Genomic DNA, 57671 nt, shown 5'->3' with positions numbered 1-57671 from the left:
TTAGCTATGGCGACACCAAACTTGGACAAGGTAGAGATGCTGTCAAATCCTTGATTAAAGACAATCCTGAATTAGCGGAAGAATTAGAACTTAAAATCAAAACGCTGATTAAAGAAAATAACGCTTAATTAAAAAAACCCGAAAATTTTCGGGTTTTTTTATATCCTAACGCAACCTTTATCAAATAGGTACATCTAAACAATAAAGCATAAACAGAATACAAAAAATGAAAAAGTTAATTTCGATTTTATTTTTAGCAGTTATTACCATCACCACATTTAGCTCTTGCGAGCTAAACGACGATAATACTGTTAGTTACCATTTTGAACTGATCCCTACTGAAAGTGCCGTGTTTCCCGAAAGTTTTGTGTTAGGAAGAACTTATACCATAAAAGTATATTATAAAAGACCTACTAGCTGTCATTTCTTTGAGGGATTTTATTATGAAAAAAATTTAAATGTCAGAACAATAGCAGTACAGACTGGCGTTATCAATGCCAATAATTGTACCCCTTTAAATGAAGAGCCCGTAGAAGCTACATTTGATTTTATGGCCACAGGAGAAAGCTCCTTTGTCTTTAAGTTTTATAAAGGAAAAGACGAGTATGGACAAAATACTTTCCTAGAATATGAAGTACCGGTAGTTCGACAATAATTTTTAATTTATAAAGAAAAACTTTGAGTTTAGAACAACTCATATACGGTTGCAGAGATCATGATACCAAAGCTCAAGAACAATTATATAAGCTATTATCACCTAAATTGTTCAGTGTTTGCTTGAAGTATTCGCGGAATTATGCCGAAGCCGAAGATAATCTTCAGGACGGATTTCTTATTATTTTTAATAAGATAGGTCAGTTCAATTTCAAAGGATCATTTGAAGGCTGGGCAAAAAGGATAATGGTAAATAATGTCCTGCAGAAGTATAGAGGAAATTCTGTTTTTGAAATCGTCAACGATACTATTCCTGACGAAGCAGAAGTCGAGATTGACGATGAGAATGTGACGCTCGAGTTTTTAATGAAAATTATACAGGAACTGCCCGACAGATACCGGTTGGTTTTTAACCTATATGTAATGGACGGCTATTCGCATAAAGAAATTGCCGAAATGCTAGATATCACAACCGGAACCACAAAATCTAATCTTGCACGCGCAAAAATGATTTTAAAAGAAAAAATAGAAGCCCAGGCTGGAAACGGAAATTATACAGCAGCAAAATGAGTGAGAAAAAGAATATAGAAAGGCTTTTCCAAGAAAAGTTCAAAGACTTTGAAGCGACACCTTCGCCCGAAGTTTGGGACAATATCGAGGCTAAGCTCAAAGAAAAGAAAAAAAGAAGGGTTATACCGTTATGGCTTCGACTCTCTGGTGTTGCTGCCATATTGCTCATCGGATTTATGATAGGCGACGGAATCTTAAATAATCCAATAAAAACTGATACTGATAACGGAGTCGTTAACCAAAATAATACGGACACCGAACGTTCAAAAGATTTGGCACCAATGCAAAGCCCAATCAAAAGCAATGAAGTTGTTACCGAAACTGAAAATGTCGTTACCAAAACTGAAAATACCGATTTAGAAAAAAACAATTCAATACCACAACATAAAAATTCTGAAAATCCAGAGCAGGATCAACTGAACAAGTCAATTATTTCAGGAAAGAATAAGGCTAAAAACACGGCTATCGCCCGTCAGGATAATACTGACCAAGAACGCCTAAAAAATACAGCCGATAAACATCTTCCTGTTATAAAAAATCAAAAAACGAAAACAGAATCAGAATCCGGACTTGCCAGCCAAGATCCTGCTCAACAACATAAAGGCCAGGGAACTGCCAAACAGAATAAGCTTAACAAGACAAGCCAAGAACATTTCTTGAACGAAAATGCTGTAGCAGATTCTAACAAGAAAGGAAAAAATCAGGAAAAATCAATTGTAAATCAGGATTCAAATAAAAATTTAATTCCTGAAAATCGAAAAGAAAACGAAAAGCAGCTTGCTGTTTCTGAGAAAAAACAAAACGACCTTTTGCAGAAAAACGACAAGCTCAACGACAAAATTTCAGATCGCAACAGGCAATCTGATAACGATAAGAATAAAAATTCCCGAATTGCTTTTGATACCAAAGGATTCGAGAAGCAAAAGAAAGATTCGGCAGCTGTTGCTACTGTCGAACCTAATCCGCTGGAAGAATTGCTAAAAGAAAAAGAAAAAAAACAACAAGCGGATCCAGAACCTAAAGTAAATAGGTGGCAAATTACGTCAACCGTAGCCCCTATTTATTTTAGCTCTGCTTCCAAAGGTTCTCCAATCGACCAGCAATTTGCAGATAACGGTAAAAGCTATGAGAAAAACCTGAGCTATGGACTTGGTGTTAATTATGCGATTAATAAAAAATGGTCTATTCGCGGAGGAGTTAATAAACTGACTCTGGGCTATAATACCAATAATATTGTCTACTATGCCGGATTATCAACTTTAAGCACAAGTGGAGAAGCACTTTCGCCAAGTACTATAAGGGAGAACAAAAATGCAATCGTAATTATTGAGGACAATACAGCTGCCAATACCGTATCGTTTGATGATGTTCCTGGCAAAAAAGCAGGACAGTTAAATCAGACCATGGGTTATGTAGAAGTTCCTGTTGAACTTTCCTATAAAATATTGGACGACAAATTTGGGATATCATTAATTGGCGGTATGAGTACACTTTTCTTAAATGAAAACAGCCTTTCCGTAGTATCCCCAGGAATGTCAACCTCTATTGGAAAAGCATCGAATTTAAATGACGTTTCTTTTACTTCCAATATCGGAATTGGATTCAAATATAAATTTTGGAAATCATTCGAAGCGAATGTGGAGCCAAAATTAAAATACCAAATTAATACGTTTAGTGAAAATGCTGGTGGATTTAAGCCCTATTTTATAGGCTTGTATTCCGGGATCAGCTTTAACTTTTAGATAGTTGGTTTTATAGTTTAGTTAGGTTCGTCATTAAATACGTTAATGACAGAAAAAAGCGTCTTGGTTAGGCGCTTTTTTTGTTGCTGAATTTCAAGAGCTGTTTGTAGATAATATCTCTTACCTGTTCTCTCAGTTCTTTAATTTCCTTTTTGTCAGCGTTGTGGTCTTTCGTTTCCACAAAATGATGGATTTTGGCTCGCATAATGCCCGGACTTCCACTTAAAAAAGTATATGAAAATCGCTTTTTATTATCTGGAAAAGTCATAGGAACTATCGGAATCTGATGTTCCAATGCCAAACGAAAGGCTCCGTCTTTAAATTCGTCCAAAAGAACAGACTCGTCATCCGGAACACCACCTTCCGGGAAAATACAAATACTAAGACCTTGTGCCAATCGTTTTTGGGCTCTGTTGAAAACCTCCATCCTACTTTTAGAACTGCTTCTGTCAACCAAAATGCAGGTTCTCTTATAAAAGAATCCAAACAAAGGAATCTTAACCAATTCTTTCTTTCCTACAAAAACAAATGGATTGCGTACCAAAGCAAGCATCAACATAATATCAGTCATTGAAGTATGGTTCGACACCAACATATAGCTTTTTCCTGCTTCCAATTCCTGCTCACGCTCTACTTTATAATGGAAGCCCATACCGAAAAGAATTATTTTCGCCCAGATTCTGGCCATAACAAAAAAATAGGGATACCATTTCTCTTTTAAGATGGAAATGAATAGGAACGGAAACATAATGATAATAGGAAGTGCCATCAGAAAATAGAACCAAATCCTCCAAAGAATCCAAAAAATTACTTTAAAAATACGCATGCAGGTGTGTATCAAAATTATTCGTGAAGACAAAACCTGATTTTCAAATTTTGTCTCCCAAATGTAAGAATTCAAACCTTACAATTCTGCCAAAACATTTACCTTTGCAAAAATTAAGTTATTATGTCAAAAATACTCACAGGAATTCAAAGTACTGGAACGCCGCATTTAGGAAATTTGCTAGGGGCGCTTCTTCCGGCCATTGAATTATCAAACAAGCCGGAAAACGAAACTTTTCTTTTCATTGCCGATCTGCATTCCATAACGCAGATTAAAAATGGAGAAACATTACGTCATAACACGTACAGTACTGCTGCAACGTGGCTTGCCTGTGGAGTTGATGTAAATAGAGTTACTTTTTATCGCCAGTCTGATGTTCCTCAAACAACAGAACTTTCCTGGTATTTGAGCTGTTTTTTCCCATACCAACGACTAACGTTAGCCCATTCTTTTAAAGATAAGGCAGATAGACTGGATGATGTCAATGCCGGGTTATTCACTTATCCGATGCTTATGGCTGCTGATATTCTTTTATACGATGCGGAATTCGTTCCGGTAGGAAAAGACCAGTTACAGCATATTGAGATTACCCGTGATGTTGCTTCCCGTTTTAACCATCAGATGGGAGAAACTTTTGTGATTCCGGATTCCTATCTTCAGGAAGAAACAAAATACGTTCCAGGAACCAATGGCGGAAAAATGAGCAAATCGGCAAACAATATCATCAACATTTTTTTAGATGATAAGTCGTTGCGCAAACAAGTCATGTCTATTGAAACTGACAGTACGCCTTTAGAAGACCCGAAGGATACGGAAAGTTGTAAAATTTTCGCTATTTATAAATTGATAGCCAATGAAGAGCAGCTGGCTGTCATGATCGAAAAATATAAAAACGTCAATCGTGATTTTGGTTGGGGGCATGCCAAGCAGGCCCTATTCGAACTTATTATAGAAAGGTTTAAAGTAGAAAGAGAAAAATACAACTACTATATGAACAATCTGGAAGAAGTTGACAAAGCCTTGCTACAAGGTGCTGAAAAGGCAAAAATTGTTGCCAACGGCGTCCTGAAAAGAGTGAGAGAAAAATTAGGATACTAGTATTTAAGCCCCGCATAAACGGGGCTTTATTTTTAAATAATTTCAAACAATTTGCCAGGCAACGGACGGACAACTCCTTTGAGTTCCATATTCAACAACAGTGAAGATATTTTGTGAATGGGAAAATTGCACTCCAAAGCAATAACATCCATCAATTCCTTTTCTTTTGCCTGTAGATAATTATAAACTGTTTGTTCTTCCGAATCCAATTCTACAAACAATCGTTTCTGTACGCTTGCTTTTGGCGTTTCCAAATCCCAATTGAGCATATAAACCAAATCGGCAGCCGAGGTTAACAGTTGTGCCTTTTGCCATTTGATCAGGTTATTGCATCCCTGACTGTATTTGTCGGTTGCTCTTCCAGGAAAAGCAAAAACATCCCGATTATAATCATTGGCCATGTTAGCAGTAATTAGGGAACCTCCTTTTTCTGCCGATTCAATAACGATAGTCGCTTCGGAAATTCCGGCAACAATGCGATTCCTGCGAATAAAGTTCTCCCGGTCAGGATTGGAAGAACTCCAAAAGTCTGTCATAAAACCACCATTTTCCTGCATACTGGAGACATACTTTTTATGAGCTTTTGGATAAATCTGGTTGAGTCCATGGGCTACGACTCCAATGGTCTGCAAGTTGTGTTCCATTGCTGCCTGATGTGCAATAATATCAACTCCATAAGCAAAGCCGCTCACTATTATCGGATTTAGCGGTGTCAAGTCAGAAATCAGCTTTCTGCAAGATTCTGCTCCATATGGAGTAGCTTGCCTGGTTCCGACAATGCTTATAATTTTTCGGTTTTTGAAATTGAAGTTTCCTGAAGCAAATAATACGACAGGAGCATCAATACAATGCTTGAGTCTTTCGGGATACTTTTCATCTTGGTAAAAAAGCACCTCTATAGCATTTGACTGAATGAAGTCAAGTTCTTTTTCAGCTTTTTTAAAAATGGATTGGTCTTTGAGATTCCGAATCAAAATGCTGCCGACTCCTTCGATACTTTCCAGCTTTGAAGGCTTGGATTGAAAGATTTCTTTGGCGCTTCCAAAGTATGCAAGAAGTTTTTTAGCGGTGATGTCACCTACTGATTCTACTTTTTGTAAGGCTAGTAAATAAAATAATTCTTCTGGGTTCATGGCAAATAATTGAATTTCAAATATAAAGACATTTCGTTTAGATTGTTAATAAAATTTGTTGATAAAATTTTGACCTGACCAATGAATAAGTAACTTTGTTTCTATGAAGATTGAATTTTACATATCCCAACTTTTATATAGATACCAGTGCGTTGCAGTTCCTGGCTTTGGCGCATTTCTTACAGAAATTCAGCCGGCTAGGCTTAATGAAAGTACTATGGTATTTTATCCACCAAGAAAAGTGGTTTCTTTTAATTTTCATTTAAAGAATAATGACGGATTGTTGGCAAACCATATTTCACAGGCTGAAAAAATATCCTATGAAGATACGGTGACCCATATTGAAACAGTTGTTTCAGAATGGAAATTGGCATTGCAACAGCAAAAGTCGCTTGTGTTGAAAAACATTGGCCAGCTTTCTTTAAACTCAGAAAACAATATTGTTTTTGAGCCTTCTGACAGTTTAAATTATCTTACAAGTTCTTTTGGATTGAGTACTTATGTTGCTCCAAAAATCCAAAGAGAAGTATATAAAGAAGAAGTTGAAGCTCTTGAAGAAAAAGCGCCTATACTCTTTACTCCTGAAAGAAGAAACAACAGACCTTATCTTAAATATGCGGCCATTTTTGTTCTTGGTCTTGGAGCAGCTGGTTTCTTTGGAAACACCTATTACCAAAAACAGGTTGATTCTGAAAATCTGATCGTACAACAAACCGTTCAGAAAAAAGTAGAGGACAAAATACAGGAAGCTACTTTCTTTATTGAAAGTCCACTTCCAGCCGTGAAGCTGAATATTAAAGAAGAAAAGTTAGCCTATCATATTGTTGCCGGTGCTTTTAGAAATGAAGAAAATGCACAAAAAATATTCGAGAAGCTAAGTGCTAAAGGGTATAAGGCAAGAAAGATAGCAAAAAACAAACATGGTCTTCACCCGGTGCTTTATGGAAGTTTTTCAAACTATGCCGAAGCCCAAAAAGCGATGTCAAAAATTCAAAAAACAGAAAATCCGGAAGCCTGGCTTCTGATTCAAGAATTATAAAACCAATCCCGATTCGTTCGGGATTTTTTGTTTTTGTTCGAAAAAATTATTTACTGCCTGACTATCGGATTTAATTGCTATCTGTTACCTTTGCAAAAAAAAACAATGCAAGCGAAAACTCCTTCTGAATCTGTAGCAATCCTAACTGATTTGGTTTTGCCAGGCGAAACTAACCCTTTAAATAATCTTTTTGGTGGCGAATTGCTAGCACGCATGGACAGAGCGGCAAGTATTGCAGCAAGAAGACATTCCAGACGAATTACCGTTACGGCTTCCGTAAATCACGTGGCATTTAACCGTGCTATTCCTCTGGGCAGCGTTGTAACTATTGAAGCTAAAGTTTCAAGGACTTTTAAAACCTCAATGGAAATTTATATTGATGTGTGGATTGAAGACCGTGAATCAGGAATAAAAAACAAAGCAAACGAAGCTATTTATACTTTTGTTGCTGTTGATGAAACGGGTCGTCCGATAGAAGTTCCAGCGATACTTCCGGAAACTGAACTGGAAAAACAGCGCTATGATGCAGCCTTAAGAAGAAAACAGCTTAGTCTTGTTTTAGCCGGAAAAATGAAACCAAATGAAGCTACAGAACTGAAAGCGTTATTTACAGAATAAAAAAAAGGAACCTAATTGGTTCCTTTTTTTATTTTACATATTGGTCAGCCAGGATTGCGGATTCAATGTCGTTGCGTTTTGCATGATTACAAATTTCAACGCTGTCTTTCCTGCTGCATTGGTTGTTACTTTTCCGATGTTTTGCAAAGCCGTTACCTTATTTCCTTTGGAAACGCTTACGGAACTTAGGTTTTGGTATACAGTATAGAAATCTCCATGTTGGACAAATACTACCATATTATTTGGAGAAATCAACTGTACTCTTGTTACTTCGCCCGCAAAAACTGATCTTACGGAAGCACCTGAATCAGTCGTGATTTCTACACCGCTACTGTGAACAATAAGCGATTTCTGTAGTGGGTGTGGTTGGTCACCATATCTCAGCGACACAAAACCTTTTGCAACCGGCCATGATAGTTTTCCTTTGTTGGCCTTGAAATTATCCGAAATGATTTTTCCTTCCGGTGTCAGGATAATTTTTGAGGAATTCTCGATAGCCTTTGTTTCTGCAACTGTTGCTTTTGGATTTGCTTTTTTGTTTGCTGCAGCTGTTTTTCTGTTGGCTTCAGCAATTGCCTCACGAATTAACTTATCAATCTTACGGTCTATTTCGCGTGTTTCCTGTTGCTTTTTCTTGATTTCGGCAGTATATTTTTTGACGTCTTTTTTAATCGACTTCATTATTTTTTCCTGCTCTTCCTTATCCTTTTCCAGAGTCTGTTTTTCTTTTTCATTTTCGACAATCAGCTTCTGTTTTTCCTTTTTCTGGACACCCAGTTTTTCATTATAGACTGCCAGCTGATCTGATTTTACCTTGATTTCTTCTCCCTGGTTTTTTCTATAATTGGAGTATTGCTTCATGTATTGTGCTCTTTTATAAGCCTGAAGGAAGTTTTTAGAAGAAAGCAGAAACATAGCCCTACTCTGTTCCGAACGGCTCTTATAGGACTTGACAATCATTTTGGCATAATCTTTTTTAAGTTCGTCAAGATCTTTTTTAAGGCCATTGATTTTTATCTGGTTCGTATAAATATCATCACTCAATAGCTTGGCTTGCTTTTCGGTTGTAGCAATAAGCTTTTCCTGCAGCTTAATTTTAACCGTCTGCTGGCTGATTTGTGTTACGACAGATTTTTCTTTTTTCTTTTCTGACTGCAATGCATTTTCTGCTTCTCTAATTTCTTTTTGAAGCTGTGCCTTGCGTTCTTCCAATTTTCTCTGCGCATCATTTTGGCCCAAAACTATTGTTGTGGCCAGCAGCAGAAAAAGAGTGAATATGTTTTTTGACATAATTGGATATGTTTGTGCAAATCTAATCAATATATATTCTTTCGTAACCTTTAGGAACACTGTATGGGAATGTCAGGTCCTCATTGAACGTTATCGAATTATAATCAATGTTGATATTGATCTTTTTACCATTCTGAACGGCATCAATGATAATTTGTGATGGCAGTACGGCTTCCGGATATTCTTTATGGCTTGGGTAGGAAATCTGCAGTCTTCTGTCTTCTTTTGCTTGCGAAACTTCCTGTTTTTTGATTAGGTAATTTGCCGCTTCAAAATAAAACGCTTTTTGCGTGTTTTTATCTGAGACATCTTCCAGCCTATACTGGCTTTCATCAATTGTTGTTGTATATTTTCCTTTAGCCAAGTCGTCCATAGCCTCGCCTATAAGCATATTCTGTACTTTTTGAAAATCCAAATCAGTTCCCAGCCATTTGCTCAGGGTAGAATAATCGCCTTCAAAAAATGTATTTCCCATTTTTTCATAGTATTTTACTTCTTGAGGCGTAATTAATGCTTTGGCCATAGTAATACCTATAACGCGGACACTGACTAAAATCTGCTCATTTTTCTTGATTCTGATTTCAGCAGAAACACCTTGAGACATGCGATCATCTTTATACTTTGCGCTGGACTTGATATAGAGTGTCGAGAAATCTCTCTTGAGCTTGTAATGGTTTTCTATTACTTTTGAAGAGGCAACCACTTCGCTGGCCGTTCCTTCTGCAATCACTGCTTTCTTAGCATTACATGAAAGCAAAAGAGCTCCAAAAGCTATGATAATATATCTTTTCATTATTTTTTCTGTTTTAATAACTGGTCTGCTTTCAGGAAATAATATTCCTTTTTCTTTGCATCTCCCAATCCGTTGAAAGCTTCGCCTAACTGGATATTAAAATTAATTTCCAAATTCCTATTGTCAACGATATAATCCATACCCATTTCTAAAAAGTCTTTGGCTTTTTTATAATTTTTAATCTGATTGTTCGCCAATCCGGAGTAATAATAAAAATCCGGCTGCATTGGAAAGAAATCAATCAGTTCAGAAGCTTTTTTTGCCAATACGTCAAATTGCTTGTTTTCTGTATAGGCTTGTAATAAAAAGATATTTGATTCTACTTCCTGTGGATTATTCTTAGAATAGATTTCCAGATAGTGGATGGCCCGTTCCCAATTTTTCCTTTCATAAAAAATCCTGCCTACATCTTTGGTCAATGTGGCCTGATCTTCATTGCTAAAATAACCCACTGCCTTATCTAAATCGGTATTGAATTGAGGGTTGTTTTTGACAAAAACCAAAAATTCTTTCAAGATTTTGTATTTTACTTCATTGTCAATCTTCTTGCTATCCAACACCTTATTCATCGCTGCCACGGCTTTTTCTCCATCGTTTTTATTGAGATGGAATTTGAATAGTCCTACTTGGGCAAATTCAGAATCAGGGATTTCTTTCTCAAGTTTTTTTGCGATTTCATAAGCCTTTTCTTCCTGATTGCTTTCAGAATACAGGTATATTAACGCAATGTATTTTGATTCGTCTTTTGGATTTTTCTTGATGGCTTCCAAAAGCTGATCTTTTTCTCCAATACGGTATTTCGAATCTTTCAGGATTTGCTGCTTATAGGCATTTCTCTGTGGAGTTTCACCTACCGTGTCGTCCAAATCTTTTATAAGCGCCAAAGCTTTGTCGTATTGGTCTGTATACATATAAAGAGAGGTCAAATCTTCTTTATATTTCATATCCATTCCAACTAATTTATTGACAACAACTATGGCTTGGGCATAATCTTTTGTTTGGTAACAGACATCGTACATTCCGATATAGAACCATTTATTCTTCGGATCTATGAGTGAAGCCTGTGAAAATGATTCATATGCTTTTTTATAATCCTTCTGACTCAGATAATTTTTACCTAATTCATAATAGACTACTGCATTTTGTGGTTGCAACTTGAGGCATTTTTCCAAAGCGACAATAGCTTTGTCATAATTTTCAATGCCTTTCTGTTTGAGCGATTCATAAAAACTATCTTGAAAAGAATCTTCCGCCAAAGCAATATCATCGGGCTCTGCCTGGGCAAAAACTTTAGCCGGAATGCATAAGATTCCGAAGAAGAAAAGCTGTAAAAGATATTTTTTAATTTTCATATTGGTTTTTCATCAAATTTTATTCCAAAACCGAATAGTCGCCTATGCTTATGCTAGTAAAATTCCCGTCAAAACTGGCGTGATTTCCAATCATTGCATTATCTAAATTGGCATTTTTTATATGCGAATGGGTTTGTACCAGACTGTTTTTTATAGTACTGTTGATTACGTGAGTTCCTTTGCCTAAAGACACGTTTGGCCCTACTGTTGCATTGATCAAGATTACATCTTTACCAATATAGCATGGTGGAATAATTGTTGCGTTTTCTGTCTTGACATCATAATCAATCAAATGCTCGCCGTCATTATGCAAGAAGCCTAACATTCTGGAATTTGTTTCTACAGTCACATTTTTGTTTCCACAATCCATCCATTCATCCACTTTTCCTGGAACAAACTTCAACCCTTTCTCTTTCATATTCTCCAAGCCGTCAGTCAGTTGGTATTCTCCTCCTTTTACAACATTATTATCCAATAAATATTGCAATTCATTTCTTAAAGTTTCTCCCGATTTGAAGTAATAGATACCAATAATTGCCAAATCAGAAACAAACTCTTTTGGTTTTTCTACAAAATCAACAATCTGGTTTTGGTCATTGAGCTGCACAACACCAAAAGCACTCGGGTCTTCAACTTGTTTTACCCAGATTACGCTATCTGCTTCCGTATCCAATGTAAAATCAGCACGGAAAAGCGTATCTGCATAAGCTACAACTATAGGTCCGGTCATTGATTCTTTCGCACTCATGATAGCATGGGCTGTTCCTAAAGGCTGTTCCTGATAATAAATAGTGCCTTTGGCGCCAAGCTTTTCTGCTATTTCGATTAAATCAACTTCAACCTGCTTTCCAAAATCTTTATGGATAATAAAAGCTATTTCTTCTATTTCCTGATTGATCACGCCTGCAATATCTTCAACAAGCCTATGTACAATAGGTTTGCCCGCTATCGGAATCAATGGTTTTGGAACTGTTAATGTATGTGGTCTTAAGCGAGAGCCTCGTCCGGCCATTGGAACTATTATCTTCATATAGTTTTCGTGTTTTATTTTGAAGTTGGAAATCCAACCTTATTTGTTTTATTTATTTTACTCCTGTGCTTCCAAATCCGCCTTCTCCTCTTGATGTTTCAGACAGTTCTTCTGTTTCTAACCACACCGCTCTTTCGTGTTTGGCAATAATCAGCTGCGCTATCCTTTCGCCATTTTCGACTACAAAAGCTTCATTTGATAAATTTACTAAAATCACTCCAATCTCACCACGATAATCCGCATCGACTGTTCCCGGAGAATTAAGTACAGTTATTCCTTTTTTTGCAGCCAATCCGCTTCGTGGGCGTACTTGAGCTTCATAACCAATAGGCAATTCTATAAAAAGGCCGGTTTTTACGATGGCTCTTTCAAGCGGAGCTAAAGTAATTGGTTCAGAAAGATTGGCTCTCAGGTCCATTCCGGCAGAGGCTAATGTTTCATAATTCGGTAATGGATGCTGGGATTTGTTTATGATTTTAATTGTCATTGATAATAAGGTAAAAAATTTAATATGCTTAGGCTTTTCTTTTAATAATCTTGAGGATGGTTTCTTTTTCGTTGTAATATATGAAATACATGAATGCAATCAACATTGGGATTCCTATCCAATAATTTTCTCTATATCCATAAAAATAAATGAATGAAAAAAGAATGGAGATCACGAGATAGGCTCCTATCGCTTTTTTATCATAAGGAATCGGATAGTATTTGTTGCCCCAGATATAGGAAATAAACATCATGCTTCCATAGGCCGCTATGGTTGCAATTGCTGAACCATAATAGCTAAACGACGGAATGAGCAGGTAATTCAGCACCAATGTTATGATGGCACCGATAATGGAAATATAAGCTCCGATATGTGTCTGGTTGGTCAGCTTGTACCATACTGAAAGGTTGGTGTAGATTCCAAGGAAAAAATTAGCCAGTATAATTAACGGCACGACTCCCATAGCATCCCAGAATGACGAATCCCGAATCATGACTAATTTTAGGATATCAGCAAAAACAATAACCGCCAATGTCATCAAAGAGCCAAATATTACAAAGTATTTTGTAATTGTTGCATAGGTCTGTTTTGCATTTTCATTAGAAGCATGGCTAAAAAAGAAAGGTTCAATTCCTAAAGTATAGGCTGTACGGAACAGTACCATAAAAAGTCCCAGCTTATAACAAGCCGAATAAATCCCGACTTCTGCTTCGGCAATATCAGGCGGAAGCAAGTATTTCAATAATATCTTATCGAACTGGTCATTAATGGCAAAAGCAATACCGGCTATCATGATTGGAAATCCATATCGTAGCATCTTTTTCCACAGCTTGAAATCAAAATGCCAATGCACGTGCAGGTAATTTGGCAAAAACACCAATAGTGTCAGCAAGCTTGCTACAATATTGGAAACAAAAATATATCCGACCTGGAAATCCTCAAAATACAACGAGCTTATAAAACTGTCCGGATTCTGTTGGGCTATTTTAGGAAGGTAAATCAGGAAGAAGAGATTCAGTCCTAAGTTTACGGCTACGTTTCCAATCTTTACTGCTGCATAAAACATTGGCCTTTGTCGAGCCCGTAGTTTTGAGAAAGGAATAATTACTAAGGCATCAAGTACCAATATCCAGATTACATAGGTTACATATTGTACGTCAACATCAATAAACCCTGAGATTGAAGTCCTGAAAAGGAGTGCAAGTACTAAGAAAAGAATACTTGTCCAAAAAATAGAAACGGTTGATGTTTCCACAACTGTTTTTTTATCATCTTCCGTATTATAGAATCTGAAAAAAGAAGTTTCCATTCCATATGCTAGGATGACGTTAAAGAAAATCAGGTAGGCAAAAATAATATTGACTTGCCCATATTCTGCTTTAGGCAGCAGTTCCGTATAAAGCGGTACCAAAAAAAAGCTAAACATTCTTGGCACAACTGTAGCAAGTCCGTAAATAGCTGTCTGCTTGAAAAGGTTTTTATATAAGCTCAAAATAGGTTTCGTCAATTTTATTTAACAAAAATAGCTAATTCTTTGATTTCAGAGTCATTTTAAAATCCTTATAAGCATATTTTATTTGAATTTTCTTTAAATAAAAAAGCCAACATGAGGTTAGATTCAAAAAAATATATCTTTGTCAAAATTATCAGACTTTTCACGTGAAAAAACATCTCCTCCTTTACACTTTACTGCTGTCAGTTCAATTATTTGCTCAGAATTATCCAGAGGCTAAAAAAGTTCCAGTCCTTTTTTCAAAACATCATTTTTCGTTTCAGGATGATTATTCCTGGATGGAAAAAACGGACTCTAAAGAAACTAAAGCCTGGGTAAATTCAGAAAATGAACTTACTAATTCACACTTGGAAGGAATTAAGAAAAACTATTCGAGTCTTTCTAAAATAAAAGAATATGATTTCCTGTCGACATATGCGATTCCAGTCAAAAAAGGAAAGTACTTTTTTGCAAGCTATAGAATTGATAAAGACAAACCTGCTTATCTTTTTTACAAAAAGAACCTGAACGATGATCCTGTTGAGCTTATAAATCCGTCAAAGATTTTTAATAACAATAATGTTAGCATTAATGGCTATTACCCTTCCAAAAGTTCCAAATTACTTGCCTTTTCTGTTAGTAATGATGGAAGCGACATGCGTGAAATCCGATTTGTTAATTTGGATAACCGAAAAAATCTGGATGACAAGCTAACGAATGTCAGATATTCTAACCTTGCCTGGAATAAAGATGAGGGTGTTTTTTACAAGAGAAACCGAAATACAGACCGTTTTGCAGTTGACACAACCTATCAGCTGTATTATCATAAAATTGGAGCTATACAAGACAATGATAAACTGGTTTATGATACAAGTGATACAAAAAGTTATTTTACTTTTTTTACGGCCGAAGATAAACTTTTTGTTATTGAACAAAATGAAGATGAAACGCAGGTAAAATATTTTTATGCCACTTTGAGTGACGAGTCCTTAACGTTTACAAGAATTTTTGAGAATATCGACGACAGCTTTGATTTTTTAAACTATGTCAATGGACGTGTTTATTTTTCAACTTCAAAATTTGGTTGGGGAGAAGTTCGTTCCTTTGATTTAAATGGCAATGATGAAAAAGTTATTGTCCCTCAAATCTATGCCAATCTTTTAGTCGGCACTTTTTTCTATAAGGATTATATCATTGCAAAATACAAAACGGTTGGATCAAACTATATGTCGATTTATGATTATGAAGGAAAGTTTATCCGCAAATTTGAGGCCCCAATGGGAATGAATTTCAGAATCAATTATTTAGAAGCTGAGACCAAAAACCTGTATGTTACTTTCTTTTCTTACACCATTTCAAATCATAATTACAAGCTAAATATTGAAACCGGCAAACACAATCCTTACTTTAATGATTTCAATCAGCCTAAGCCCTCTCTATTCCCTTTTGATTATTTTGAAACTAAAGCAATTACCTATAAAAGCAGAGATAATAAGGATGTTCCTATTACAATAATCTATAAAAAAGGAACTAAGCTAGATGGAAATAATCCAACCTTATTGGAAGCTTATGGCGGTTTTGGAGCTGTCTCCGGACCTCATTATGATACTGGATTGCTTTATTTTTTAGAAAAGGGAGGCGTTTATGCTTATGCTGAGATACGTGGAGGCGGTGAAAAAGGCATCAAATGGCATACTGAAGGAAAAGGACTAAAGAAAATTAATACGTTCAATGATTTTATTGATGCTGCCGAATATCTGATTAAAGAAAACTATACCAATCCGAGTAAACTAGCAATTACTGGCGGATCTCAGGGAGGTTTGCTAGTAGGTGTTGCCATGACTAAAAGACCGGATTTGTTTAAAGTCGCAATCCCAAAAGTCGGGGTATTTGATATGGCAAAATTTGATTTGTATACGGTTGGAAAAAGACATTTAGACGAATACGGAAATCCTAATATTGAAGCAGAATTTAATTCGCTTCTGAGTTATTCTCCTTATCACAATATAAAAGAGGATGTCAATTATCCAACAACATTGATTATCACTTCAGAAAATGATGATCGGGTTCCACCTTTGCATTCGTATAAGTTTGCTGCCCGATTGCAAAACAGAAGTGCTCAAAAAAATCCAATTTATTTAAAAACATTATCAAATTCGGGACATTCCGGCAAATCTACTTATCAAGGTCAAACCGAAGAAGAAGCTTCTTTCTACAATTTCTTATTGTATCACCTAAACAATTAATCACGAAAATCTATTTATACAAAAAAGGCAGAGAAATTACTTTCTCTGCCTTTTTTGTATTATCAAATTAGTTATTATTCTTTAACCAATTTGAAATTGTGCTGTCCGCCTTCAGCAAATAATTTCACTACATAAGTTCCTGCAGAAAGTTTGCTGATATTCAATTGGAAATCTGACTGTCCTGCCTTTTGCGATAGAACTTCTTGTCCTAAAAGGTTATAAACCTTAACATCTTGTATGTCTGATTTATATTTTACGTTTAATACGTCTTTTGCAGGATTAGGATATACAGCCAAAGAATTCAAATCGAAAGAATTTACGCTTAATGCTCCTACATTTACCGTAAAGTCTAATGCTTGTCCGAATGAATCACTAATTTCTTCAAATTCTACATCTTCAGCAGTAATACCGCATGGTGTAGGATATAATACAAAACCCTCTGTTTCAGCTGTAAAAACTTTGATAACACGGATACGTGTATTTCCAGTAGTTGCTGTCGTAGGAACAAGGATCGATTTTGAAGCAATAGCACCGTCATTTCCATCAGTATCGGTTAGCTTTCCGATATAATAATATTCACCGGCATCATTTAAAACACCATTCTGGTTCCAATCAATATAAGCAATATATTCATTGTCATAATCTCCATATGAATCCCCTTGTACTTGTATCGTATAAGATTGCCCAGGCGTAACGTTTGCAATCGTAGAAATATGATTTAAAAGCACTGTTTCGTCATCACTATTCGTGATAGATGCGCCAGCAAAACTTACTGAAGTTATTTCTTCTACCGCAAAAACATCTATTATGTCACAATATGGGTTAGGAAAAGTTTGAGCATATGCTCCAGCCCCAAAAAGAGCCAATAAAAAAGTAATTTTTTTCATGATATAATTATTTGATTACCACGAATATAAAAAAAGGCCAGCTAATGCTGGCCTTTTCTTTTAAAAAAATGCTTTTTTATGCTTTCAAAGCTTCGGCTCCACCAACAATCTCTAAGATTTCGTTAGTAATAGCAGCCTGACGTGCTTTGTTGTATGTCAACTTCAATTGGTTTCTCAATTCTGTTGCGTTATCAGTTGCTTTGTGCATCGCTGTCATACGAGCTCCGTGCTCTGAAGCGAAAGAGTCTCTGATTGCTTTATACAATTGCGTTTTTAACGAACGTGGAATTAATTCTTCAACGATTTGTTCTTTTGATGGTTCAAAAAGGTAATCTACCTGATTTTTGCTTTCTGCCTTTACCGGAACAATTGGCAAAAATTGTTCAGTAATGATAACCTGAGTTGCAGCATTCTTGAATTGGTTATAAACTAATTCAATCTTGTCATAACTTCCGTCAGCATATAGCTTCATCAATTCTTCTGCAATTTCAGCAACATTATGGAAAGTCAAATCATCAAATACACCATTGTTATTTATAACTACGTTATTTGTCTTTCTGACAATGTCGTTACCTTTTTTACCGATAGTAACAAAATCAACCTTCTTTCCTGCATAGTTTTGTAAAAGGTTTTTAGTTTCTTTTACAACGTTCGAATTGAATGCGCCACACAAACCTCTGTTTGATGTAATTGCAACAATAAGAACTTTATTTACAGGTCTTTGGTCAGAATATTTTCCACCGCTTTCTCCATCAAGCGAAGCGCTTACATTTTGCAGCAATTCGGTTAATTTTTCAGCATAAGGACGCATCGCCGTAATGGCATCTTGCGCTTTCTTAAGCTTTGCAGCAGAAACCATTTTCATCGCTGATGTAATCTGCATCGTTGATGAAACGGAAGTAATTCTATTACGGATTTCCTTTAAGTTTGCCATTTTTTATTAGTCTAAAAGTCCCAAGTCATAAAGACAAAAGTTTAGTGAAATGCCTATTTGGCTTTCGACTTTTGTCTTTAAGACATTTGACTAATTTTAGTTATATTTCGCTGATACTTCTTTAGCTACGTTCTCGATAACATCAGTAATCTTGTCATCAAGTTTTCCAGCTTTCAAAGCATCAAGAGTATCTCTATGTTTGTTGTTCATGAATTCCAAGAAATCTTTCTCGAATTCTTTTACTTTATTAACAGGAACATTTCTCAATAAGTTTTTAGAACCTGCATAGATAATAGCAACCTGATCTTCAACAGTGTAAGGATCGTTCAAACCTTGTTTCAAGATTTCAACGTTTCTTCTACCTTTTTCAATTACGTTTAAAGTAACAGCATCCAAATCAGAACCAAATTTAGCGAACGCTTCCAATTCACGGAATTGTGCCTGATCCAATTTTAATGTACCTGATACTTTTTTCATTGATTTGATCTGTGCATTACCTCCAACACGAGATACAGAGATACCTACGTTAATCGCTGGACGAACCCCAGAGTTGAACAAGTCAGACTCCAAGAAAATTTGTCCATCTGTAATCGAGATTACGTTTGTTGGGATATATGCAGAAACGTCACCCGCTTGTGTTTCAATGATTGGCAAAGCAGTCAATGAACCACCACCTTTTACGATTGGCTTCAATGAATCTGGCAAATCGTTCATGTTTTTAGCGATGTCATCGTTATTGATAACTTTACAAGCTCTTTCTAACAATCTTGAGTGAAGGTAGAAAACGTCTCCAGGGTAAGCCTCACGTCCTGGTGGTCTTCTCAAAAGAAGAGAAACCTCACGGTAAGCTACTGCTTGCTTAGACAAATCATCATAAACAATCAATGCTGGACGACCAGAGTCTCTGAAGTATTCACCGATAGCAGCACCTGCGAAAGGAGCATAAACTTGCATCGGAGCTGGATCAGAAGCATTAGCAGCTACAATGATTGTATAAGCCATTGCGCCTTTTTCTTCTAATGTTTTTGCAATTCCTGCTACAGTCGAAGCTTTTTGTCCGATTGCAACATATATACAGAATACAGGCTGACCTGCATCATAAAATTCTTTTTGGTTCAGGATGGTATCAATACAAACTGTAGATTTACCAGTCTGACGGTCACCAATTACAAGCTCTCTTTGTCCACGTCCAACCGGGATCATCGCATCGATAGCTTTTACACCTGTTTGTAATGGTTCAGTTACTGGCTGACGGAAGATAACTCCAGGAGCTTTTCTTTCCAATGGCATCTCATATAGTGTTCCACCGATAGGTCCTTTACCATCAATTGGCTGACCTAAAGTGTTTACTACACGTCCTACCATTTCTTCACCCACTTTAAGCGAAGCAATACGTTGTGTTCTTTTTGCTGTAGAACCTTCTTTGATTCCTGTTGATGGTCCTAAAAGAACGACACCCACATTATCTTCTTCCAAGTTCAAAACGATACCTTCCATACCGTTGTCAAATTCTACAAGCTCACCGTATTGAACATTTGAAAGCCCGTATACACGAGCAATACCATCTCCAACTTGAAGTACTGTTCCAACTTCTTCCAGCGTAGCACCAGATTCAAAACCTGATAATTGCTTTTTTAATATTGCTGAAATTTCAGCAGGTTTGATTTCCGCCATTTTGTTTTATAATTTATACACTTTTCGTGTGGTAAAACTAATTACTAAACTCTCTTTTTAAAACTTGTAATCTGTTGGCAATTGAAGCATTGTATTGCTTATCGCCTATTCTTAAGATAAATCCTCCAATAATAGATGGATCTACTATATTTTGAATTGTAATTTTCTTATCTGAAAATTCTTTGATTTTTTCTGAAACCTTTGCTTCCAAAGCTGAATCCATTGGAATGGCTGTAGTAACTTTTGCTACTTCAAGTCCATTCATTTCATCAAACTGGATTTTATATTGCGAAGCAATATCTGTAAGGATTTCAAATCTTTTGTTTTCAAACAACAAGTGGAAAAGACCTTTGGTCACTCCATTTACATTTGAGAAAACTTCTGTCAGGGCCGCTTCTTTAACACCAACTCCGATAGTAGGGTTTTGAATAAAAGTATTCAACTCTTCATTATCAGCTACTGTTGATGCAATCGAAGTCATATCATTATAGACATCTTGCGCTGCGCCATTGGTTAACGCCAAATCTAAAATTGCTTTTGCGTATCGGATTGCTGCTCTAGTTCCTGACATATTAGTTTAATTTTACGTCACCTAACATTTTCTCAACCAATTTAGTTTGAGCTTCTTTGTTAGACAATTCCTCTTTCAATAATTTCTCAGCAATGTCAAGAGACAATGATGAAACTTGAGATTTTAATTCAGCCATAGCTGCATTTTTCTCAGCTTCGATAGCAGCTTTTGCCTGCTCGATCATTCTTTCTCCTTGAATTTGTGCTTCGTGTTTAGAATCTGCAATCATTTTATCTTTCATTTCACGAGCTTCTTTCAATAGAACGTCACGTTCCATACGAGCTTCATGCAAGATACGCTCATTGTCTGCAGTAAGATTCTGCATTTCCTTACGCGCTGCTTCAGCAGATGCCAATGCATTGTTGATAGATTCTTCACGTCCTTTTACAGCCCCTAAAATAGGCTTCCAAGCGAATTTTCTTAAAAGAATAAAGAAAATTACGAAGATAATCGTTGTCCAAAAAACTAAACTCTCTGGTGCAGTAGGATTCATAAACTTATATATTTATTTAATTTGTTTGTCGTTTTTAAAAAAGCTCCCTGAAACCAACCGTTGCAGGAAGCTTTATTTACTTTAAATTACTTTGCAATTAATGCAACTACTACTGCGAAAAGAGCAACACCTTCGATAAGTGCAGCTGCGATAATCATAGCAGTTTGAATTTTTGAAGTAGCTTCTGGCTGACGAGCAATAGCATCCATTGCAGATCCACCAATTTTTCCAATACCAATACCTGCACCAATTGCAGCTAATCCAGCACCGATTCCAGCTAATACCATAGTAATAAATTTATATAGTTAATAATTAATAAAACTCAAATTAATGATGATCGTGCTCTTCTACAGCCTGACCAATAAACAATGCTGACAACAATGTGAAAACATAAGCCTGCAATGCAGCAACCAATAATTCCAAAACACTCATGAACAATACGAAAGCACCAGAAACCGGAGACATCGCAGCTGTTTTAAAGATGAATATCAAAGAAACCAAACTCAAGATGATGATGTGACCCGCAGTAATGTTTGCGAATAAACGAATCATCAAGGCGAAAGGTTTTGTAAGCATACCGATGATTTCAATCGGAACCATAATAGGATATAATGCTTTTGGAACCGGTGGAAGCAAAATGTGTTTCCAGTAATATTTGTTTCCGCTTAGCGTAGTTACTATAAAAGTAATCAATGCCATTACGAAAGTAAAGTATATGTTTCCTGTCAAGTTAGAGCTGAATGGGAAGAATGGAATTAAACCGATAAGGTTGTTGATCCAGATAAAGAAGAATATCGTCAAAAGATATGGCATGTATTTCGCATATTTTTTGTGACCGATATTTGGAATTGCAATGTCGTCTCTTACAAAAGTAACCAGCGGCTCCAAGAAACCTGCCAATCCTTTAGGCGCCATCTTGTTTTTCTTGTACGAACGTGCTACAGCAGAGAACAACAAGAAAAGAACGATTGCCGACATTAACATTGAAAAGACATTCTTAGTGATTGAGAAGTCCAAAGGTCTTGCTTCAAAATTGAAAGCTCCTTTATCTTCTTCTGTCAGTTTTTCAAATTTATCTGCGTAAAAAATAACTTCATTGTAACGAACGAATTCTTGTCCGTTTGCAGACACTACATGGTGCCCTGTATTATCGTGGTGGAATTCTTTTGAAGAAAAAATCGTCAGTCCATTGCTAGTCCATAAAATAACAGGAAGGCTGAACGAAATTGGATGGCCATTCCAATCTGCAATATGGAAATCGTGAGAATCTCCAATGTGCGAATTAATCAAATCACTTGCATTAAACTCTTTCTCCTCGTGAGCATTTAATTCTTTGTGGCTTCCGTGTACCGGATTTGCCGCTTCAGTTTTAACATAAATACTATCAACCGTTGTACTACCGAAGCTTGCCAAGGGAATACACGCTAAAAAAGCAGACAGAATGAATTGGAGTGGTTTATTTGAAATTACCATTATTAAATTGTGTATCTAATTTTACGTTTCAAAAATTTTTGCAAAGGTACATATTTAATTCATACTTGAAAATATATCAATATAATTTTTAGTTATTTGGCATTTGAATAATAATTCTTTAATATTCAAAGCAATTACTGTTTGTTTATTAAACGAATTGCAAAAAAAGTTTCAAAAAAAAGGAATAGGAAATACGGGATAAAAAAGGCGGTAACATCGATTATTGGGTCGTTTACGTCAGCTTTTATCAGAGGGATAAGAAAAACTACAGCCGCCATCATCTTAATAACGCTTCCCGCAAGGAAAGCAAAACCGGTCTTATCCGAAAAATTTTTATTTACAAAAAGAAGAAAAAGATAAATCAAAAGCGTCGCTATGATATGAAATGTATAGATACTCCATACCTGGTAGAAGAATGTTGTATCCGGAAATAGCTTTTGAGTGATAAAAAATTGTGCAATAAAAAGGATTGCTGAAAAAGGAATAAAATACTTTAAGAAAGCGAAAAGCCTGTGCATTATTTGTTTAGATTTTTTACCTGCCGGATTACGTTATATAGTGCTATAAATACAGACAAAAGCGACAGAACAATTGTCCAGATTGAAGAATTATTAGAATATTTTTCGTCAAGCCACATTCCCAGATATGTGAAGGCAAAAATGATGACTCCCATCTGAAAGGGAATATTCATTAATGCTGCCCATTTGCTAAGCGATTTTTTCTTCTGGTCGTTGTTTTCCATCTCCTGGATTTAGGTTTTTCACATTGGCTTTCATCGTACAAGAAGCACTAAATTCAGCTCCAGGTTCAACAGACAGCTTTCCAACGATAACTTCTCCATAGATCTTTGCCTTGGCTTTCACATTAAGAATTTCCATGACTTCAATCTTGCCGTCAAATTTTCCTTCAATATCTGCATTTCTGCAAATAATATCGCCAATTACTTTTCCTGCCGGACCGATAACGATTTTTCCTTTTGACTGGAAGTTTCCTATCAGCTCTCCATCAAGCCTGAAATCGGCTTGGGAAATGATGTCACCTTTTATTATGGTTCCTTCAACAATTCTGTTGGTTTTCCCTAAAAGGTCTGTGTAGGATTTGGGATTCTTATCAAACATCTTTACGGCTTTTTGATTGTTAGGTATTCCGGAAGATTTTTCTTGATCTGAACAACCTTATAATTTTCGTTGGATATAATTATAGGAGTATCAGGAATCTTATAGTCTTTATAATCTTTCAGGATTGATGCAATGTCTTTTGCATTTTCTTCTGTTTTGATTCCGTGAATGGTCACAAAACTTTCATTTGCTGTGTAGACATCGAAAGACATCAAAAGTTTATCAACCGTTCTTTCAGAAACAAATTTCTTTATCTTATCCTGAAGTATTTTTGTGTTTTTTTCATCTGGATTTGGCCCTACTTTATATAGTATTTTCCAGCTTATCGGAATTTCTTTATCAAAAGCGATGGCTTCCAGTTGCGGAATATTAGTCGCTAAAAGGCTTTCTGCCTCTTTACCTTCTTTGCTATTCGGATAATTCAAAGCCACATAGTTTAATGCGCCTTTGTATTCTTCCAATCCTTTTAGTTTTCCAGTTGTATTGGCTTTAAGTAATTCTATTTTTGGTATGATATCTTCTCCGGCATACAGTTCGATAAGCGTTTCGCTTTCTTTCATGACAGCCTGATATTGGCCTGCTTCGTAGAGCTTAAACAACTTATTATATGCCGCATCTGGCGTATCATTGGATTTAGCCATATCTGAAGGCGATGTTTCTAAAATAGTAGCATAACGGGAATCCGGATATTGTGAAAGGATTCTCTGTCTCATTGCTTCAGCCTTTTGTTTGTCGGTTACTTCGTAAATTTTGAACAGATTATACATCGAAGGCAAAATCAGTCTTTCTTCCGGATCGTTTTGCAATAATTTTTCCAACCTACCTGTAGCCAGTTCATATCTCTTGAATTTGTCTTTATAAATAAGACCTAATTGATAGTAGGCAAAGTTTCTTTCTTTAGCAAGACTGTCAATTACTTTCTTGTCAGTAGGCAATTGTTTCAGGTAATAATCAACCGTATACCTTACATCGATTTTGTCTTCTTTTTTAGTCTCACCTTCTTCATTTGAGGCTACGCTTTCATCAGTAGCGTCATCGCCAAATCCGATCTTGCTTTTTCCTTGAGACAATCTCCAGTTATCTTTTAATGGTCTATTTCCCCAGTTCTTACGGAATTCATTTTTTCCATAGGCTACTGTAGCTGGATTATAGTAATAAAAATTAGAGGCTCCTATAGGACTTCCTACTCCCGGAGGTGCCATACTATTCATGTCCATTGCGTCAGCCACTGCTGCCTGTTTGCTAGCAAATTTCGCCGATCTCTTTGCCATCTCTTCATCAGTCCCTCCTGATTCTTTCGTTGAAATAGCTGTTCCAGGCTGACTATTATTTACCGCTAAAGCTGCTGCTTTCTTAGCTTTTTCTTCGTCTTCTTTTTTCAAACGTGTTATCACATCTTCAAAAAAGCTTTTTTTGCCATCGTCAGATAAGGAAACAACATGAAGTATACTATCGTTTGTTTTGGCAATGCCTTCATACTTGATAACATCAACCAAATTTTCTCTTTTCTTTTTGATTGCCTTATATTCTCTGGTTCTGTTATCCATACGAACCAACGTACTGTCATAATATTGGCCCGCTACAGAATATTTGGCGTCATTGAAATGGATTTCAGCCAGATTTCTGTAATTCGAAGCAATTTGGTAATTGTCCTGAGAATTGGACTTCAATGATTTATTGTAATATTTTTTGGCAATATTATCTTTTTCAAGATTGTCGTAGAACAATCCCATTTGATGATTAATTACATCCAGATAAGGTCTGTTTTCACGGTCTTCAAGCAAGTCTTTGTATTTTTCTACAAAGGCCAAAGTATCACCTGATTTGAAATCAAAATAGCGTGCTTGCTTGGCATGAGCCTGAATCACATAACGGCGAGGCGCTCTTCTTTTCATATCAATCACAGATTGATAGGCTACCATTGCACTGTCTTTCTTATTCTCGCTATCGTACAGCTGTCCCAGGATAAAATGATATCTTGCTTTTTCTTCGTTTTCTCGGGTATATTCAATAGCCAACTTTAACCTTGATATAGCACTGTCTTTTTCTTCAACATTCAGATAAGCTTGTGCCAGAGTAGCATTAGCATCAGCAAAAATTTGGTCTTTGAATTTTATTTCCTGCAAAAGTTTGCGAAGGTTTTTTACCGCCAATGCGTCATTTTCCATACGCATGTTGGTTTTTTCTCTCCAGATTTTTGCTTCATAAATTTTATCGCTGTTCGGATACTTGTATAAGATATAGTTGAAAGCTTCTAAAGCAGGTACAAATCGTTGGTCGTAATAACGTGCCTTTCCTAACAAAAGGTGTGCTTCATCAATTTGCGGGTTTTTTTCTCCTCCTTCAATATACATTGAGTGTTTCTGGATGGCTTTGTTGGCTTTGGTTTCCGCACGTTCGAAATTTGGATTCTTTTTATCGCCAGGAAGCATTGTTTCCTGAGTTGCTTGCATCCTTTCTACCGGAAGTATTTCCCAGAAATTATCTTTGTATTGCGCTTTCAGTTCGTTTATTCCGGCCTGAAGAGCAATGTTGCCATTATACAAAATGTTGTATTCTGTGCTGAGGGCGTGCATGTTCCTGTTAACAAAATTGTTTTTCTTGGTAGAGCAGGCTACCAAAAATGCAAAAAAGCAAAACAGAATGACGTATTTAAGTATGTTGGTTTTCAATGTAAAAGCGTTTTATTCCTTAACTTTTAAAAATCGATTTTAGTATAATGACTGGTAAAAATACGTTTCTTTTTGATATAGGGAAAAAAATAGGTGATTTTTTGCTAATCCGGACAGATACTATCTATAAAATATCTTGATATAGTGCGAAAAAAAAGGCCTCGATTTTCGAGGCCTCCATATCGTAAATTAGACAGCAAAAAATCGCTCCAATTCTTCTAATGTTTCAGACGATGTCTGTATGTCTTTTACTATTTCTCCTTTTTGCAAAGCAACAATCCTGTTAGATACCTCAACTGTGTGAAGAAGGTCATGGCTTGAAACCAGAACCGTAATTTCTGGGTTGTCTGCCAATTCCTTAATTATCTTTTTAAGCCTGAATTGTGTTGTCGGGTCAAGGTTTGCAAACGGTTCATCCAGGATAATAACTTTTGGATTACCTATTAGAGTAGCGATGATCCCAACTTTTTTCTGGTTTCCTTTTGAGAAATCACGAATGTATTTTTTGCTGTTCAGGATTTCTCCATTAAAAAACTCTTCGTATTTCTGCAATAAGGCATCAACATCGGCTTTGTTTTGTCCACGCAAATCACCAATAAAATAGAAATATTCTTCCGGAGTCAGATAGCCAATCAGGAAACTTTCATCTAAAAACGAAGCCGTATGTGATTTCCAGCTTTCGCTATGGTCAACTCTAAAATCGTTATTGATTATTTCTCCCGTTGAAGGCTGTATCAGATCCAACAATAAACTGAAAAAAGTAGTTTTTCCAGCACCATTATTTCCTACCAATCCAAAGCTTTCTCCTTTTTGGATTTCAAGATTATCTATTTTAAGTACGGTTGTTCCGTTATATGTTTTTGAAAGATTTTTTGCTTGTATCATGTTTCGATTTTTATATCGTTAGACTTTATTTTGATTATCCTTTTTGCTTGTAGGCGTCCAGTGTTTTGTATTTCTCTGCCTTATAGATTTTCTCAATCCACGTAAAAACTTTATTTCTTAGAGCAAAGCCAAGAACTCCTGCTAAAGCAACCAAAGCCAATCCGGTCATCGGGTTGATCAGGTAATAACCTAATCCATAAATAATCACAGGCAATAGCAGTTTTGGCAATGAGATTAGCATTGTTTTTAGGTTAAATGCTTTTTTGTCTCCAAAAGCTCCTTTGGTTGAATTCAAGTCAACCGGAGTTTTTGTGTAAGCACCTCCAAGCAATACCAAGTGGGAGTTTACACCAATATTATAAACCGCACCTACAACAATAATCAGATATATTTCCAATCCGAAATAGAGGTAAAATGAAGCTACAACAGTTGAAATGGCGGTAGCAATAACAATCAACCACCATTTTGAATTGAGATATCCTTTATAAGGAATATTTTGTGTCATCATTAGCGGATAATAAGCACTGTCCCAGCTTGGTACGAATTGTCCAAAAGTGAACAAAAAACCACCTGTCACAAAAATCCCGGCAAACATATGCATCATTGGATTGTCATACGATTCTATTCCGCTTGCAAAGAAAAGCAGTCCATAGAAAAGAAACAGGACACTCATAAAGATTGTAGTCTTTGAACGCTTGTTACGTTTGATCAATCGTATGTCGTTTTTAAGGAACGTACCAACAGTTCCGAATTGGTCAAGCCATGTAAACTGTTCTGTTTTGGCAATACTGTGTTTTGATGAAAGTCCTGTATCTAAGTGCAGGTTCTTCATAAAGTAATTGTAGGTAATCGCATACAAGGCAATCAGTACCACAACCGGCACGAGGAATAGATATTTTGTATCAAATAAACCCTGATAGAAAACGGAAGTGTAGTCCGTCACATCAAACAAGTCATAATACTGCATGGTTCCTAAACCTAGTACAAGCACGATAAAGATGAAAAACAAGTAATCTTTATTGTTCAGCAATATATTAAGGAAGTTATTTACATAGACCAAAGACCACATTCCAATATGCCAAAGGATAACACTTGTAACATCATATCCCTGGATAAGAAGAACTATAGAAAAAGGCACAAAGAAAAAACAATGCACAATATTAAAAAACGACAGCATCGTTTTGCCTAAAGCAAAATTTACAATCGTTGATTTCTTAATTGGTAACGTGAGTAACGGGCGAATATTCATTACAGGAATCTTCTGAAGAAAAAGTCGCATCATCAGATCAAAAAGAAAATAATAAATCATAAACCTATTGACAACAATCAAAGGGTCAAGATCCATTTCTTTTTTGATAAGGAAAAACACACCGATTCCCATAGCAAGGAAAATCACGGTGAAATAAATGGCCACAAAAATCATTAATATTTTTAAGGCAAGATTAGTCCTGAAAGAAGCGGAACGGAAAAAAGCCTTCCATTCCAACATAATAAATTTTTTAAACATAGTTTATGGTTGGGTTTTGAGAATTAGTAGTGCAATCATTACAAACGTTACAGCTTATTTTGATATTTCGTACTCCGGATAGATACTGCCCATTTCTTGCGTGATTTTTGGGTATACGATTTTCCAATGCACATATTGTAGTAATGCAAACAATACCAATAATATAGCACCCAAAATAGCTATTGCTTTGTTCCATCCATCTTCACCAATTGTTATGGATAGATTAAGCAATTGCATGGGCAAAAACGTCATAGGATAAACATTAAAAGCATCAACTGTTTGCTCAAAAAACCATTTTTTCCCTGTTTCTTTTTCTTTCAGTTTTTGAGTCTTATGGATCTTGCGGATTTCGATAGTGAATACAATACCAATAATGGCCAAAATAGTGAGGTACAGGAATTGAGTATCTTGCAATTTTTCTGAAAGAAAATATAAAACATACATTGCGGAAACAGTCAGGATAATTTTAGGCAGCCTGAAAAATTCCTTGTAGTATTTCCAGATTATCCTGCCGTATTTTTTAGATAGAAATCGGCGGCGTTCATCAATTACATCCATAAATCCGAAGATTCCGAATTTCTTAAATTCCAGCTGCAGTGCTTCTTCAAAGGACAACTTAGGATTTTCTTTCCATCTGTCTTCAATTGAATTCGCCAAATGGTCTACCAACTCTGATTGCAGGTCGTACCATTCTACAAAATGCTGGCGTGTGAATTGGTATAATTGGCTTATTTGCTGTTCATTTAATTTCATAGAAAAGGGTTTTTCTGTCTTTACTATTTAGATAACAAATGCTTTATGCTTCTAAAAATCTCATTCTTTTTAACTCATAAAAATGGGCTCTGTAATAAATCAGGTTATAAACAGAAAAGAGAAAGTAGATGCATAAGGTAAAAATTATAAGATAGCTGAAAAGTGATGAAGAATGCTTGCTTTCAAAACCACTGTTCATATAGTAAAGCTGCTGTGAAGCTACTAAGGAACAACCAATAAATTGCTGTTTAAATAAAAAACCATACGATGTTTTTCTTTTCGATAACCGAATCCTGATATATCCTATAGCCGACAATAAGAGGGCCACACTATACAAAATCGTAGCAATGCTAAAAAAACCAGCCAGGTGGTTTCCCAAAAAAGAAGAAAACAGCAAGAATCCAGAAGTTAAAACCATAGCTCCTGTAATTATGAAGAGCAGTTTTTTTCTATACATTTTGATGCATTTATTGAGCAAAATCTCTGGCATTTCCCAGAAATAACCAAACAATGCACTGGATGATTTCTTAAATTTTGGTTGCCATTTTTTTAATACGGCCGGAAAAGCTTCTTCAAAAGTGATGTCATTGAGTATCATTTTTTCTTCTACTTCCGTAGCAATATGGTCAAGGATTTCATACTTGTAATCAATATAAACGACACCCAGTTTTTCTAAAACCGTATCGATTGTATCTATCTGATTTTTATCTAATTTCATTTTAATAACTCAATTTAGGATTGACTATGCTTTGCATGTTTTTTATAAATTCTTCTAGTTCGGCCAGTCGATTTACCGTTTCAGTTTGTCCGTTTTCTGTCAGCTTATAATATTTCCGGAGACGGTTGTCTACTTTCTCAATTTCGACATCCAGCAGGCCTTCTGCTTCCAGTTTATGCAATGCCGGATAAAGTGCACCTTCAGTAATATTCAGCTCGCCTTTAGTTATCTCTTTCACTTTTTGTGTGATTTCATAACCGTACATACGTCCGTTTTCACCTAACAATTTCATTATTATGGTATTAAGACTTCCTTTATACAATTGGGAGTTTTTCATCTTTCAAAATTAGTATCCAAATATACATAAATTTCTTATGCATAATATATTTAGGTATTATTTTTTAAGCTTTTCTTATTTAAAAAAGCTTAGGGAATGCTTATTTTTGCATAAAATATACAGAATGTCTACATTTTATAAACTAACGATAAAAGAAGTCAGAAGAGAAACAAAAGATGCTGTTTCTGTGCTTTTCAACGTTCCTTTAGAACTGAAACCAAATTATAATTTCATAGCAGGCCAATATATAAACCTGAAGCTGACATTAGACGGAAATGAAATCCGACGTGCCTATTCTATCTGTTCATCTCCAGACAGCGGCGAGTTGCGAATTGCAATCAAAGCTGTTTCTAATGGTGCTTTTTCTCAGTTTTCAAACAAACAGTTAAAAGCAGGAGACACGATTGAAGTAGGATCACCGGAAGGAAAATTTATTTTTGAACCGGATGCCAACAGAATTAAAAATTATGCTGCTTTTGTTGCCGGAAGTGGAATAACTCCGGTAATGTCAATCCTAAAAAGCGTTTTAGAAAAAGAACCTCAAAGCACTTTTGTATTGGTTTATGGCAACAAGTCTCCAGAAGAAACAATTTTTCACGAAGAATTGCATAACCTGCAACTTCAATACACAGGACGATTTTTCGTGTATTATGTATTCAGTCAGGCAAAAGCTGAAAATGCATTATTTGGCAGAATTGAAAAATCTTCAGTGAATTTTATCCTGAAAAACAAACACGCTTCTGTTGAGTTTGACAAATTTTATTTGTGTGGTCCGGAAGAGATGATCAATACGGTAAACAATGTCTTGAAAGAAAGCAATATCAAAGAAAAAGACATCAAGTTTGAATTGTTCTCCGCTTCTACTAAAGAAAATAAGATTTCAGAATCATTAGAAGGCCATACTAAAGTTACTGTAATGGTTGATGATGAGGAAACTACTTTTGATATGTCTCAAAAAATGACGCTTCTTGATGCAGCCTTAAAACAAGGAATCGATGCGCCATATTCTTGCCAAGGTGGTATTTGCAGCAGCTGTATTGCACGAATTGTTTCGGGTAGTGCAGAAATGAAAAAGAATTCAATCCTGACCGATAGAGAAATTGCGGAAGGATTGACCTTAACTTGTCAGGCACATCCAACATCTGCTGAAATTTATATTGATTTTGACGATGTTTAATCTACACATATAAAAAACAGAAAGAGGCTTAAAGCCTCTTTTTTTATTTCTTGGATTTCCAGATATAACCATCCAGAATATAATGTGTGAACTGAGGAACCGTCAATAACGGAACCAGAAGTATTTGCCATTTGACAAGGGAGTCTATACCCTCACTGAAACTGAAGTGTTCATTCCAAACTAGAATTTCCCAAAGATATTCTTCTGTAAAAGCAAACAAAAGCAAAATTCCGATGTAAACTAAAATGCCCAGAAAGCTAGAGAGCTTTGGTATCTGAAAAGAGTGATCGTTGTTTTTTTGATTAAAATAAATCAATGCCATGTATGGAATTCCGTGAGAAACGACATTCAGCAATGTAAATATTAAGTCGTTATTGAAATATACGATTCCAAAATACCAGGACAAGAATGTTCCCATGATGATGGCATTTTTAGGCAGGTTAAAATATCTTGTTTTTATGGAAAAGTAAATGGTTCTCAAAACATAAAACGCCAATATCGAATAATAAGTCCATGTGAAAAACTCCAGCAATAATGGATTTTGGTATGAGATAAATTCATCTTCCACAAACCATGTGAATTTTCTGGACGGGTTCATAAACCAAAAAATCATTGGATAGCCCGTTGCTGTATAAATGAATAGATTGTCTAAAAACACGGTCCATTTGGTCTTGATTTCCATGCGGGAATAAAGCCGCATGAATCCGTATTGCTGGCGGATAAAGTGAAATACGGCTACATAGGCCAAAACCGACCAAAAAGTCTTGGCTCCAAACAAGAATAATAGGAAACCTATCAAAAAACAGAACAGCGGAAGTAAAAGCAAGAGTTTTTTCCGTTTTTCAAATTCTTCTTTTACGAAATAGGTTTTAAATAATGTAGAATATACATGGGCTACATCAATAAATACAATCAACAGCAGCCATGTAAAAAACGAGTGGTTTTCTTGTGCTTCTTTTAAAAAGTCTTGGCAAAAAAACACAATGCCCAGTACAAAAAACTGAGGAAAAAGGATAAAGGCAATGTCTGTCTTTGGTTTATTTATCCAAGGCTGTTTCATTGAGCATCTTATTTACTGCATTAATTCCTTGGTGAAAAGCTTCTTCAAAAATTGAGATTCCGGACAAATCGCTATGGGCAAAAAAGACTTTATTGTCAATCGCATGCGACGCTTCAACTCTTGCTTTTCCAAATAAAAAGCCAGGAACAGGGCTAATCATTCCGTGTCCTATTCTTTGGATATCAATTTCTTGTACGACATTTTCAATGTCGGGATGTGCTATTTTTAGATCGTCAATAATCAATTGTTTCCAATAATCTTCCTCCTTTGTCAAGAGTTCTTTTCTTGATTTTTTCAAATCATTTGTTGAAAAGCTGTAATAATAGGTAATTACTTTTTTCTCTTGAATCTGTCCTAAGGATTCATGCTGATTGTAAATATATCCCAATCCTTTAGCACCATAGATGACATTGTCCCAACATAAAGGATAGCTATTATTGTCATCTAAATCTGTAACTGTCAAAGTAGCCAATAGCCACGGAGCATAATGAAATTCTTTGGCAATAGGAGTTCTTTCAGGAAGCAAATAGCCATTGATAAATTGAGGTGTTGCAAGAATTACTTTTTGGGCATTGATGGCGATTGATTCATTTTTTAAATTGTCATAAACATTGACAATTACGCCTTCTCCTTTAATTCCAACTTCATAAACCAAATGGTTTGCTACTATCTTATTTTTTGAGTATTCTTTTAAGTGTTTCGTCAATCTGGAATTTCCTTCCGGCCATGTCAATACATTTTCAGTCTTTTCTTTTGTCGCATTGTGTTTGCGAGCAGCAAAATAGTGAATTCCGGCCCAGGCTGAAATAAAGTCAACACCCAATCCAAAATCATCCCGGCAGCAATAATTCACATATTGATAGAGTTCTTCTGATAGAAATTTGTTTTGCACAAGCCATTCTTTCATGGAAATTTTATCCAAAAAATCGTACTTACCGTCTTTGGATATAGCGGCTAGAGGAATATCAAAAATAAAAATTCCATCTTCTCCTTTTTTATTTCTAAAATCTGACATGATTTCGAAAAACCTGTTGAAATCGGCTTCCGATGTTTTTGAGATGCCAAATTTTGGCACCAGACTTTCCTGCCAGGTATTTTTAATAAACAACCTTTCCTGTGGCATAAAGGTCAGCTGTTCTTCATCAAAAACAGGAAATCCATCCTTATAACCTGTAATAATTTTGGCTTCTTCTAAAAACTGTACTAGTTCTTTATCCTGAATATTGGGTAAGGGCAAATAGTGGGCTCCTAAAGGGTATTTTGAATATTTATTTTCTCTATTTCTTGAATTTCCACCAACCTCAGCTTCTAATTCTAAAATCAGAAAATCTTCAATCCCTTTTTTCATAAGTTGCCTTCCGGCGGAGAGCCCTGAAATTCCACCACCTATGATAAGGTAAGGAATTTCAATTGTTTTAGAGATTTTCGGAAAGTTTTTAGTTCTAAGTCTATGCCCTAAAATATGATTCGTTCCGGAAAGTCGGATTGCAATATTGATTGCTTTTTCTTTGCAGGCAATCAAAAAAGCAGGAACGGATGCAAGAATGATTCCTGCAGAAATCGACTTCAGGAATGTTCTCCTAGATCTTGGACTATAGTTTTCCCCATTCTTCATCAAAATACCTCACTAAAATTTGATTGTCTAACCTATTAATCTCTAAATCTTTTGCCTTCATGTCTTTAGGAAAGAAATTTAATTTCTTGTACTGGTAGTCATAATATTTCAATCCGCCGACTTTCCGATTTACTTTACTAAAGTCTGCCGTATTGTTATTGGAAGCGATGGTATAGCCCCATTCTCCAAAAGACGGCACATAAACATGATAGGCATCTGCATTTGGAAAAACTTCATTGACCGTATTATTAATACACCAAAAAGACTTAGGCGCAAAATATGGTGATGTTGTCTGGATTACGATTGCGGCTTCAGGAGTTACAATTTTCTTTAATGACTTATAAAAATTCAGCGAATACAGCTTTCCTAAACTGTAATTCGACGGGTCTGGAAAGTCAATAATGATTGCATCATATTGGTTGTTTTCTTCTTTTACCCACAGAAACGCATCTCTGTTGATGACCTTGACCTTAGGATTGGTCAGTGAATTGTCATTGAATTTTGTTAAGATGGTATTGGTAGCAAAAAGCGTAGTCATCCCTTCATCTAAATCTACCAGTGTAATCTTTTTGACTTCTTTGTATTTTAAAATCTCCCTGACAGCAAGTCCGTCACCTCCACCTAAAACCAGAATGTTTTCAATCTTTTTTGCATTGGCCATAACAGGATGGACAAGGGCTTCATGATACCGATATTCATCTGCCGAACTGAACTGCAAATTATTATTCAGGTACAATTTATAATCGTTTTTGGTATGTGTCAGGACAATTCTCTGGTATTGTGTCGCTTTCGTAAAAATAATATTTTCTCCATAGAGTTTCTGCTCAGAATAGGACAGAATCTGGTCTGAGAAAAAGAAAGTCAAAAGCAAAAGCACAAAGGCTCCAACAGCTTTCAGCTTCAATAATATTGGCCGTTTTAATTCTTTTGACAATAGGAAACATAGGAGTATGGCTACAGAAACATTTATCATCCCAAAGAAAAGCGAGGTTTTCATGACCCCAAGTTTTGGCACTAATATTAGTGGAAATAAAACAGAAGCCAACAATGCTCCGATATAATCGAATGTAAAAACATTTGAAACAAGGTCACTGAATTTTACCTTTTCTTTGAGAATGTTCATCAAAAGGGGAATTTCCAAACCTACCAGGCATCCTGTTACAAAAACCAGCAGGTAGAGTATAAACTGGAAATAATCGACTTTTTCAAAGAGAATAAACAGAATAACAGAACTCAGTCCTCCAATAACTCCAACCAGAATCTCTATTTCTACGAAGGTATTGAGCTGATTCTTTTTGACAAATTTTGCAAAATAGGAGCCTATTCCCATCGAGAACAGGTAGACTCCAATAATAAATGAGAACTGCTTAACGGAATCGCCAAGAAGATAGCTTGCCAAAGTTCCGGCAACCAATTCATAAATCAATCCGCAAGTAGCAATAATAAAAACTGCAAAAAGTAGCAGGTATTCAAACTTCAAAAAGTTTTTAGCCATGAATTGCAGCGCTAATAATGATTGAGATTCCAATAATGAAAGCTCCAAATACAATGGCCAAAGCTACATTTTTGTTATTGACAATTTCTTTCCATGTATTTTCAGGAGTCATTTTTTCAAGCAGCAGATAGCCAACAATCAAAACAAATATTCCTACTCCTGAGAAAATGAGCGAATTGATAATCCCTTTTACTAATATATGTTCCATAGTTTTTTGTTTTATTTATGGTAAAAACGTGCTACTCCAACACGCCCATTATTATTATTTGAACCGTATTTTTCTGTTGATGCGCAATCACAAATCTTATTTCCTGAAATAGTAAAAAACAAGAAAAGTCCATAAACCAAAATCCCCGCCAGGACTGGCCATTTGTTGTTTGCAATAAAATTTTTTATCGAATAAATATCCATAATTTCTATTCATTAAAAGGTGAAAAATCGCTAGTGCTCCATCGGGTGGTTTCAAAGCTTTTATTTGCAAAAAAGATGATGCCCAAAATAATTCCCATAACCAATATCGAAATAAAGAAATTCCACATTGACGGGCTTTTCCATACTGCTTTGACTGTTATACGATCATTTAAAGTATCGTCAGGTTGCTTTTGAGGTGTGATGACCAGATGGTATTTTCCCTCTCCTACACCACAAATATTAAATTCTTCGCTTCTGTCTCCTTCACTCCAATTTTCGCCATCAGTATTTCCGTGATAATATTCAATATCCTGACTGGCAGATTCTTCCTCATTCGTTTTTTCATTAACCAATGTGACCTGCGCATTGGCCCATGAATTATCTACCTCAGAATGGATAAGGACAGACAGCGGCGCAGAACCTCCTTCTAAAGTAAATGACTCCGAAACAAAGTCCTTATTATTGTATTCTGTAAATGAAAAGGTTTTTGAAAACACTTCGGTTTCGCTCCTACTATTATTCACGAACAGCTGTGTTAGTAAAATAAGAATGGCCGTACAGCAAAAAATGATAGCCACATTATAAAAACTAAAAAGGAATGGCTGCACCGATCCGACACCAAATTTTCCCGGTAACTCCGGATTACCAAATGCCTTTTTTAATTCCCTTCTGCTAATGTGCCTTCCTAGATATGTCTTTTCTTCTTTTCCTAATTTTTCAATCGAAACGATATAAGGAGGCTTTATGTATTCTATGATTTGTATTTCCGACTTAGGTATTTCAGCATCAAAAAAACCATAGGCCGATTCAACCCTGCAATGCGTATTTTCATATAAATCGTAGGTCACATTATTATATGTCAGCCTCTTAAATTTTCTGGAGGCATCGAACTTATCCTGAATTTCTTCAAGCAGAATCCAATGTCCTTCTGATTCTGACAGATATAAATAGTGATCGTCTTTTGATTTTAGTGTATATTCTCTCCAATAATGAATGGCATGAAATTTTTTGATGAACATGCTGATGATTTCATATTCATCTCCTTCAATAATGCCTTTACTTCCTATTTTCAGTATAGGATTCAACGGCTTGGAATCGAATTCTTTAACAAAGGTTAATTCCTCCTTGATTTCAAACAAGCTCCTGCAATTAGGACAGCCAAAGTATTTGACTTCGAAACTGCTTTCGATTGATGTAGTTGTACCGCATTTTTTACAAGCTATATGCATTACCTATCTATTTCAACTTGTTTTAAAATTTTGGCTCCAAAAAAAGCAATGTATTCCTGGGCCAATTGCCTAACCTTTTCCGTATTGTCTTGCGAATAATTACACAGATAAATATCCAGAGCCAAATTCTTGTTTTCTGGCCAGGTATGGATACAGATATGGGACTCCATCAGACAAAAAGATACTGTATAGCTTTTATTATCAAAAACATGCGAAGCAATCCCGACTTTTTCCAGGTTATATTTTTTAAGCAATGTTTCTGTAAAACCTACAAACTCTTCTACTTGAATAAGTTTTTTATGATCTTCTACATGAAGTGTGAGTAATTGATGTAATCCGAGTGGATTTGCCTGAATGGTCATAAAAACAAATAGATTTTTTGCACGAAGCCAAAATAGCAATATTTTTAATGGGAAAGAAAAAAACTAATAATTTTTTCATAAAATACACTCTCACGCTTCATTATCAAGATTCTTTTTTAATTACATTTGATTATCAAATATTTGAAAAATGAAAAAAGTCGTTTATCTTCTTCTAGTATCTGCTTGTTTTTTTTCTTGTAAACAAAACGAAGGGCGTGAAGCCTATTCCGAAGATGCCGCAGCAGAAACTGCTGTTTCAAATGAAGCTCCAATGGTTTCATCATCAGCTGCTGTCGTAGATAAAAACTCTAACCGGAAATTTATCCGTACGGCTGATTTGAGATTCAAAGTTAAAAACGTAGCAAAATCAACTTATGCCATTGAAAATACAGTTGCAAAATTTGGAGGTTTTGTAACTTCAACCGAATTGAGAAGCAATATTGTCAATACCTCAACAGCAAAAATAAGCAACGACTCGTTAGTTGAAACGACTCGTTTTGTTGTGGAGAACAACATGATTATTCGTGTTCCAAATACGCTATTGGATACTACTTTAAAAACCATCGCCCGACAAATCGACTATTTGGATTTTAGGGTTATAAAAGCAGATGATGTTTCCTTAAAATTGTTGTCAAATGACCTTTCACAAAAAAGAAATCAGGACAATCAAAAACGAGTTGAGGATGCAATAACGAATCGTGGCAAAAAATTAGGTGAGACACTTGATGCTGAAGACAGATTACACGACAGTCAAACGCAATCTGACGAGGCCAAATTGTCAAATCTTTCTCTGAAAGACCAGGTAAATTTCAGTACCCTGAGCTTATCTCTTTACCAAAGGGAAGAGTTCAAAAAAGAGGTAATTGCTAATCCTGAAAATGAAGAATCCAGAACAAGCATTGGCGTTAGGATTATGGATGGTCTGAAAACGGGATGGCATATTTTGGAAGAGATCATTATCTTCTTCGTCAATATCTGGACGATTATAGTTGCAGGAATTATTATCTGGATACTAATTCGAAGAAGAAAGAAAAAGACAAATCCTTAATATTGAGGAACATCTTATCCTTTTAACTCATCTTGGATTGCGGTAACGACTTTTTCTACCGGAATGCTTCGCATGGCATCTTCATAGCCTTCTACTTTTTTATTACCATAAACTGATGTAGGCAGCAGTGGATATTTTTCCCTATCTGAAACAAGTGCTGTTCTTAATTCCTGATTAAAAGGTAAAAACCCAGCATATGGATGCGTAGCACCCCAAAGCGTAATCAGTTTTATACCGAGCATGGCTGCAATATGCGAATTACCTGAGTCCATTGAAAGCATAAGGTCGAGATTGGAAATCAGTTTTATTTCTTCTTCGAGTTTTAACTTTCCGGCTACCGTAATGACGTTTTCTTTTCCTTTGGCCAGCTGATTCAGGATTTCTATTTCCTTATTTCCTCCTCCAAATAAAAAGACAGCATATTCTTGGTTTTCAGACAGCCTGTCGATAACCTGCTGCATCATGTCTTGTGGATAAACCTTAGAGTCATATTGTGCAAAAGGCGCAACGCCAATCCATTTTTTGTTTTTTATCCCTGTAATATTTAAAATTTCCGGTGTCAGGCTTGCCTTTTCAGGAAAAACAGGATTTTTTAGGTCGATTTCAAAACCTAGCTGTCGAAAAACCTCTTTATGTCTTTCAAACATTGGCTTTAACGGCTTGAAAACTTTATTTTCTGCTCGTGTTAGCGCTTTTTTTCCGTCCCTACCTTTGTCAACAGAAGCGGTTTTTTTACCGCCTAATGCAAAAAGAGTTCGCACTATTTTGGAACGCAGCACATTATGCAAGTCGGCTACAGCGTCAATACCGAGTTTCTTCAAGTCTTTGTACAATCGAACCAGGCCTAAAAATCCTTTATGCCTTTCTTTCAAATCGATAGCAACAAAGTCAAGATTAGGAATACCATTAAAAAAAGGCTTAAAAAAAGGTCGGGAAACCACCGTAAGCTTTACATCCGGATATTGAGCTGCAAAAGCTCTCAATACAGGAACAGTCATTGCAACATCTCCCATCGCTGAAAGCCTAAAAACTAAAATGTGTTTGATTTTTGGCATTAGTTTTAAAATAAAAAAGACTTTTATGAAATTTCATCAAAAAAGTCTTTCGTTATTATTTTTGTCTCATTCCACTCAGGCCTTTTCGAATAAAGAAGACACCAAACAGCGCAAGAACAATCAATTTTAATGGTTGAGATTGCTGTTCGGCTTGCAAGAAAAGCATTTCATACAAAACGTAGAGAAATGCTAAAAAAGTCAGACCGTAAACAATCTTGAAAAATAACGGTTCGGAACTAATAAAATTCTTATCCGCCATCTGTATTTATTTTTTGTTTTGATACAAAACAGGGTTCAATTCATCGTCATTATACATCTTCATCTGCTTGTAGACTTTCATGAACTTGTCTCCATTTTCAATATCGGTAAGCAAATCATCAATAGCTGTCGATAAGTCCGAACGTTGTTCCAAAAGAATGTTAAGTTTGGTCTGGCACGCATTTCTATGGTCTTGAGTTGCATCTTCACGTGTAGCTTCTTCGTTCATGTGATAGATTTTCAAAGCCAAGATTGACAATCTGTCAAATGCCCATGCCGGACTTTCAGAGTTGATCTTAGCATTGTCTTTTACTTTAACACCGCTATATTTTTTCAAGAAAAAACTGTCGATATATTCCACCATATCTGTTCTTTCCTGATTGGAAGCATCAATTCTTCTTTTCAATTTCAAAGCAGCCACAGGATCAATATTCGGGTCACGGATTATATCCTCCAAATGCCATTGCACAGTATCAATCCAGTTTTTCAGGTATAATAAATGCTCAAATGTATCATTTGAATACGGGTTGCTGATCGGCTGGTCCACATTATCATGCTTGTGATAATCCTTAATGCTCTGCTCGAATACGGAATACGCTAATTTTGAAAACATATTTTTACAATTAAAATACAAATATACTTTTTATACCTTTATGGCTGGGAAAAATTTCAGATTTCAGATTTCAGATTTCAGATTTCAGATTTCAGATTTCAGACTTTAGACTTTAGACTTTAGACTAGATCGCTGAACTCAGAAACTTAGTACCTCAGAAACTTAGAAACTTAAAAAAACATGCAAATACATTATTTATCAGAAGCCAACAGCGTACTAAATCATTTCTTAGGACAAATTCGTAACGTAAACGTACAGAAAGACAGTATGCGTTTCCGGAGGAATATTGAACGTATTGGCGAAATAATGTCTTATGAGCTGAGTAAAAATCTTCATTATAAGGATGTAGAAATTCAAACGCCACTAGGTATTAAAAAAACAACGGAAATTCAGGATGATTTGGTTTTATGTTCCATTTTGCGTGCCGGATTGCCTCTGCATTTAGGTTTTCTGAATTATTTTGATAGCGCTGAAAACGGATTTGTTTCGGCCTACCGCCATCATTATAATAATGACGATGCTTTTGAAATCAAGGTAGAATATCAGGCTGTTCCAAGTATTGAAAACAAAAACCTTTTGCTTATAGATCCGATGTTGGCTACAGGTCAATCTATGGTAGCCGTTTTTAATAAATTGATGGAAAAAGGAACTCCAAAAGAAGTTCATATCGCTGTCGTAATTGCTGTGCCAGAAGGAATTTCTTATCTGCAAAAACATCTTCCTGACTATTGCCATCTTTGGGTAGCCACTCTTGACGAAAGGTTGAACGATAAAAATTATATTGTTCCTGGTTTAGGAGACGCTGGCGATCTGGCGTATGGCAATAAATTATAATTGCGAAAAAAACGTCAGCAAGCTACAGACCACAATTACATATACAAAGGTTTCTTTCAGCCAATTGATTTGCATTGACTCGATGTAATTAGTAGCCATAATGGCTACAGGAGCAAAAGTGTATATCAGTAGGCTGTTATTTTTATTGGAAGAAATTAAAAAGACTACCACACCAATACAAAACGCAACAATTATTTTTTTATAGGACGACTGCATGTTTAGTGGTTTGTTTGGTAATGTCAATGCCTGTGTAATAAAAAAGAAAGCCGCAGTAACCACATAAAGCGAAAGCGCAAAGTTTTGATAATTATTCGTAAAATAATTAAAATTAAAATCTATCAGGGCACTATCAACAACTGTCTCAATCAAGCTTCTGTCAAAAATCAAGGCATACATCAGGGTAATGACTCCTACAGCAAAAAAGGAAATAAATGGCAATATCCAGTTCCTGTAATCTCTGGAAACGTGGAAAAGAATCGACACAAAAACAATCAGGATAAATAAAATGCTCCAGAAATGGAAAATAGCAGCTATAAAAATCCAAAGCGAGGCATCAAATATTTTTTCTTTCGGTGTGAGTAATGATTGTAATGAAATCAGCCTGCGCAGCGCCAGAAGTATAAAAAAATTGGAGAGAATCAGGTTTACGTTGACTAAGGTCGTTGGAAATAAAACCAAAAAAGAAAAGAAAAAAAGAAACGTAAAGCTGTTGTCTTTACTCAAACCGTTCTTTTTCGTTACAAAATTTACAATAAATAGCGAGCCTATCAAAACCAGCAATAGCCCTATACTAGACAGAATGCCTTCGACAGAATCAACTCGTTCCGGGAACTTTTGTAGGTATAAAAAATAGCATACGACCAGTAGCGTTGAAATAATTATATAATTTAACGGCCTAGATTTGCTAAAAATGCTTGTAATCATGAGGATATTTTATACTTTTGCAGTGTAAAGATACTACTTGTTCTAAAATGAACTATGATAAAGTTGATCTCTACAGAAATTTTAGAAGTTCATAAAATAAAACATAACAAACGATATGAAATCATTTTTTGAAGGAATACAATATTTATTTGTAGACATTTTATTCAAACCGCTTGATTTTTTCAGAGAATTAGAACTGAAAAACTGGTGGGCTGCCAACACACTAAACTGGATTTTTATGATCATCTGTGCTGTGGCAATTGTTTATTGGATCAAGCAGTTAAAACTGCACAAAGCCAATAATGACGAGTTTCAAGATACTACAGCTCACTCATTCCTAAAGTAAGCTATTCTAATAAAACAAAAAACCGAGAAGTACTGCTTCTCGGTTTTTTTATTGGTTATAGATCAAATCCGATATCTTTTCTGAAATACATTTTCTCAAATTTCAGCTTTTCGATATTCTGATATGATTTTTGGATTGCTTCCTGAAAATTATCTCCATAGGATGTCACAGCCAATACTCTTCCTCCATTAGTTACTATCTGGCCATCTGCCATCTTAGTCCCTGCATGGAAAACTATCGAATCTGAAACTGTTTCAATTCCAGAAATGACTTTGCCTTTTTCATAATCTTCCGGATAGCCACCTGAAACTACCATAATGGTTGTTGCACTTCGAGAATCTATTTCTAAGGCAACCTCATCTAATTTTTCTTCAGCAATGGCTAAAAACAATTCCACCAAATCTGATTTCAATCTTGGTATAACGACTTCGGTTTCCGGATCGCCCATTCTGACATTATATTCAATGACCATTGGCTCATTCTTCACATTAATCAAACCAATGAATACAAAACCCTTGTATTCTATTCCGTCTTTTTGCAATCCGGCTATTGTTGGTTTTACAATTCTGTTTTCAATTTTTTCCAACAATATGTCATTAGCAAAAGGAACTGGTGAAACAGCTCCCATTCCTCCTGTATTCAGTCCGGTATCGCCTTCTCCAATTCTTTTATAATCTTTTGCTGTTGGAAGTATCTTGTAGTTTTTCCCATCGGTCAAGACAAAACAGCTCAATTCGATTCCGTCTAAAAATTCTTCGATTACAACTTTAGAACTTGCCTGTCCGAATTTTTCTCCAACAAGCATATTGGCTAATTCCGTTTTGGCTTCTTCCAAATCCTGAATAATCAAGACACCTTTACCAGCTGCCAATCCATCCGCTTTCAAAACGTAAGGCGGAGCAAGTGTTTCTAGAAATTCCTGTCCTTTTGCTAAAGTTTCTTTGGTAAAGCTTCCGTAAGCTGCTGTTGGTATATTATTCTTTACAAGAAATTCTTTTGCGAATTCCTTGCTTCCTTCAAGCTGCGCTCCTGTTTTTGACGGACCAATTACTGGGATATGTTTGAGGTTTTCGTCATTTTTGAAGAAATCATAAATTCCGGCAACCAAAGGATCTTCAGGTCCAACGACAACCATTTCAATTTTTTCCTGGATAGCGAAATTTTTTATAGCCTCAAAATCAGTTGGGCTGATATTGATGTTTTTTGCAATTGTTTCTGTACCAGCATTTCCCGGCGCTACAAATAGTTGTGAGCATTTTTTGCTCTGCAATATTTTCCAGGCCAAAGCATGTTCTCTTCCGCCAGATCCTAATAATAAAATTGTCATTGTTGTGTTGTTGTTTAATTAAGTGCCAAAATTAATTGCTTTTGAAGATAAAAAATAATTAATTTACTAAAAACTATCAACTTTCAGGCTGTGTTTAAACTTTTTGACTTTTCCTTAAAAATTAGCGGCTTTCCCATAGATGAAGCCCGATTGGAATTTGACAATATCCTTGAAATTCCAGAAGCAAGTTACGAAAGTTACATCCTTGGGAAAAGAAAGCAGATTGTTGATTTCCATTTGAAAAACAATCCCTTTTATAGCCAATTGGCCTCTGGAAAGACTTCTGACCAATGGGATGCTTTGCCAGTACTGACTAAAAAAGAACTGCAACAACCTTTAGATTTGAGACTTTCTCAAGGTTTTACTGCTAAAAATGTATTTGTAAACAAGACTTCCGGTTCCAGTGGCGATCCGTTTATTTTTGCTAAAGACAATTATTCACATGCCATGACCTGGGCTTCTAATATGTACCGTTTCGGGTGGTATGGAATTGATTTTAACAGTTCTTACCAGGCACGATTCTATGGCATTCCGTTGGATTTTATTGGAAACAAAAAAGAACGTCTAAAAGATTTTCTAAGCCATAGGTTCCGGTTTCCGATTTTTGATTTATCTGATCCGATTTTGGAAAAATTCTTAGGCCATTTTAAACGCAAAAAATTTGATTATATCAACGGCTACACCAGTTCTATTGTCTTATTTGCCAAATACCTGGAACGAAAAAATATAATCCTAAAAGATATTTGCCCTACGCTCAAAGTCTGCATTGTCACTTCGGAAATGCTTTTTGAAAAAGATAAAGCTCTAATGGAAAAACAATTTGGAGTGCCCATTGTTAATGAGTACGGCGCTTCAGAATTGGATCTGATTGCTTTTGAAAATCAAAAAGGAGAATGGCAGGTCAATGCGGAAACTTTATTCATTGAGATTTTGGACGATGCCGGACAACCGGTTCCGCATGGTACTCAAGGTCGGGTTGTGATTACTTCGCTTTACAATAAGGCACATCCTTTTATTCGATATGATATTGGTGATGTCGGAATCCTTGATCCAAAAAGTACATTCAAAAAACCTATTCTAAAACAACTCACTGGAAGAACGAATGATGTAGCCGTGTTACCAAGCGGTAAAAAATCACCGGGACTGACTTTTTATTATGTTACAAAGAGCATAATCGAGGATGATGGAAACGTAAAAGAGTTTATAATAAGACAGACCAAGATTGATTCTTTTGAAATTGAATATGTAAGTGATGTTGAACTGACGCTTGAACAGATTGCCAAAATTGAAGATGCTATTTCACTATACTTAGAACCGAACTTAAAATTCACATTTATCCGAAAAACTTCTTTAGCTCGTACTAACCGTGGTAAACTGAAACAATTTCAATCCTTAATCAAATCTTGATCCTTTTTACATATCTAGGCTTAGTGAAAAAAATGGGTAAATAAAAACCCTATCATGCATGCTGCTGCTGTAATGGCGCTCTTTTGGTGGTAATCCCTGTAAACTTTGTAATTATGCTTTAAAAGCTCTGTTTTGGATGCGGAGATAGAATTTTCCCGAACTCTGTAAATTGCCAGGCTTTCCGGAATAGGTTCTGCCGTTTTTATTTTTTTGAGTATCGTAAGCCACATCATCCAATCCTGGCGTTTTCTTGCTGAAGAAATGGCTATTTTTCCAAAAAAATTCACATCATAAATTCCAGTCAGATTCCCCACCCAATTGCTCCAAAATAACTGTCGATAGGTAAGTATTTTGGGAGCCTGGATAATTTTCCCCAAGGCTTTTCCTTCTTCATCAATACATTCGTAATAGGAAAAAGTGAAAGGTTGGTTTTTAGAAACCATAAACTCTACTTGTTTTTGAAGCTTGTCTGGTTTCCATAAGTCATCTGAATCCAGAAAGGCAATATACCTGCCTTTCGCAATAGAAATTGCTGTATTACGGGCAACGCCTGTTCCTGAATTCTTATCTAATCGATGTAATTGGATTCGGTTGTCGTGAAGGAATTCTTCTATTATGGAAACTGTATTGTCTGTAGATCCGTCGTCAACGATAATCATTTCCCAGTTTTGGCAGGTCTGATTTTGAACCGATTGTATCGTATCTGAAATAAATTTTTCTGAATTGAAAGAAGGTGTAATAATGGAAACCAGATTCGCTTCCATTGCTAGTAGGCTTTTTCTTCTCCTTTAATTGCATTGATTACCGTGAGGAAAATGATTTTGATATCCAATAACAACGACCAGTTCTCAAGATAGAAAATATCAAATTTTACGCGATAGATAATGTCTTTATCACTTTCAACTTCGCCACGGAAACCTTTAGTCTGTGCCAAACCGGTAATGCCCGGCTTGATGAAGTGGCGTACCATAAACTTATCAATTCTTCTGGCATACATCTCTGTGTGGCTCACCATGTGTGGTCTTGGCCCTACAACAGACATATCTCCTAATAGAACGTTGAAGAATTGAGGTAATTCGTCAATACTTGTTTTTCTTATGAATTTACCGACTCTTGTAATTCTAGGATCGTTTTTGGAAACCTGATATAAATCTGCTATTTCATTCAATCGCATGGAACGGAATTTATAGCAATAAAATTCTTTATAATTCAATCCGTTTCTTTTCTGCTTGAAGAAAACGCTTCCTTTGGATTCAAGCCTTATAAGAATCGCAAGTATTGGAATTAGCCAAGAAAGAATTCCGATAATAATTACCAATGAAAAAACGATATCAAATATTCGTTTTATTATTTTATTGGCTACTTCGTCTAGTGGTATATTTCTCAAGGAAATTATAGGAATATAATCGTAATAATCAAAAATCAGGTTTCTGGCCAGAATTTCCTTATTATCTGGAAGGAATTTTAATATTTTTAGATTATTATCTGTAAAGTCAATAAACTTATTTACATCACTGTTTGATAAATCTGACAATGAGCAATAGATTTCATCAATTTTGTTTTCTAAGACAAAATCAAAACATTCGTCTATTTGTTCTTTTTTGTTTGGAGTCAGTGTAAATACTTTTTCCAGTTTATATCCATAATCTGGATTTTCATTAAAAAAATCTCCTAGTTGGGTTACACTTTTTCCGTTACCTACAATAACTACTCTTCTGAAATTACCGCCAAAAACAACTCTAAATCTTCGCAATGAAAAATAAATGAAAAATTTGGCAAGACTCACTAAAATAAGTGAGAAGCTAACAAATTCAATCATTTTCGAGGGTTCCGAAAATTTAAGGTAAAACCCAATAAATGCAAAATTGATTAAAAGGAAGAATAAATACTGCTTGAGGATATTACTGAAAATCTCGATAACTTTCGTGTAACGATAGACTTCATAGAAACCAATATTCCAGGCAATAATCAGCCAAGAAATAGAGATAAAAAAATGATATCCTATTAGATTTAACGTTTCAGGCAATAGAAAGTTAGCTAAGATATTGATGATAATCAAATCTAGCACATATGAAAATGGCCGTATATAGCCAGAGTATCTTCCCGTTTTTTTGCGCACTTAAAAAATATATTTTGAAAAATCTTTATGCTCTTCCTTCAGTAATTCTTCTGATGATAAAGATTTAAAATATTCATAGGTTATTCTCATTCCTTCTGATCTCGATACTTTAGGCTCCCAACCCAAAAGTTCTTTTGCTTTTGTAATGTCCGGCTGTCTTTGCAACGGATCATTTATCGGCAGAGGACGATAGACAACCTTTTGATTTGTTCCTGTTAAACTGATAATTTCTTCCGCAAAATCCTTAATTGTTATTTCATCAGGGTTCCCAATATTTACTGGATATATATAATCCGAATGTAACAGTCTGTAAATTCCTTCCACCTGATCATCTACATAACAGAAAGACCTTGTCTGCATTCCATCGCCAAATATAGTCAAATCCTCCCCTCGGAGTGCCTGACCAATAAAAGCCGGAATTACCCTACCATCATTTAATCGCATTCTTGGTCCATAGGTATTGAAAATCCTAACGATTCTGGTCTCAACACCATGAAATGTATGGTATGCCATGGTAATGGATTCCTGAAAGCGTTTTGCTTCATCATAAACTCCTCTTGGTCCTATTGTGTTTACGTTTCCGTAATATTCTTCCGTCTGTGGATGGATCAATGGATCACCATAGACTTCGGATGTCGATGCTATTAAAATTCTTGATTTTTTTACTCTTGCCAATCCCAAAAGATTGTGAGTCCCTAATGATCCTACCTTTAATGTCTGTATAGGAATTTTAAGATAGTCAATTGGGCTTGCTGGAGATGCAAAATGCAATATATAGTCTAATTTGCCTGGTATATGGACAAATTTGGTTATATCATGATGATAAAATTCGAAGTTTTCAAGTTTGAATAAATGTTCAATATTCTTTAAATCACCCGTAATAAGATTGTCCATTGCGATTACAAAATAACCTTCTTTTATAAAACGATCACATAAATGGGATCCTAAGAAGCCTGCAGCTCCTGTAATGAGGATTCTTTTACTCATACAATACAAGTTTTAAATCTTTCTTGAATTAAAATGACAAGATACCTCATAAACAAATAATTTTTGATTAGAATCTGCAAAAATAATATTAAAACTATTTTATGCACTAATTATACTCTTCTTTTTTAAAAAAACGATTAAGGCTAAAAAAAATGTCATTGTTGTTATGCTTGAAAAAAAACTCCCAGCAAGGAAAATTATAATAAATAATAGTATTATCGGGATATGTGTCAAAAATATTTTAAAATTTAAAATGTGTTTTAAAAATGCATATAAATAAAACATCATACCTGCAATTCCAAAAAACCAAAACAAATCCAAAAATTCAAATTCAGTTCTATGGAGATTAAATTCTGCTCCTCCAAAAATATAATTAAATGTCGTCCAATTTTGAGTAATGTATGGATAAAATTCTTTTAAAATAGATTCATTTCTATATGAAAATAGCATAGTTATAATCCCATCTTTTTTGTAAACATCATACAACACATAAGAATGTTCTTTAATGAATCCATTCATAAATTTGTCAAAAAACAAAATAAATATTACTAATAAACTTGAAAATGTAATTATTAACAAATATTTTCTCAAACTAATTAACCAGTAAATCGATAATAAAAATAAAAATAAGAGAACAGCTTTGGTTCCCAATAAAAGTGACACAAAAACGGAAATTAAGAGTAAAATTCCAGATGTTTTAGAAGGTTTATCCTTATAGCTGATATAAAAATATATGATGTAAATTATACAGATATAACTTGCATGCGTGGCATTCCTTATTAAACCATTAAAACCAAATCTATTGGAATAATAGTAAGCTTTAAAGATTTCTATATCAAAAAAAAATCCTATAAGCATTAGCAAAGAATTAAAATAAAAAATCCATTCAAAAGCCAAAAACAGGCTTTTGATTTCATCTTTCCTATTTGAATTAGCGCTTAAAAAAGTTATTGCACCTGCATATAAAATGAAAATAGACAGATACCAATTTAGAATTTTTAGATTGGAAAATACTCTATTAAGAAATGGTACTTCAGAATTTGAAAAAAATTGTCCTAGAAGAAAAACAATACTTAAAAAGGATACGATTTTTAATATCCTAATTGCTTCAAAATTTCTCTCCTTGTTAATTTTTAAAAAAAGTACTATCTGTAGCACTATCTTAATTATGATTGCTGTATAGGATATATTACTTTGATAAAAATCACCAATCTTACTGATTGCATCAGTAAGATAAAGTATTATGAATAAAAAACCCAAAATACTTTTTGAAATATTAATTTTAAATGTTTTTATGTGATTTTTTTGCAAAGTATTTCCAATTCCATTTTAAAGCAAATTTAATAATACTACGGATATTCCAATAATTATATTTACTAAAGATTTTTTTTGAGCTTAATTCATTTAAATAATGGAATGCTACAGCTTTTTTTTCACCTACCACTAATAATTTTCTTTGATGTGCTTCAAAACAGATGTCGACATCTTCACAATATAGTCTATATCTTTCATCTAAAAGTGTATTGTTATCTTTTAATAATACTTTATTAATAAGCATGCACGCCCCTATACACCAATCGATATTGTTATTTTTCATTTGCACCTCATCTATTGTTTTTAGAAATCCTAAACGTTTTTTAAAAACTTGAAAAATGCTAGGAAATTTTTTCCAGGTTACTTGCAATCTATTATCTGGATAATGAATTTCTGGTGCTATAATTCCAATATTGGGATCTTTTTGTGAAGATTCATATAGAGTTTTAATAAAATCTTCTTCAAAATATAAGTCTGGATTGATGAGAAGAAAGAAATTTGTATTAAGGTTAAAATGTCGGATTAAATCGTTATTGTTTTTAGAAAATCCTTCTAATTTAGTTTTTACTAATATGTTATTCTTAAATATACTGGTTTTCAATATTTCAAGAGTAGAATCACTAGAAGCCGCTTCACAGAAATAGACATTGAAATATTGAAATTTTTCAAGTGAGTCAATTAATTTTTTAATATAGCGATCATGGTTGTGTGTTACAACCAAAATTGATATTTCCTGTTTATAATCCATGAAATATTACCTTTTTTATTTCGTTATAATAGGCTCCAAAATCAAATTGATTTTCATATTTTAATCGAGCCCTTTTCTTTAAGTCTTCTATTGTATCTTTTAGAAGTAAATTTTCAACTACATCACTAATTGAATTTTCTTTGATATGAGAACCGGTATCGTTAGCAATAACCTCGCTTGAAACAATTTGTTTAGTTGTAATTATTGGCAAACCATTCATTAAAGATTCAATATAGACTAAAGGGAAAACCTCATAATTTTCATCACTTAAAAAAAGTAAAAAATCGTTTTCCCTATAAATCTTCATTTTTAAGATTTCATCTTCAATAGGTCCTAAATATTTAATAAAATCAAATTTATGAACTATTTCATCAATGCAGTCGTTCGAATATTGGTCCATAATACCCCCACATATAGTTAAACTATACTTGGGTCTTTTTTCTGCGATTTCATAAGCTATTTTTTTCAATAAATCAGCTCCCTTAGGCTTTGATATATTTGACATGTATAGCAATTTGATTTCATCTTCTAATGGATCAGTCTCTATATTGAATTTATTTTTATAAAAATCAGGAAGTGCATTTTTTATGCAAACCTTTTCTTTGAAATGACTTAGTTTTTCATACTGATATTCATTAATCACTATAATTTTTACTTTGCTTAAAATTTTTATCAAAAAACGATTTTTAATTTCTTCCAATCCATTGGCATGTATATGTATTGTGATTTTTGCTTTTTTTATTTGAAGATATTTAAGTATTGCTAAATCTCTATATAAAGAAAAGCCTCTAGTAGAAAAATTCATATAAACAAAATCTCCTTTTTTTACTATTCTAATTTTTTTCAAGAGATTACTAAAGAATCTGATTTTTTTGAAGTTAAATTTTCCAAAATTAGAATAACTATCCGCTTGAGCGGTATCAATTACTTCTACCTTAAAGTTTTCACAAAGAAGTAAATCTAAAATGCTTTTTGAAATTACCTTAACACCATTTACTGGCCCTTTTAAAGGAAATAGAAAGAAGAGCGTCATTAATTATTTGGTTTTATTTTTTGGTTCCAGCAAATGCGATTCATACAGCGGCAACAAAGAAACAAAAAATAAAAATATAAAAATACCTTTTTGCCTTTCTAAAACCGATTCAGTTAAAAAGAACAATACCGAGACGATTAAAAAAAATAGTAAATAAAAATTTTTCTTCTTTATAGCAAAAGTGAAAGCAAAAATGAAAATAAAAAATAGAATAGAAAATCCGAAAATACCAGTATAAATAAATGTCGTTAAAAATTGATTGTGAGAATTGTATCCCCTTTTTACACCATGTTCAAATTTATTTTTTGAATAATATTTAATTAGCTCATGTGTTCCATCTCCTATACCTACTCCAATCAAAGGATGGTCTTTAATAAGGTCTATTGAGCTTTTTATTTTTGCATTTCTAGCCCTTATAGCTGTAAACTTATCTCCAGAATAATCTCGTGTAGTAATATCTTCAATCAAATCAATCCCTTTAAATTTTTCCGCAATAAAATACGTTGAAAAATAAACTGGGATCATTAATAAAATTACAAAGCCCATGACTTTCAAATATGTTTTCTGAAGTCTTTTCCGTATGAAGAAATTGTATATGGTTATGGAAAATATAATAAAACTTGATACAAGTAAAATAAAAGAATTAAGGAGTGGAATAAAAATTATAAAAAAACTAATAAAGATTAGCAAGCTTTTCTTTGATAAATTCAAAATAGACTTAGAAGACACCAATTCATGTAATAAAACAGATAGTGAAAATACAACGTTTACTCCAAAATAAATAGGATGTGTTTTTAATACAGCAGTTAAATTAAAATAAGAAAAGAAATTTCCGTTAGATTTATCAAACGGATTTACTGCTCCATATTCGATGGTTTTTATTACTGCAAAACTTAAACACAAAAGACAGGCAAGTGCGGTAGCTATTATGTAACATTTTAAAATTAATCCGAATAATCTTTGATTAATAAATTCTTTTACTCCCGCAAATATTATAGGAATAAGCACAAACATACTGCAACGACCTAAAACTTTATATCCGTAAGAAAGATTTTCAGTATATAATAATGATAGTATCATTATTATATACAAAATGAAAAATGAAATAGAAATTTTATTAGTTATAAAATTTTTTATTAATTTTTTTGGTTTAACTAACACTAAAGTGGCAATTAATGCAATTCCTATTGAAATATTATTTAAAAACATCCAAAATGGCATAGAAATGGCCATTAATAATATTGAAAATTCAAAAAAAAATTTTTTATAAACTACTATCGATGTTTTTTTCATCCTTATTAAATTTTATTAATATTAAATAAAAAACAAAAAGTGTATCAAAATATATAAAAACATTATCTGTAAGAAATAAAATGTTTAAATATAAAATTATGGGAATTGTTTTTTTATTGGTAATATTCAAATATAAAAATGTAAAAATCCAAATTAAGAAAGAAAAAATTCCGAGTTCTATTATTACTTTTAAAATATCAGAATGTAGAAAAGAAACGTTATCGAACTTTCTATCGATGTAGGTATGTGTACTACCTAAAGAACTACCCAGCCATATATCATCCTTAAAATTATTTATCGTATCATTATAAATTTTAAATCTGCCTTGTGTAAAATGATTGACATTAAGGCCAGTATATTTAAAAATAATTTTAGAAAAAGCTCCACTTATAAAAAAATATAATATTGTCACTAAAAACACATTTAGCGTCATGAAATATGTAACGACTTTATTTTTTAGAAATTTTCTGTTTTTTCTTACATAGAATAGAAAATATACACCTAAAGATAAAAGAAATGCAAATATTGAAATTCGTTTAAAAGCAAATACAAATAAAACTATTGCTATTATTGATTTAACTTTCTCCTTTTCTATTATATAGTAAATACAAAATAATCCCATTGGAAAAGCTAGCCATGATTCTGTGGGAAGGATTGAGTATCTTAAAGCCAAAATTATATTAGCTAATAATTTAGAAATATTTAAAAATTCCTGAAGATTATACAATATATAGGACACAGAATAGCTATAAAAAACGACATTAATAAGTTTTTGTAGATTGAAATTCTGAATTCCGGATATTATAAAAATAGTTAATAGTGGCAACAGTATTAATAAACTTTCTTCAAAAAATCGGCCTGATAATTGGCCTAATATTAAAGAAGTTGTAAAATTTAGAATTAGTAGAAAACCATAAGCGATTAAATTATAATATAAGATTTTATTTATTTTCACTCTTTCATCAAAAACATATAATACTCCTAAAAGAATTGGAAACATTAAATATTTTAAATACCTAAGTGAAGATTCAAAACTGGTAAACATAGATGAACTGAATACTATAAAAAAAATTATAAACATAATTATGCTATGTTTATTCAATTTTATACTATCAGTGAAATTCATTCTTCTAATTTTTAGTGGTATTTAATATGTTTATGGAAACACAAGAGTTTATTAGTGATGGATATCGATTACTATTTTTTTGTCTTCTAAATACTGTTTAAAAGTATAAAGCCTTTTTAATAGACCACTTGGCAAACTAAAGAGGATTTTAATTTTCCAATTTAAATTCTGAACATCTATTTCATTCTTATATTTTAAGTAGGTTTTAATATTACCGCCAATCTTGTTTTTAAGAGCAAACTCTGTTCGAAAAAGATCTAAATATCTTTTTAAACTTTTATTCGTTTTTTCAATTGATTCAAACTCTTCGAATGTTGCATAGCTTCTCTTTTTTATATCGTTTTTAGAAAGATGATTCTCTCCACTTAAATCATATATGAATGTCACTTTAGAATCATACACTACAGGATAACTAAGCGCTATTTTAATCCATAATTTTATGTCCTCTCCATATGGACTAATTTTAAGTGTCTCATCAAAATATCCAATTTTTTCAAAGACTTTCTTTGGAATAACATTACTTCCTGTACAGCCCAATCTATAAACATAACTTGAATCAAAATAATTTTCTACCACACCTCTCCAATTCTCATCAGGTATTCCAATAAAATAAGGCAGGATTTGTTTCTTTTCAGAATGATAAAATAAATATTTTGTAGTATAAATTCCAGCATCTGGAAAATCATTATACAAATTATAAATAGTTTCTAAATGCGTGGAATACCAATAATCATCAGCATCTAAAAATGAGATTAATGGATTGTTACTCAAAGATATTCCTAGGTTTCTCGCTTTTACAACTCCTTCATTCTGTTTATTTACCACGTGTATTCTTTCATCTTTAATTGAAAGCACTTCTGCTAGACTCTCGTCCGTTGACCCATCATTTATTACAATTATTTCAAAATTCTTAAAAGATTGATTTAATATACTGGTAATGCATCTTTTTACTGAATGTTGTTTATTATATAACGGAATTATAATTGAAAACATTTTTGATTGTTTAAATTAAAAAAGGAAAACCAAGATTTACCCAAAATAATAAATTGAAACTAAACTCTGACAGCCTGTTTATTACCAGTTGATTTAAAATAAAAAATCATTGCTGTTAAAAAAAGTAAAATCTCTATGACTAATCTTATTATAGATGCTAAATAAGCATTGTAATTTTTAATTAAATATAAGCTTATTAAAACAGAGAATATTGCATATACAATATGAATGGCTAAAAACAACTTATCCTTTTTCAAACTTAATAACCCTTGATAAGCAAAAACATTAGTCAGCGATGCAAACATAGGTAAAAAAGCTAATATCTTTAAAGATTCAAAACCTAATAAATATTTTTCGCCAAAAATTAACATGATTATAATATCACCAAAAAAGAAGATTATTAAACCCGTTAAAAATGTAATTATTAACAATGCTAAAGCGACTATTTTTATGTTTCTTTTGAAAAGACTTAGGTTTTCATCTGCCTGTTTTGTAATAATAGGAAAAAAAGCTTGTGTAAAAGGTAGAAGCAATAAGCTTTGTATCGTCGCAATAATTTTATTTGATGTCGAAAATTTTGCCATTTCATTTGCATCACTGTTTAATTTCAAAAAAAGGAAAAACAAAGATGTCATTACAGTGACAAGAATAATTGATAAAAATAATGGCATCCCATCTTTCAATACTGTTTTAACCTTTTTAAGGTTATATTTTGTGAATTTGAAACCATATTTATATTTAAGTAATAAGTAACAAGTAATACTAATTAATATAAGCGATATTCCTTGGAGAAAATTAAATATCCAATAGTCTTCCTCTTTACGTATTAAAACCATTGTAATTACAATTATAAAAAACCTTATTAAAAAACTTAAGGTTGTAACAAGTTTAAGGTTTTCTGTTCCTTGAAAAAACCAAAGAGGATAAAAAGCATATCCAATATTAATTAAATAGGTAGTAATTAATAAACAATAAATAGAATTAAATGAAGGAACTGAAAATATTATAATAAAAAAAGTAATTGAGCAAATTATAAATAGAATAATTTTTGCATAAGTAGTTTGAGATATAATATCATTTACTTGATCCTTATCGTCTCTATGAATAGAAATGTCCCTGGTAGCAGTAAAATCAAAACCAAATAAGATAACAATTGAAAAATAATAACAAAAAATCCTTGTAAACTCTATATCACCATATTGTTCTGGAGTAATAATCCGTGCCAAATATGGCATTATTATAAGGGGTAAAAGAGTATTACTAATCTGAATTATTACTAAATATGAGACGTTTTTTATAAATCCTTTCAGCATAGTATTAAAATGTTAGTTCAATATTTCTTGAAAAACTGAATCTAAATTCTTCGAAATTAAATAAGGATCATAATTTTTTTCGTTTTTCAATAAGGTTGCTGAGTGATTTTGGTTATCATATACTATATACTCATTAAATTCAAACATTTCTAAAATTTCCGACCCTTCATATATTTTCGAAATATTGTTATTTGTAATAGTTATTTTATTGATGATTATTGGTGATTGCTGTTGATTATCTCCTAAATCTATTCTGATTCTTTTAGGAATGAAACCTTTCATTATTTTTAACTCTACTTCTTGAAAATCGTCCCTCCCAATGACTTTTACAATTGAACTTTGCTTTTCATTATAAGATTCAAAAAAACTGTTACTATAAAAAAGTTGAAACTTGTCGTCTTTTCTTACTTTTACCTCCATTATAATTTTAACCTCAATATTTTTTTGAGATATTTCATTATTGCAAGATATTAGAAAAAAAGAAGCTATAAAAAGTTTAATTACTCTCATAGTGTAAATACTCAATTAAAAAAAAATGTACTAAAATCAAGAGATATTAGTACATTTCATGAAATTATTTTAAAAAAACTATTTTTTTGTTTTATATAAATTCCCAACTTGTTTTTTTAAAAGCTCAGTAGAATATATAAAAGGATCATAAGGCTCATTTTCTACTTTGTTATAAGTCAAAGTTTTCGTTGCCTGATCATATTTTAATTGATTGTTTGGCAAAAAATATAACATTGTAGAGTCTTTGCTATCATAAATTGCGTCTTTATATTGCATTTTAAAATTGTTAATTACAACCGGTAATTGACCTTCTTTATTCCCAATATCAAAACGTAGTTCAGTTGGTGTAATTTCTTCAGGTAAATTAAAAACTATTTCTTGACGCTCAGAACTACCTTTAACCGGAGTTATTATTGAATTTTCTTCATTAAATGCCGGAATAGCTTCATCCTTATAAAACAACTGTAAACTATCATCTTTTTTTATAACTAGATCAAGAGTAACCTGAATATTGTTTAAAACAGGTGCTGCTTTTGCCTCTTCTTTTTTCTCGTCCTTACAAGAGGAGAATAATGCTAGCATTAATAAACTTGCTACAATAATGTTTGCTTTCATGTATATAAAATTTTTTGCCAAAATTAATTTTTTTTTGTTAATGTTGTATTCTTAATATCTTTTTTTT

Annotated in this window: 60 protein-coding genes (1 of these 60 cut by a window edge); 13 read left to right on the top strand and 47 right to left on the bottom strand. The window is 34.0% G+C overall.

Translation table 11 applies throughout. The annotated features are described in order from the left end of the window. The 4 genes from recA to FJA49_RS03750 all read left to right on the top strand — a co-directional run. Nucleotides 1–128 carry the final stretch of a recombinase RecA gene (gene recA, locus FJA49_RS03765; protein ID WP_139999006.1) on the top strand. Its footprint begins 877 nt before the window's first position, so the window shows 128 of its 1005 coding nt (coding positions 878–1005); the start codon falls outside the window, past its left edge; the stop codon is at nucleotides 126–128. Nucleotides 129–226: 98 nt separating this feature from the next. Then, on the top strand, nucleotides 227–655 hold the full coding sequence (locus FJA49_RS03760; protein ID WP_139999004.1) for a hypothetical protein: 429 nt from the start codon (nucleotides 227–229) through the stop codon (nucleotides 653–655). Between the two features lie 23 nt (nucleotides 656–678). Beyond that, the gene (locus tag FJA49_RS03755; protein ID WP_139999002.1) at nucleotides 679–1224 is read left to right on the top strand and encodes an RNA polymerase sigma factor; all 546 of its coding nucleotides are present in this window, start codon (nucleotides 679–681) and stop codon (nucleotides 1222–1224) included. Continuing rightward, on the top strand, nucleotides 1221–2966 hold the full coding sequence (locus FJA49_RS03750; RefSeq protein ID WP_139999000.1) for an outer membrane beta-barrel protein: 1746 nt from the start codon (nucleotides 1221–1223) through the stop codon (nucleotides 2964–2966). The genes FJA49_RS03755 and FJA49_RS03750 overlap by 4 nt, the downstream gene beginning before the upstream one ends. Nucleotides 2967–3033: 67 nt before the next feature. On the opposite strand, the gene FJA49_RS03745 is transcribed toward FJA49_RS03750, so the two are convergent. Beyond that, the gene (locus FJA49_RS03745) at nucleotides 3034–3792 is read right to left on the bottom strand and encodes a lysophospholipid acyltransferase family protein (protein ID WP_139998998.1); all 759 of its coding nucleotides are present in this window, start codon (nucleotides 3790–3792) and stop codon (nucleotides 3034–3036) included. Between the two features lie 123 nt (nucleotides 3793–3915). Between FJA49_RS03745 and trpS the strand changes: the two genes are divergently transcribed. After that, a complete protein-coding gene (trpS, locus tag FJA49_RS03740) occupies nucleotides 3916–4890 on the top strand; it encodes a tryptophan--tRNA ligase (RefSeq protein ID WP_139998996.1) in 975 nt (324 codons plus the stop codon). 32 nt (nucleotides 4891–4922) lie between these two features. Here trpS and dprA read toward each other — a convergent pair whose 3' ends face one another. After that, on the bottom strand, nucleotides 4923–6023 hold the full coding sequence (gene dprA, locus FJA49_RS03735) for a DNA-processing protein DprA (protein WP_139998994.1): 1101 nt from the start codon (nucleotides 6021–6023) through the stop codon (nucleotides 4923–4925). Between the two features lie 103 nt (nucleotides 6024–6126). Here dprA and FJA49_RS03730 point away from each other — a divergent pair, with 103 nt between their 5' ends. After that, complete coding sequence (locus FJA49_RS03730; RefSeq protein WP_139998992.1) at nucleotides 6127–7062, top strand: HU domain-containing protein; 936 nt, start codon at nucleotides 6127–6129, stop codon at nucleotides 7060–7062. Between the two features lie 105 nt (nucleotides 7063–7167). Then, on the top strand, nucleotides 7168–7680 hold the full coding sequence (locus FJA49_RS03725) for an acyl-CoA thioesterase (RefSeq protein ID WP_139998990.1): 513 nt from the start codon (nucleotides 7168–7170) through the stop codon (nucleotides 7678–7680). A gap of 33 nt (nucleotides 7681–7713) precedes the next feature. Here FJA49_RS03725 and FJA49_RS03720 read toward each other — a convergent pair whose 3' ends face one another. The 6 genes from FJA49_RS03720 to FJA49_RS03695 are packed head-to-tail and all read right to left on the bottom strand — an operon-like array spanning nucleotide 7714 to nucleotide 14124. Further along, nucleotides 7714–8970 (bottom strand): murein hydrolase activator EnvC family protein, encoded by a 1257-nt coding sequence (locus tag FJA49_RS03720; RefSeq protein ID WP_139998988.1) that lies wholly within the window; start codon nucleotides 8968–8970, stop codon nucleotides 7714–7716. Between the two features lie 22 nt (nucleotides 8971–8992). Then, a complete protein-coding gene (locus tag FJA49_RS03715; RefSeq protein WP_139998986.1) occupies nucleotides 8993–9763 on the bottom strand; it encodes a DUF4292 domain-containing protein in 771 nt (256 codons plus the stop codon). Continuing rightward, a complete protein-coding gene (locus FJA49_RS03710; protein ID WP_139998984.1) occupies nucleotides 9763–11115 on the bottom strand; it encodes a tetratricopeptide repeat protein in 1353 nt (450 codons plus the stop codon). The genes FJA49_RS03715 and FJA49_RS03710 overlap by 1 nt, the downstream gene beginning before the upstream one ends. Before the next feature lie 19 nt (nucleotides 11116–11134). Further along, nucleotides 11135–12145: a sugar phosphate nucleotidyltransferase gene (locus FJA49_RS03705; RefSeq protein ID WP_139998982.1), complete on the bottom strand. Its 1011-nt coding sequence runs from the start codon at nucleotides 12143–12145 to the stop codon at nucleotides 11135–11137. A 52-nt stretch (nucleotides 12146–12197) separates the two neighbouring features. After that, the gene (gene dut / locus FJA49_RS03700; protein ID WP_139998980.1) at nucleotides 12198–12632 is read right to left on the bottom strand and encodes a dUTP diphosphatase; all 435 of its coding nucleotides are present in this window, start codon (nucleotides 12630–12632) and stop codon (nucleotides 12198–12200) included. 28 nt (nucleotides 12633–12660) lie between these two features. Continuing rightward, entirely contained in the window at nucleotides 12661–14124 is a 1464-nt protein-coding gene (locus FJA49_RS03695) for a lipopolysaccharide biosynthesis protein (protein WP_139998978.1), read from the bottom strand. Between the two features lie 167 nt (nucleotides 14125–14291). On the opposite strand from FJA49_RS03695, the gene FJA49_RS03690 reads away from it, so the two are divergent. Then, a complete protein-coding gene (locus FJA49_RS03690; RefSeq protein ID WP_139998976.1) occupies nucleotides 14292–16370 on the top strand; it encodes a prolyl oligopeptidase family serine peptidase in 2079 nt (692 codons plus the stop codon). A gap of 74 nt (nucleotides 16371–16444) precedes the next feature. Here the strand turns inward: FJA49_RS03690 and FJA49_RS03685 are convergent, their stop codons facing one another. The 16 genes from FJA49_RS03685 to FJA49_RS03610 form a co-directional block, all read right to left on the bottom strand. After that, entirely contained in the window at nucleotides 16445–17257 is an 813-nt protein-coding gene (locus FJA49_RS03685; RefSeq protein WP_139998974.1) for a T9SS type A sorting domain-containing protein, read from the bottom strand. Between the two features lie 76 nt (nucleotides 17258–17333). Next, nucleotides 17334–18191 (bottom strand): ATP synthase F1 subunit gamma, encoded by an 858-nt coding sequence (gene atpG / locus FJA49_RS03680; RefSeq protein ID WP_139998971.1) that lies wholly within the window; start codon nucleotides 18189–18191, stop codon nucleotides 17334–17336. 96 nt (nucleotides 18192–18287) lie between these two features. Then, nucleotides 18288–19865, bottom strand: coding sequence for a F0F1 ATP synthase subunit alpha (atpA, locus tag FJA49_RS03675; RefSeq protein WP_139998969.1), 1578 nt, complete (start codon nucleotides 19863–19865; stop codon nucleotides 18288–18290). 37 nt (nucleotides 19866–19902) lie between these two features. Continuing rightward, nucleotides 19903–20436: an ATP synthase F1 subunit delta gene (gene atpH, locus FJA49_RS03670; protein ID WP_139998967.1), complete on the bottom strand. Its 534-nt coding sequence runs from the start codon at nucleotides 20434–20436 to the stop codon at nucleotides 19903–19905. 1 nt (nucleotide 20437) lies between these two features. After that, nucleotides 20438–20929 carry a F0F1 ATP synthase subunit B gene (locus FJA49_RS03665; protein ID WP_139998965.1) on the bottom strand — a complete coding sequence of 164 codons (492 nt, stop codon included), beginning with the start codon at nucleotides 20927–20929 and terminating at the stop codon, nucleotides 20438–20440. An 86-nt stretch (nucleotides 20930–21015) separates the two neighbouring features. Continuing rightward, complete coding sequence (atpE, locus tag FJA49_RS03660; protein ID WP_044401428.1) at nucleotides 21016–21216, bottom strand: ATP synthase F0 subunit C; 201 nt, start codon at nucleotides 21214–21216, stop codon at nucleotides 21016–21018. Nucleotides 21217–21256: 40 nt separating this feature from the next. Beyond that, nucleotides 21257–22402, bottom strand: a complete 1146-nt coding sequence (atpB, locus tag FJA49_RS03655) for a F0F1 ATP synthase subunit A (RefSeq protein ID WP_139998963.1) — start codon at nucleotides 22400–22402, stop codon at nucleotides 21257–21259. 134 nt (nucleotides 22403–22536) lie between these two features. After that, the gene (locus FJA49_RS03650; protein WP_233590063.1) at nucleotides 22537–22920 is read right to left on the bottom strand and encodes a hypothetical protein; all 384 of its coding nucleotides are present in this window, start codon (nucleotides 22918–22920) and stop codon (nucleotides 22537–22539) included. Continuing rightward, on the bottom strand, nucleotides 22920–23144 hold the full coding sequence (locus FJA49_RS03645) for an AtpZ/AtpI family protein (RefSeq protein ID WP_139998959.1): 225 nt from the start codon (nucleotides 23142–23144) through the stop codon (nucleotides 22920–22922). The genes FJA49_RS03650 and FJA49_RS03645 overlap by 1 nt, the downstream gene beginning before the upstream one ends. Continuing rightward, nucleotides 23110–23520, bottom strand: a complete 411-nt coding sequence (locus FJA49_RS03640) for a bactofilin family protein (RefSeq protein WP_056067197.1) — start codon at nucleotides 23518–23520, stop codon at nucleotides 23110–23112. The genes FJA49_RS03645 and FJA49_RS03640 overlap by 35 nt, the downstream gene beginning before the upstream one ends. A 2-nt stretch (nucleotides 23521–23522) precedes the next feature. Further along, nucleotides 23523–26141, bottom strand: a complete 2619-nt coding sequence (gene porW, locus FJA49_RS03635; protein WP_449404268.1) for a type IX secretion system periplasmic lipoprotein PorW/SprE — start codon at nucleotides 26139–26141, stop codon at nucleotides 23523–23525. 240 nt (nucleotides 26142–26381) lie between these two features. Then, entirely contained in the window at nucleotides 26382–27077 is a 696-nt protein-coding gene (locus FJA49_RS03630; RefSeq protein ID WP_139998955.1) for an ABC transporter ATP-binding protein, read from the bottom strand. Between the two features lie 34 nt (nucleotides 27078–27111). After that, nucleotides 27112–28584 carry a DUF5687 family protein gene (locus tag FJA49_RS03625; protein WP_139998953.1) on the bottom strand — a complete coding sequence of 491 codons (1473 nt, stop codon included), beginning with the start codon at nucleotides 28582–28584 and terminating at the stop codon, nucleotides 27112–27114. 54 nt (nucleotides 28585–28638) lie between these two features. Then, complete coding sequence (locus FJA49_RS03620) at nucleotides 28639–29337, bottom strand: hypothetical protein (RefSeq protein ID WP_139998951.1); 699 nt, start codon at nucleotides 29335–29337, stop codon at nucleotides 28639–28641. A 43-nt stretch (nucleotides 29338–29380) separates the two neighbouring features. Next, a complete protein-coding gene (locus FJA49_RS03615; protein WP_139998949.1) occupies nucleotides 29381–30055 on the bottom strand; it encodes a hypothetical protein in 675 nt (224 codons plus the stop codon). Nucleotide 30056: 1 nt separating this feature from the next. After that, nucleotides 30057–30392: a PadR family transcriptional regulator gene (locus FJA49_RS03610; RefSeq protein ID WP_139998947.1), complete on the bottom strand. Its 336-nt coding sequence runs from the start codon at nucleotides 30390–30392 to the stop codon at nucleotides 30057–30059. A 124-nt stretch (nucleotides 30393–30516) separates the two neighbouring features. On the opposite strand from FJA49_RS03610, the gene FJA49_RS03605 reads away from it, so the two are divergent. Next, nucleotides 30517–31569, top strand: a complete 1053-nt coding sequence (locus FJA49_RS03605) for a ferredoxin--NADP reductase (RefSeq protein WP_139998945.1) — start codon at nucleotides 30517–30519, stop codon at nucleotides 31567–31569. A gap of 43 nt (nucleotides 31570–31612) precedes the next feature. Here FJA49_RS03605 and FJA49_RS03600 read toward each other — a convergent pair whose 3' ends face one another. The 6 genes from FJA49_RS03600 to FJA49_RS03570 form a co-directional block, all read right to left on the bottom strand. Then, nucleotides 31613–32629 (bottom strand): hypothetical protein, encoded by a 1017-nt coding sequence (locus tag FJA49_RS03600; protein WP_139998943.1) that lies wholly within the window; start codon nucleotides 32627–32629, stop codon nucleotides 31613–31615. Beyond that, nucleotides 32607–34244 carry an FAD-dependent oxidoreductase gene (locus FJA49_RS03595; RefSeq protein ID WP_139999136.1) on the bottom strand — a complete coding sequence of 546 codons (1638 nt, stop codon included), beginning with the start codon at nucleotides 34242–34244 and terminating at the stop codon, nucleotides 32607–32609. The genes FJA49_RS03600 and FJA49_RS03595 overlap by 23 nt, the downstream gene beginning before the upstream one ends. Beyond that, nucleotides 34222–35739: a polyamine aminopropyltransferase gene (locus tag FJA49_RS03590; RefSeq protein ID WP_139998941.1), complete on the bottom strand. Its 1518-nt coding sequence runs from the start codon at nucleotides 35737–35739 to the stop codon at nucleotides 34222–34224. The genes FJA49_RS03595 and FJA49_RS03590 overlap by 23 nt, the downstream gene beginning before the upstream one ends. Further along, nucleotides 35732–35947, bottom strand: coding sequence for a DUF350 domain-containing protein (locus FJA49_RS03585; protein ID WP_139998939.1), 216 nt, complete (start codon nucleotides 35945–35947; stop codon nucleotides 35732–35734). The genes FJA49_RS03590 and FJA49_RS03585 overlap by 8 nt, the downstream gene beginning before the upstream one ends. 208 nt (nucleotides 35948–36155) lie before the next feature. Then, nucleotides 36156–37379 carry a DUF4178 domain-containing protein gene (locus FJA49_RS03575; RefSeq protein WP_139998935.1) on the bottom strand — a complete coding sequence of 408 codons (1224 nt, stop codon included), beginning with the start codon at nucleotides 37377–37379 and terminating at the stop codon, nucleotides 36156–36158. Then, nucleotides 37379–37741, bottom strand: coding sequence for an S-adenosylmethionine decarboxylase family protein (locus FJA49_RS03570; RefSeq protein ID WP_139998933.1), 363 nt, complete (start codon nucleotides 37739–37741; stop codon nucleotides 37379–37381). Before FJA49_RS03570 ends, FJA49_RS03575 begins: the two co-directional genes overlap by 1 nt. A 148-nt stretch (nucleotides 37742–37889) precedes the next feature. Between FJA49_RS03570 and FJA49_RS03565 the strand changes: the two genes are divergently transcribed. Further along, nucleotides 37890–38789 carry a DUF4349 domain-containing protein gene (locus FJA49_RS03565; RefSeq protein ID WP_139998931.1) on the top strand — a complete coding sequence of 300 codons (900 nt, stop codon included), beginning with the start codon at nucleotides 37890–37892 and terminating at the stop codon, nucleotides 38787–38789. Nucleotides 38790–38803: 14 nt separating this feature from the next. Here FJA49_RS03565 and FJA49_RS03560 read toward each other — a convergent pair whose 3' ends face one another. Genes FJA49_RS03560 through FJA49_RS03550 form a run of 3 tightly spaced genes read right to left on the bottom strand, consistent with a single transcriptional unit; the run spans nucleotide 38804 to nucleotide 40715 of the window. Then, on the bottom strand, nucleotides 38804–39844 hold the full coding sequence (locus FJA49_RS03560; protein WP_199758348.1) for a glycosyltransferase family 9 protein: 1041 nt from the start codon (nucleotides 39842–39844) through the stop codon (nucleotides 38804–38806). Between the two features lie 55 nt (nucleotides 39845–39899). After that, the gene (locus tag FJA49_RS03555; protein WP_139998929.1) at nucleotides 39900–40103 is read right to left on the bottom strand and encodes a hypothetical protein; all 204 of its coding nucleotides are present in this window, start codon (nucleotides 40101–40103) and stop codon (nucleotides 39900–39902) included. Nucleotides 40104–40109: 6 nt separating this feature from the next. Next, nucleotides 40110–40715, bottom strand: a complete 606-nt coding sequence (locus FJA49_RS03550; protein WP_139998926.1) for a DUF4254 domain-containing protein — start codon at nucleotides 40713–40715, stop codon at nucleotides 40110–40112. A gap of 180 nt (nucleotides 40716–40895) precedes the next feature. Between FJA49_RS03550 and upp the strand changes: the two genes are divergently transcribed. Next, the gene (gene upp, locus FJA49_RS03545; RefSeq protein WP_139998924.1) at nucleotides 40896–41549 is read left to right on the top strand and encodes a uracil phosphoribosyltransferase; all 654 of its coding nucleotides are present in this window, start codon (nucleotides 40896–40898) and stop codon (nucleotides 41547–41549) included. On the opposite strand, the gene FJA49_RS03540 is transcribed toward upp, so the two are convergent. Then, nucleotides 41544–42473 (bottom strand): DUF6427 family protein, encoded by a 930-nt coding sequence (locus tag FJA49_RS03540; RefSeq protein WP_139998922.1) that lies wholly within the window; start codon nucleotides 42471–42473, stop codon nucleotides 41544–41546. The genes upp and FJA49_RS03540 overlap by 6 nt on opposite strands. Before the next feature lie 115 nt (nucleotides 42474–42588). Between FJA49_RS03540 and FJA49_RS03535 the strand changes: the two genes are divergently transcribed. Next, nucleotides 42589–42819, top strand: coding sequence for a DUF6341 family protein (locus FJA49_RS03535; protein WP_139998920.1), 231 nt, complete (start codon nucleotides 42589–42591; stop codon nucleotides 42817–42819). A 55-nt stretch (nucleotides 42820–42874) separates the two neighbouring features. On the opposite strand, the gene purD is transcribed toward FJA49_RS03535, so the two are convergent. Next, on the bottom strand, nucleotides 42875–44146 hold the full coding sequence (gene purD, locus FJA49_RS03530; RefSeq protein ID WP_139998918.1) for a phosphoribosylamine--glycine ligase: 1272 nt from the start codon (nucleotides 44144–44146) through the stop codon (nucleotides 42875–42877). A 90-nt stretch (nucleotides 44147–44236) separates the two neighbouring features. On the opposite strand from purD, the gene FJA49_RS03525 reads away from it, so the two are divergent. Further along, the gene (locus FJA49_RS03525; RefSeq protein ID WP_139998916.1) at nucleotides 44237–45553 is read left to right on the top strand and encodes a phenylacetate--CoA ligase family protein; all 1317 of its coding nucleotides are present in this window, start codon (nucleotides 44237–44239) and stop codon (nucleotides 45551–45553) included. 20 nt (nucleotides 45554–45573) lie between these two features. Here the strand turns inward: FJA49_RS03525 and FJA49_RS03520 are convergent, their stop codons facing one another. The 12 genes from FJA49_RS03520 to FJA49_RS03465 all read right to left on the bottom strand — a co-directional run bounded on the left by FJA49_RS03520 (nucleotide 45574) and on the right by FJA49_RS03465 (nucleotide 57604). After that, the gene (locus tag FJA49_RS03520; protein WP_139998914.1) at nucleotides 45574–46317 is read right to left on the bottom strand and encodes a glycosyltransferase family 2 protein; all 744 of its coding nucleotides are present in this window, start codon (nucleotides 46315–46317) and stop codon (nucleotides 45574–45576) included. Between the two features lie 2 nt (nucleotides 46318–46319). Then, the gene (locus FJA49_RS03515; protein ID WP_139998912.1) at nucleotides 46320–47672 is read right to left on the bottom strand and encodes an undecaprenyl-phosphate glucose phosphotransferase; all 1353 of its coding nucleotides are present in this window, start codon (nucleotides 47670–47672) and stop codon (nucleotides 46320–46322) included. After that, complete coding sequence (locus FJA49_RS03510) at nucleotides 47673–48659, bottom strand: UDP-glucuronic acid decarboxylase family protein (RefSeq protein ID WP_139998910.1); 987 nt, start codon at nucleotides 48657–48659, stop codon at nucleotides 47673–47675. Nucleotides 48660–48758: 99 nt separating this feature from the next. Then, the gene (locus FJA49_RS03505) at nucleotides 48759–49919 is read right to left on the bottom strand and encodes a hypothetical protein (RefSeq protein ID WP_158629439.1); all 1161 of its coding nucleotides are present in this window, start codon (nucleotides 49917–49919) and stop codon (nucleotides 48759–48761) included. Between the two features lie 22 nt (nucleotides 49920–49941). Further along, the gene (locus FJA49_RS03500) at nucleotides 49942–50721 is read right to left on the bottom strand and encodes a glycosyltransferase (protein WP_139998906.1); all 780 of its coding nucleotides are present in this window, start codon (nucleotides 50719–50721) and stop codon (nucleotides 49942–49944) included. Further along, entirely contained in the window at nucleotides 50711–51754 is a 1044-nt protein-coding gene (locus FJA49_RS03495; RefSeq protein ID WP_139998904.1) for a glycosyltransferase family 4 protein, read from the bottom strand. The genes FJA49_RS03500 and FJA49_RS03495 overlap by 11 nt, the downstream gene beginning before the upstream one ends. Before the next feature lie 3 nt (nucleotides 51755–51757). Further along, complete coding sequence (locus FJA49_RS03490; protein ID WP_139998902.1) at nucleotides 51758–53047, bottom strand: O-antigen ligase family protein; 1290 nt, start codon at nucleotides 53045–53047, stop codon at nucleotides 51758–51760. Beyond that, the gene (locus FJA49_RS03485; RefSeq protein ID WP_158629438.1) at nucleotides 53019–54047 is read right to left on the bottom strand and encodes an O-antigen ligase family protein; all 1029 of its coding nucleotides are present in this window, start codon (nucleotides 54045–54047) and stop codon (nucleotides 53019–53021) included. The genes FJA49_RS03490 and FJA49_RS03485 overlap by 29 nt, the downstream gene beginning before the upstream one ends. Before the next feature lie 177 nt (nucleotides 54048–54224). Further along, nucleotides 54225–55166 carry a glycosyltransferase family 2 protein gene (locus FJA49_RS03480; RefSeq protein ID WP_139998898.1) on the bottom strand — a complete coding sequence of 314 codons (942 nt, stop codon included), beginning with the start codon at nucleotides 55164–55166 and terminating at the stop codon, nucleotides 54225–54227. Between the two features lie 59 nt (nucleotides 55167–55225). Next, on the bottom strand, nucleotides 55226–56479 hold the full coding sequence (locus FJA49_RS03475; protein ID WP_139998896.1) for an oligosaccharide flippase family protein: 1254 nt from the start codon (nucleotides 56477–56479) through the stop codon (nucleotides 55226–55228). Between the two features lie 12 nt (nucleotides 56480–56491). Continuing rightward, nucleotides 56492–56989 carry a hypothetical protein gene (locus FJA49_RS03470; RefSeq protein WP_139998894.1) on the bottom strand — a complete coding sequence of 166 codons (498 nt, stop codon included), beginning with the start codon at nucleotides 56987–56989 and terminating at the stop codon, nucleotides 56492–56494. A gap of 78 nt (nucleotides 56990–57067) precedes the next feature. Next, complete coding sequence (locus tag FJA49_RS03465) at nucleotides 57068–57604, bottom strand: hypothetical protein (protein ID WP_139998892.1); 537 nt, start codon at nucleotides 57602–57604, stop codon at nucleotides 57068–57070. Between the last annotated feature and the right edge of the window lie 67 nt (nucleotides 57605–57671).

This window comes from Flavobacterium microcysteis, from assembly GCF_006385255.1.
In the GTDB taxonomy this organism is placed as follows: Bacteria; Bacteroidota; Bacteroidia; order Flavobacteriales; family Flavobacteriaceae; genus Flavobacterium; species Flavobacterium microcysteis.
This window is presented reverse-complemented; position numbering and strand designations above follow the sequence as displayed.

What these genes read in the sequence shown, in the direction of transcription:
- atpG (WP_139998971.1), bottom strand. Translation starts at nt 18,191, where the DNA reads ATGGCAAACTTAAAGGAAATCCGTAATAGAATTACTTCCGTTTCATCA.
- FJA49_RS03665 (WP_139998965.1), bottom strand. Translation starts at nt 20,929, where the DNA reads ATGAATCCTACTGCACCAGAGAGTTTAGTTTTTTGGACAACGATTATC.
- atpB (WP_139998963.1), bottom strand. Translation starts at nt 22,402, where the DNA reads ATGGTAATTTCAAATAAACCACTCCAATTCATTCTGTCTGCTTTTTTA.
- FJA49_RS03570 (WP_139998933.1), bottom strand. Translation starts at nt 37,741, where the DNA reads ATGACCATTCAGGCAAATCCACTCGGATTACATCAATTACTCACACTT.
- FJA49_RS03595 (WP_139999136.1), bottom strand. Translation starts at nt 34,244, where the DNA reads ATGAAGAATGGGGAAAACTATAGTCCAAGATCTAGGAGAACATTCCTG.
- FJA49_RS03730 (WP_139998992.1), top strand. Translation starts at nt 6,127, where the DNA reads ATGAAGATTGAATTTTACATATCCCAACTTTTATATAGATACCAGTGC.
- FJA49_RS03490 (WP_139998902.1), bottom strand. Translation starts at nt 53,047, where the DNA reads ATGAAAAAAACATCGATAGTAGTTTATAAAAAATTTTTTTTTGAATTT.
- atpA (WP_139998969.1), bottom strand. Translation starts at nt 19,865, where the DNA reads ATGGCGGAAATCAAACCTGCTGAAATTTCAGCAATATTAAAAAAGCAA.
- FJA49_RS03760 (WP_139999004.1), top strand. Translation starts at nt 227, where the DNA reads ATGAAAAAGTTAATTTCGATTTTATTTTTAGCAGTTATTACCATCACC.
- FJA49_RS03605 (WP_139998945.1), top strand. Translation starts at nt 30,517, where the DNA reads ATGTCTACATTTTATAAACTAACGATAAAAGAAGTCAGAAGAGAAACA.
- FJA49_RS03640 (WP_056067197.1), bottom strand. Translation starts at nt 23,520, where the DNA reads ATGTTTGATAAGAATCCCAAATCCTACACAGACCTTTTAGGGAAAACC.
- dut (WP_139998980.1), bottom strand. Translation starts at nt 12,632, where the DNA reads ATGACAATTAAAATCATAAACAAATCCCAGCATCCATTACCGAATTAT.
- FJA49_RS03650 (WP_233590063.1), bottom strand. Translation starts at nt 22,920, where the DNA reads ATGCACAGGCTTTTCGCTTTCTTAAAGTATTTTATTCCTTTTTCAGCA.
- FJA49_RS03630 (WP_139998955.1), bottom strand. Translation starts at nt 27,077, where the DNA reads ATGATACAAGCAAAAAATCTTTCAAAAACATATAACGGAACAACCGTA.
- FJA49_RS03625 (WP_139998953.1), bottom strand. Translation starts at nt 28,584, where the DNA reads ATGTTTAAAAAATTTATTATGTTGGAATGGAAGGCTTTTTTCCGTTCC.
- FJA49_RS03600 (WP_139998943.1), bottom strand. Translation starts at nt 32,629, where the DNA reads ATGAAACAGCCTTGGATAAATAAACCAAAGACAGACATTGCCTTTATC.
- FJA49_RS03685 (WP_139998974.1), bottom strand. Translation starts at nt 17,257, where the DNA reads ATGAAAAAAATTACTTTTTTATTGGCTCTTTTTGGGGCTGGAGCATAT.
- FJA49_RS03510 (WP_139998910.1), bottom strand. Translation starts at nt 48,659, where the DNA reads ATGAGTAAAAGAATCCTCATTACAGGAGCTGCAGGCTTCTTAGGATCC.
- FJA49_RS03745 (WP_139998998.1), bottom strand. Translation starts at nt 3,792, where the DNA reads ATGCGTATTTTTAAAGTAATTTTTTGGATTCTTTGGAGGATTTGGTTC.
- FJA49_RS03470 (WP_139998894.1), bottom strand. Translation starts at nt 56,989, where the DNA reads ATGAGAGTAATTAAACTTTTTATAGCTTCTTTTTTTCTAATATCTTGC.
- purD (WP_139998918.1), bottom strand. Translation starts at nt 44,146, where the DNA reads ATGACAATTTTATTATTAGGATCTGGCGGAAGAGAACATGCTTTGGCC.
- FJA49_RS03520 (WP_139998914.1), bottom strand. Translation starts at nt 46,317, where the DNA reads ATGGAAGCGAATCTGGTTTCCATTATTACACCTTCTTTCAATTCAGAA.
- FJA49_RS03720 (WP_139998988.1), bottom strand. Translation starts at nt 8,970, where the DNA reads ATGTCAAAAAACATATTCACTCTTTTTCTGCTGCTGGCCACAACAATA.
- FJA49_RS03710 (WP_139998984.1), bottom strand. Translation starts at nt 11,115, where the DNA reads ATGAAAATTAAAAAATATCTTTTACAGCTTTTCTTCTTCGGAATCTTA.
- FJA49_RS03645 (WP_139998959.1), bottom strand. Translation starts at nt 23,144, where the DNA reads ATGGAAAACAACGACCAGAAGAAAAAATCGCTTAGCAAATGGGCAGCA.
- FJA49_RS03705 (WP_139998982.1), bottom strand. Translation starts at nt 12,145, where the DNA reads ATGAAGATAATAGTTCCAATGGCCGGACGAGGCTCTCGCTTAAGACCA.
- FJA49_RS03575 (WP_139998935.1), bottom strand. Translation starts at nt 37,379, where the DNA reads ATGCATATAGCTTGTAAAAAATGCGGTACAACTACATCAATCGAAAGC.
- FJA49_RS03535 (WP_139998920.1), top strand. Translation starts at nt 42,589, where the DNA reads ATGAAATCATTTTTTGAAGGAATACAATATTTATTTGTAGACATTTTA.
- FJA49_RS03620 (WP_139998951.1), bottom strand. Translation starts at nt 29,337, where the DNA reads ATGAAATTAAATGAACAGCAAATAAGCCAATTATACCAATTCACACGC.
- FJA49_RS03500 (WP_139998906.1), bottom strand. Translation starts at nt 50,721, where the DNA reads ATGGATTATAAACAGGAAATATCAATTTTGGTTGTAACACACAACCAT.
- FJA49_RS03750 (WP_139999000.1), top strand. Translation starts at nt 1,221, where the DNA reads ATGAGTGAGAAAAAGAATATAGAAAGGCTTTTCCAAGAAAAGTTCAAA.
- FJA49_RS03610 (WP_139998947.1), bottom strand. Translation starts at nt 30,392, where the DNA reads ATGAAAAACTCCCAATTGTATAAAGGAAGTCTTAATACCATAATAATG.
- FJA49_RS03465 (WP_139998892.1), bottom strand. Translation starts at nt 57,604, where the DNA reads ATGAAAGCAAACATTATTGTAGCAAGTTTATTAATGCTAGCATTATTC.
- FJA49_RS03550 (WP_139998926.1), bottom strand. Translation starts at nt 40,715, where the DNA reads ATGTTTTCAAAATTAGCGTATTCCGTATTCGAGCAGAGCATTAAGGAT.
- FJA49_RS03560 (WP_199758348.1), bottom strand. Translation starts at nt 39,844, where the DNA reads ATGCCAAAAATCAAACACATTTTAGTTTTTAGGCTTTCAGCGATGGGA.
- FJA49_RS03540 (WP_139998922.1), bottom strand. Translation starts at nt 42,473, where the DNA reads ATGATTACAAGCATTTTTAGCAAATCTAGGCCGTTAAATTATATAATT.
- FJA49_RS03480 (WP_139998898.1), bottom strand. Translation starts at nt 55,166, where the DNA reads ATGTTTTCAATTATAATTCCGTTATATAATAAACAACATTCAGTAAAA.
- FJA49_RS03555 (WP_139998929.1), bottom strand. Translation starts at nt 40,103, where the DNA reads ATGGCGGATAAGAATTTTATTAGTTCCGAACCGTTATTTTTCAAGATT.
- FJA49_RS03485 (WP_158629438.1), bottom strand. Translation starts at nt 54,047, where the DNA reads ATGTTTCCAATTCTTTTAGGAGTATTATATGTTTTTGATGAAAGAGTG.
- atpE (WP_044401428.1), bottom strand. Translation starts at nt 21,216, where the DNA reads ATGGTATTAGCTGGAATCGGTGCTGGATTAGCTGCAATTGGTGCAGGT.
- atpH (WP_139998967.1), bottom strand. Translation starts at nt 20,436, where the DNA reads ATGTCAGGAACTAGAGCAGCAATCCGATACGCAAAAGCAATTTTAGAT.
- FJA49_RS03615 (WP_139998949.1), bottom strand. Translation starts at nt 30,055, where the DNA reads ATGAAATTAGATAAAAATCAGATAGATACAATCGATACGGTTTTAGAA.
- trpS (WP_139998996.1), top strand. Translation starts at nt 3,916, where the DNA reads ATGTCAAAAATACTCACAGGAATTCAAAGTACTGGAACGCCGCATTTA.
- FJA49_RS03590 (WP_139998941.1), bottom strand. Translation starts at nt 35,739, where the DNA reads ATGGCTAAAAACTTTTTGAAGTTTGAATACCTGCTACTTTTTGCAGTT.
- FJA49_RS03475 (WP_139998896.1), bottom strand. Translation starts at nt 56,479, where the DNA reads ATGCTGAAAGGATTTATAAAAAACGTCTCATATTTAGTAATAATTCAG.
- FJA49_RS03585 (WP_139998939.1), bottom strand. Translation starts at nt 35,947, where the DNA reads ATGGAACATATATTAGTAAAAGGGATTATCAATTCGCTCATTTTCTCA.
- FJA49_RS03565 (WP_139998931.1), top strand. Translation starts at nt 37,890, where the DNA reads ATGAAAAAAGTCGTTTATCTTCTTCTAGTATCTGCTTGTTTTTTTTCT.
- upp (WP_139998924.1), top strand. Translation starts at nt 40,896, where the DNA reads ATGCAAATACATTATTTATCAGAAGCCAACAGCGTACTAAATCATTTC.
- FJA49_RS03495 (WP_139998904.1), bottom strand. Translation starts at nt 51,754, where the DNA reads ATGACGCTCTTCTTTCTATTTCCTTTAAAAGGGCCAGTAAATGGTGTT.
- FJA49_RS03715 (WP_139998986.1), bottom strand. Translation starts at nt 9,763, where the DNA reads ATGAAAAGATATATTATCATAGCTTTTGGAGCTCTTTTGCTTTCATGT.
- FJA49_RS03725 (WP_139998990.1), top strand. Translation starts at nt 7,168, where the DNA reads ATGCAAGCGAAAACTCCTTCTGAATCTGTAGCAATCCTAACTGATTTG.
- dprA (WP_139998994.1), bottom strand. Translation starts at nt 6,023, where the DNA reads ATGAACCCAGAAGAATTATTTTATTTACTAGCCTTACAAAAAGTAGAA.